The organism is Streptomyces rimosus, assembly GCF_008704655.1.
Classification (GTDB): domain Bacteria; phylum Actinomycetota; class Actinomycetes; order Streptomycetales; family Streptomycetaceae; genus Streptomyces; species Streptomyces rimosus.
In genome coordinates this window covers 6,556,698-6,611,363 of record NZ_CP023688.1, presented here as the reverse complement: position 1 = coordinate 6,611,363, position 54,666 = coordinate 6,556,698, and the positions used below count along the sequence as shown (strand labels likewise).

The following is a 54,666-nucleotide window of genomic DNA, read 5'->3' as shown; positions in this document are numbered from 1 at the left end:
GTACTGCCGCAGCAGCGGTCCGGCCAGCGCTCCGGCGACCAGCGGCTGGACGCCGTCGATCAGGGCCGTGGTGCCGCTGGAGACGCCGAGTCCGATCGCCCAGTAGACCGTGAGCAGATAGCCGCTCTGCGACAGCACGCCGATCGCGGCCTGCCGGGCCACGTCCCGCGGGGTGAGGCCCCGCCACGACGTTCTGGAGACGGCCGCGACGACGATCAGGACGACGGCCAGCGGCAGGAACCGCCACATCAGGACCGTCACCGCGGAGGCGCTGCCGGCGCCCAGCTTGGCGCCGATGAACCCGGAGCTCCAGCAGAGCACGAAGGCGACCGAGAGCAGGAAGTTCACGTTCCACCCTCCCTGAGCGGACGGAGTAAACAGATCGGTATACCCGTACCGCACTATACAGGTCGGTATACTTGGGAGCATGAGCAGTTCCTCCGCCACGCCCCGACGGATCGCGATGACGCCTGCCGCGCGGCGCGTCCTGGAGGCCGCCGGGCGGCTGTTCTACGAGCGCGGCATCCACGCCGTCGGGGTGGATCTGATCGCCGCCGAGGCCGGGGTCACGAAGAAGACGCTCTACGACCGGTTCGGCTCCAAGGAGCAGATCGTCGTGGAGTACCTCGCGGACCGCGACGAACGCTGGCGCGCCTTTCTCGACCGGCACCTCGACGCCGCGCCGCCGGAGCCCGCGGCGCGCGTCCTGGCCGTCTTCGACGCCTCCCGCGCCTGGTCGGCGGAGCACAGCACCAAGGGGTGCAGCATGGTCAACGCGCACGCCGAGATCAGCGATCCGGCCCACCCGGCCTACCCGGTCATCACCGGCCAGAAGCAGTGGATGCTCGCCCTGTTCGCCGGTCTGGCCGAAGGCATCGCCGGCACCCCGGACGGGGCCGGCCACCTGGCCCGGACGCTCATGCTGCTGCACGAAGGAGCGCTCGTGGCCCACGGCTTGCACCTCTTCGCCGACCCCATCGGCCACGCCCGCGACCAGGCGCGCGCCCTCCTCGCCTCCTGTTGAGCACAGCCCTCCACCCGGCCCACCGGTTCTGCCCGTACCGGTCCGGGCAGGCGCTGAAAAACAGCCGACCACCTGCGCTTTACTCTGGTGCCATGAGCCGAGACGCAGCGACCGGCCCCGCGGAACGGGACTCCTCAGCGGGGTGTGTGAAAGTCCTCCTCGCCGAGGACCAGGGCATGATGCGCGGCGCGCTCGCGCTGCTGCTCAACCTTGAGGAGGACATGGAGGTCGTCGCGCAGGTGTCGGCCGGGGACCAGGTCGTACCGGCGGCGCTGGAGGCGCGGCCGGACATCGCGCTGCTGGACATCGAGCTGCCGGGGCGCAGCGGGCTGGACGCGGCGGCGGAACTGCGGGCGGCGCTGCCGTCGTGCAAGGTGCTGATCGTGACGACGTTCGGGCGGCCGGGGTATCTGCGGCGGGCGATGGAGGCGGGGGCGTCCGGGTTCCTGGTCAAGGACGGGCCGGTGGAGGATCTGGCGGCGGCGATCCGGCGGGTGCTGGCCGGGGAGCAGGTGATCGATCCGGGGCTGGCCGCGGCGGCGCTCAGCGCCGGGCCGAATCCGCTGACCCAGCGCGAGCGCGACGTGCTGACCGCGGCCGTGGACGGGGCGACCGTCGCCGACATCGCCGGGAAGCTGCACCTGTCGCAGGCGACCGTGCGCAACTACCTGTCGGCGGCGATCGGCAAGACGGGGACCCGCAACCGTATGGAGGCGGTGCGGACCGCCCGGCAGAACGGGTGGTTGTAGCGGGGCGGCGGGGCGGCGGGCGTCAGCCCGCCGTCTCCTCCTGGATGTACGCCTCGTAACCCTTCGCGTCCAGCAGGCCTTCGAGTTCGCCGGGCCGGGACAGCCGGAGTACGGCCAGCCAGCCCCCGCCGTACGGCTCGTCGTTGATCTGTTCCGGGGCGTCGTTGACGGTGTCGTTGACCGCGAGGACCGTACCGGTCAGCGGTACATAGACCTCGGTGACGGCCTTGACCGACTCCAGCGAGCCGAACGCGTCACCCGCCTCGAACCGCTCGCCCTGCTTGGGCAGTTCGGCATAGACGATGTCACCGAGCTGACGCTGCGCGTGGTCGGTGATGCCGACGGTGGCCTGATCGTCCTTGACCCGGACCCATTCGTGGTCCTTGGTGTACGAGAGATCCGCGGGGATGTTCGCCATGCCGCGACGCTGCCACCGCGCCCCGGCGGAGGGAAGGCTTCCGGCGGCCTGTCGGGCGTCGAGTGCGACGGTCCCGTGCGTACGCACGTGCGGCCGCCTGTCACGTCCGCAAGTACGACGCCCCGTTGAGGTCCAGTACGGCGCCCGAGCTCCACTGGGCCTCGGGCGAGGCCAGCCACCGTACGGCCGCCGCGACCTCCTCGGGGGCGGCGACCCGGCCGAACGGGCTCTGCGCGCGGATCGCCACGCCCTCGGCGCCGGTCAGGCGGTGGGCCACCCGGTCCGTGTCGATGAAACCGGGCGCCACGGAGGCCACCGCGATGCCGTGCGGGGCGAGGGCGACGGCGAGCGACTGGCCGAGGGCGTGCACGGCGGCCTTGGTGGCGCCGTAGGCGGGGTGGTCGGGCTCGCCGCGGAAGGCGCCGCGGGAGCCGATGTTGACGATCCGGCCGCCGGTGCCCTGCGCGATCATCGCCTGGGCCGCGCCGTGGCTGAGGTGGGCCGTACCGAGCAGGTTGACCGCGACGTGCTGCTGCCAGGCGGCGGTCCAGTCCTCGTACGAGGTGGTCGCGGGCGGGTGCGGGGTGTTGACGGCGGCGTTGTTCACCAGGACGTCGAGGCCGCCGAGAGCTTCGACGGCCGCGCCGACCAGGGCGGCGGCGCCGGACGGGTCCGCCAGGTCGGCGCCGAGCAGGACGTGGCCGCTGCCGGGCAGCGCGGCGAGGGTCTCCTCGGCGTCCGACCGCCGGGAGCCGTAATGGACCGCCACCCGGTCGCCGTTCTCCGCGAAGGCATGCGCCACGGCCCGGCCGAGGCCGCGCGAGGCGCCGCTGACCAGGACGCGGCGGCCGGTGGCGGGGAAGGGCGGGACCACAGGCGTGGGGTCAGTCATGGTGCGCGTCCTTGGGGCGGCGGGGCAGGGCGAGGACCATCAGCAGCACGCTCGCCAGCAGGATGACCGTACCGACCTGGAAGGCGAGGCCGTAGCCGTCGGCCATCGCGGCCGGGCCGCCGTGGCCGGACGCGATCCGGGTGGCGGCGACCGTGGACAGGATGGACAGGCCGAGCGCGCCGCCCATCTGCCGCGAGGTGTTGATCAGGCCGGAGACCAGGCCCTGGTCGGAGGGCGCGGCGCCGGAGGTGGCGATCGAGGCGATCGGCGTGGCGGTCAGGCCCGCGCCGAAGGCCATCAGGATGCCGGGGCCGAGCAGCGTACCGAGGTATGTGCCGTCGGCGCCCATCTGCCCCTGCCAGAACATGCCCGCCGCGGAGACCAGCGCGCCGGCGACGGCCAGCGTCTTGGCGCCCGTCCGGTTCATCAGCCGCGGCGCGATCTTGGAGCCGAGCACGATGCTCAGCGAGTGCGGGATGAAGGAGAGCCCGGCCTGAAGGGGCGTGTAGTCGAGGACGTTCTGCACATAGAGGCTGAGGAAGTACCACATGGAGAACATCGCGGCGCCGGCCAGCACCATCGCGCTGTTCGCCGCGTACACCGAGCGCAGCCGGAAGAGCGACAGCGGCATCAGCGGCGCCTTCGTACGGGCCTCGACGGCCACGAACGCGGCCAGCACCAGCAGGCCCGCCACCAGCGGCAGCAGCGCGCTCGCCGAGGACCAGCCCGCCGACTCGGTCTGCACGATGCCGTACGCCACCAGCGCGAGCCCGGCCGTCACCAGGAGCGCGCCCGGCATGTCGAGCCGCCGCCCCTCGCCACGCCGGCTCTCGGTGAGCCAGAGCAGCGCGCCGATCAGCACCAGCGCGCCGATCGGGACGTTGATCAGCAGCACCCAGCGCCAGGACAGGTACTCGGTCAGCACCCCGCCGACCAGGCCGCCGACGGCGCCGCCGCCCGCGCCGACCGCGGTCCAGGTGGCGATGGCGCGGGTGCGCGCCGGGCCCGCCGGGAACGCGGTGGTCAAGATGGTGAGGGTGGCCGGGGAGAGGATGGCCGCGCCGACGCCCTGGACCGTACGGGCCGCGACCAGGTGCCAGGACTCCTTCGCCAGGCCGCCCGCCAGGCTCGCGAGGGTGAAGAGGGCGAGCCCCACGACGAATATGCGCTTGCGCCCGAAGAGGTCGGCCACCCGGCCGCCGAGCAGCATGAACCCGGCGAAGGTGATCACGTAGGCGTTGACCACCCACTGCAGTCCCAGTTCGCTGAGCCCGAGGCCGGTGCGCATGCTGGGCAGCGCGACGTTGACGACCGAGACGTCCAGGACGACGAGGAACTGTCCGGCGCAGACCAGCAGGGTCACCAGCCAGGTGGGCGGCGGGGTGCGGCGGACGCTTTCGGGCAGCGTGGTGGGTGTGGCTGTCGGGGGCATGGTCTCCATAGTTGCACCTGCCACGCGACGGTGGCATCGGATTATCGGCCCGGAGACGGCCGGTCACAGGTCCTAGGCCGAAGGGCCCCGGTCCTCCCTCGGGCCCTCAGGTCGAAGGGCCCCCGGCCGCCCCTCGGGTCAGCCCCTCCGCAACAACGTCACCACCGCCGCCCCGCCCAGGCCGATGTTGTGCGCCAGTCCGACCCGGGCCCCCGGCACCTGGCGGGGGCCCGCCGTGCCGCGCAGCTGCCAGACCAGTTCGGCGGCCTGCGCCAGGCCGGTGGCGCCGAGCGGGTGGCCCTTGGAGATCAACCCGCCGGAGGGGTTGACCACCCACCGGCCGCCGTGGGTCGTGGCGCCGTCCTCGACGAGCTTGCCCGACTCGCCCTCCGCGCACAGGCCCAGCGCCTCGTACGTCAGCAGTTCGTTGACCGAGAAGCAGTCGTGCAGCTCGATGACGTCCACGTCCTCGATGCCGAGGCCGCTCGCCTCGTACGCCTGCCGGGCCGCCGCCCGGGACATCGGGCGGCCGACGACATCGATGCAGGACCCGGAGGCGAAGCTGTCCGCGGTGTCCGTCGTCATGGCCTGTCCGGCGATCTCCACGGCCCGGTCCGCGAGCCCGCGGTCGCGGACGAAGCGCTCCGAGGCGACGACGGCGGCGGCCGCGCCGTCGGAGGTCGGCGAGCACTGGAGCTTGGTCAGCGGCCGGTGGACGGTCCTGGCGGCGAGGATCTCCTCGACCGTGTAGACGTCCTGGAACTGGGCGTTCGGGTTGTCGGCAGAGTGCCGGTGGTTCTTGGCGCCGACCGCGGCGAGCTGCCGCTCCGTGGTTCCGTACCGGTCCATGTGCTCGCGCGCGGCGTTGCCGAAGATCTGGGCGGTCGGCGGCGTCATCTCGAAGCCGTGCGCGGCGGCCATCACGCCGTAGTGGCGGGCCACGGGCGAGGCCGCGAAGTCGCCGCTGTCCGCGCCGCCGCCCAGCGCGCCGCGCTTCATCTTCTCGAAGCCGAGGGCCAGTACGCAGTCGTTGAGGCCGGAGGCGACGAACTGCCGGGCCATCATCAGCGCGGTGGCGCCGGTCGCGCAGTTGTTGTTGACGTTGTAGACGGGGACGCCGGTCAGGCCCAGTTCGTATACGGCACGCTGCCCGGCGGTGGAAGCCTGATGGCAGTAGCCGACCGGCACCTGTTCCACGACGCTGTAGGGGACACCGGCATCGGCGAGCGCCTTACCGCCCGCCTCCCCCGCCATGTCCCAGTACTGCCGGTCCCGGGTCTCCGGCTTCTCGAACTTCGTCATGCCCACGCCGATGATGTACGCCTTGCCGGTCATGGCGGTCCTCCTCGTAGGGGCGCCCGGAATCAGATGAGCGGGCGCGGCTCCGGGTCCCGGGGCAGGCCGAGCAGCCGCTCCGCGACGACGTTCAGCTGCACCTGCGTCGTACCGCCCGCGATCGTCAGGCAGCGCGACATCAGGAAGCCGTGCAGGGCGCGTTCCGCGGGCCCCTCCCCCGTCGCGCCCGCCGGGCCGAGGAGTTCGAGCGCCAGCTCGGCCACCTTCTGCTGGTGGGCGGTCCGCACCAGCTTGCGAACGCTCGCCCCGGCGCCCGGCTCCCGCCCCGCCACCTGCTGGAGGGTGGTGCGCAGCCCGATGCACGCCAGCGCGTGCGCCTCGGCGGCCAGCGCGCCCACCCGCTCGCGCACCGAGCCGTCCAGCCCGGCCGACCGCTCGATCAGCGCCTCCAGCCCGGTGTCAAAACCGACCTGGTCGGCCATGTGCACGCGCTCGTTGCCGAGCGTGTGCCGGGCCACCCGCCAGCCGTCGTCCACCTCGCCCACCACCGCGTCCTGTGGCAGCAGCACGTCGTCGAAGTACACCTCGCTGAACAGCGAGTCGCCGGTGATCTCGCGCAGCGGCCGCACCTCCACGCCGGGTGCCGTCATGTCGATCAGGAAGAACGTCAGGCCCCGGTGCTTGGGCGCGTCCGGGTTCGTACGGGCGAGCAGGATGCCGAAGTCCGCCTGCCGGGCCGCCGAGGTCCACACCTTCTGGCCGTTGACGCGCCAGCCGCCGTCCACCCGCTCGGCCCGGGTGCGCAGCGCGGCCAGGTCGGACCCGGCCTCCGGCTCGGAGAACAGCTGGCACCACAGCCGGTCGCCGCGCAGCGTCGGCAGCAGATGGCGTTCCTTCTGCTCCGGCGTCCCGTAGGTGATCAGGGAGGGCACCACCCAGGTGGCGATGCCCAGGTCGCTGATCCGGACGCCCGCGTCGCGCATCTCCTGCTGGACGGCCAGCTGCTGTACGGGGCCGGCGTCCAGGCCGTACGGGGCGGGCAGGTGCGGCGCCGCGTAACCGGTGGGCGCCAGTTCGTGGCGTATGGCCGCGGGGGCCAGGCCGCGCACCTTCGCGATCACCTCGCGGGCCTGCTCGCGGTAGCGGGCCGCCTCCCGCGACCGCTCCGCCGGCAGGTCCATGCGCAGCTCGCGCCGCGCGCCCTCGGCGCCGAACCGGGCCGCCCGCAGCCGGTGTTCGCCGCCGCTGCCCAGCAGTTGGCGGGCCACGGTCGCCCGCCGCAGATACAGGTGCGCGTCGTGCTCCCAGGTGAAGCCGATGCCGCCGAGGACCTGGATGCAGTCCTTGGCGCAGCTGAAGGCGGTGTCCAGGGCGGTGGCGGCGGCCAGCGCGGCGACCAGGCCGCGGGTCGCGGGCGTCTCGTCCGCCGCGCGCGCCGCGTCCCAGGCCAGGGCGCGGGCCTGCTCGATCCGTACGAGCATGTCCGCACAGAGGTGCTTGACGGCCTGGAACTGGCCGATCGGCCGCCCGAACTGCTCGCGTACGGTGGCGTGGCGGGCAGCGGTGTGCAGCGCCCAGGCCGCGGTGCCGCACGCCTCGGCGGCGAACAGCGTGGCGGCCAGGTCCCGTACGAGCGCGGTGTCGATCTCCAGTACCCGGTCGGCGGGGACCGGTACGGCCTCGGCCGTCACGCGGGCGACCGGGCGCGTGGGGTCGGCGCCGGTCTGTGGGTGTACGGAGAGCGTGGCGGCGTCGGCGGCGACCCAGACGGTGCCGGAGGGCGCCTCCGCCGCCAGCAGGATCAGATCGGCGTCGCCACCGGCGAGGACGGGCGGCGCCGTGCCGTCCAGTACGTGGCCGTCGGCCGTGGGGGCCGCGCGGAGGGTGCCCGTACCGAGGGCGACGGCGCCGATGCGGTCGCCGGCGGCCAGGGCGCGCGCCAGGTCCGGGGCGCCGCCGCGCCGCAGCAGTTCGGAGGCGAGCACGCTGGGCAGGTACGGGCCGGGCAGCGCGGCGCGGCCGGTCTCCTCCAACGCGACGGCCAGGTCCAGCAGTTCGCCGCCGCCACCGCCGTACTCCTCCGGCAGGTGCAGCCCGAGCAGCCCCATCGCGGCGAGGCCGTCCCAGTACGCGGGGCGTCCTCGGCGGCCGGGCCCGGCGTCGAGCAGCTTGCGCACCTCCTCCGGCGGCACGGCCCGCGCCGCCCAGCCCCGCACCGCCGCGGCCAGCTCACCCTGCTCGGGGGTGATGCCGATGCCCGTACCCGTACTCGCGTCGAAGCCCTTCCCCATGGCGGGCAGACTAGAACACGTTTCAAACTGACGGTAGGTCAGGTCGGGGGCGACTTCCGGACCGGATGGGCCCGGGCGGACGGAGAGCGGCCCCGGTGAAATGCGTACAGGAACGTACGAGACGGACCGAATCCGTACGGGCCGAAGGGAAACGTAAACCTCCCCGTCCCGAATCCGTAAACCGCACCGTCCGCCCAACCGGAATAGGCGGCACATTCCCCACCGCTCACCGCCTCTCGCCCCTTACGGTGCCACCCGCGCCCTCACCGCATTACCGGCACGTACCATCCGTCGTTATGAGTCGCCGCCGCACCGCCCGGCGACCGTACGACGAGGAGGAATCCCCATGGCCGCCGCGAACGCTCCCAAGCCGGAGATACTCGCCGCTTTCGAGGCGGCAAAGGGCTTCATGCCGCTCGACGAAGGGCTGGCGCTTTACGAGGCAGCGACGCAAGCGGCGGCGCTGGGGCTGCCGCTGGTGGAGATCGGGACGTATTGCGGCCGTTCCACGATCCTGCTCGCGGACGCGGCGCGGGCCGCGGGCGTGCCGGCCGTCACCGTCGACCACCACCGCGGCAGCGAGGAGCAGCAGCCCGGCTGGGAGTACCACGACCCGTCCGTGGTCGACCCCGAGGTCGGGCTGATGGACACGCTGCCCGCCTTCCGCCGCACACTGCACGCGGCGGGGCTGGAGGAGCACGTCATCGCGCTGGTGGGGCGCTCGCCGCGGATCGCCGCGCTCTGGAACACGCCCGTCGGGCTGGTCTTCATCGACGGCGGGCACACCGACGAGCACGCCACCGCCGACTACGAGGGCTGGGCGCCGCACGTCGCGCCCGGCGGGCTGCTGGTCATCCACGATGTCTTCGCCGACCCGGCGGACGGCGGACAGGCCCCGTACCGCGTCTACCGGCGCGCCCTGGAATCCGGCGCGTTCACCGAAATATCGGCACACGGCTCGCTGCACGTACTGCGTCGCACCGGTGAAGGGCGCTGACCGCACCACTACGATCGCGATGTGTCGAACGGCAGTACATTCCCCCCGCGCCGCCGCTTCGGCGGCACCCTCGTCGTCGCCCTGGCCGCGCTGCTGGCCGCCTGCGCCGCGGGCTGGCTGATCTGGCGGTCCACGAGCGGACACGGCGGTGACCGGCCGCCGAAGGCGCTGCCCGCGGCGAGCCCGTCGTCACCGGGCGGGCCGCCGGGCAAGGGCGGTACGGGCGGTACGGGCGGTACGGGCGCCGGGGACGACGGGGGTCGGCCCACCCCGGGCGACCCGGACGACAAGGGAGACCGGCCCGGCCCCGGCGGGCACACCGGCACCCGCCTCAAGGGCCGCACCGTCCTCCTCGACCCCGGCCACAACCCCGCCAACCGCGACCACACCCGGGAGATCGCGCGCCAGGTGGACGTCGGCAACGGGCGCAAGGAGTGCGACACCACCGGCACGTCCACCAACGACGGCTACGCCGAGGCGTCCTTCACGCTCGACGTGGCGCGGCGCGCCCGCACCCTCCTCCAGGCCGAGGGCGCCAAGGTGGTCTTCACCCAGGACGGCGACCGGCCGTACGGGCCGTGCGTGGACGAGCGCGCCCGCGCCGGCAACGAGGCGAAGGCCGACGCGGCGGTGTCCGTGCACGCCGACGGCGCGGGCGCGGGCAACCGGGGCTTCCATGTGATCCTGCCCGCCCGGGTCACCGCGGGCGCCGCGGACACCTCCGCCATCGTCGGCCCGTCGCGGCGGCTCGGCGAGCACCTGGCGGGCCGGTTCGTGGCGGCGACCGGGAGCGCCCCGGCCAATTACCTGGGCGGCGGCACCGGCCTCGTCGTACGGTCCGACCTCGGCGGCCTCAACCTCTCCGGCATTCCCAAGGTGTTCCTGGAGTGCGGCAATATGCGCGACGCGAAGGACGCGGCGCAATTGACCGACCCGCAATGGCGGGAAAAGGCGGCCCGCGGGATCGCCGAGGGCATTACGGGCTTCCTGACCGAGTAGCGGCGCGGCGGCTGCCGATACCGACTCGATACCTGACCGATACCGACAAGACGGCCCACAGGATCCGGCGGTAGGTTCCCCCTTACGATGGGGTGCCACCCCGTGCCTCGCCACGCGCCCACCAGCGCATACGGCTGCGACAGCGAAGACAGACACCGGAACCGACAAAGGACCCTTACGTGAACATCCGCTCCCTCACTAGAGGCGACGGCGTGGTGATCGGAGCAGCGGTGTTGCTGTTCATCGCCTCGTTTCTCGACATCAGCTCGTACGACGGCTCCGACTGCACCGGCAGCTTCTGCCCGCAGATCACCTCGACGAACGCCTGGGACGCGCTGCCCCTGCTGATGGGCATGTATCTGGCCGGCATCATCGCCGCCGCCCTGATCGTCGTAGCGCGGGCCCTGCCGCGGCCCCTGAAGGTCGCCGGTATCGACCTCGGTCAGTTCGGCGTCGCGTGGACCGTGTTCGTCGCCTGGTTCGCCTTCTGGACGACCGTCAACAGCGGCGGCGCGGGCGCCGGGCTGATCCTCGGCCTGATCGCCGCGCTGGTGCTGGCCGGCGGGGCGGTGGCCACGCCGCTGGTGCCCGCGCTGAAGGCCGGTCTCATCCCGGCCCCGCGGCCGCAGACCCCGTCCCCGTACGGCGCGGCGCCGGGCCAGGGGTACGGCTACCCCGGTGCCCACCAGCAGCAGCCGGGCCCCGGCGGGTACGGCTACCCGGGCGCGCAGCAGACCGGCCAGGGCCAGCCGGGCCAGGGGCAGCCGGGCGGTCCGCAGTCGTACGGCGGGCAGCAGCCCTCGCCGGCCGCCGCGCAGCAGCCCGCCCCCGCGGCGGACTTCGCGCCGTTCTGGTTCGCGGTTCCGGTCGCGCGCCCGCTGTACGGCGAGGACGGCGCGCCGACGCCGATCGCCGAGCTGGCGCCCGGCACGTGGTACCTGGCCGTGGACCAGCGCGGCCAGGCGCTGGTCGCACAGACGCAGGACGGGCGCCGCGGCGTCCTCCAGGACACGACCGGCATCCAGCGCGGCTGACCGCACCCGGCCCGCGGCGCACCGCGCGACGGCCCCTCGCCCACCCCGGGCGAGGGGCCGTCGCCGTACCACCCTCCCTTCCCTTCCCCTCCCGCGCCTCGTACGCTGCGCCAACGCACTGACGTTCCGTCAAAAGGCGCAGGGGTGGCGGACCGTCGGCCCGACGGAACGGAGGCCCCACCCATGCGACTCGGTCTGGCGCTCGGCTACTGGGGGCGCGGCCCCGACCCCCGGCACCTCGAACTCGCCCAGGAGGCCGAGCGGCTGGGCTACGACTCCGTATGGACCTCCGAAGCCTGGGGCTCGGACGCGTTCACCACCCTCACCTGGATCGCCGCCCACACCTCCCGGATCGGGCTGGGCACGGCCGTCGCCCAGATGGCCGCCCGTACGCCCACCGCCACCGCGATGCAGGCCCTCACCCTGGACCACCTCTCCGGCGGCCGGATGCTGCTCGGGCTCGGCCTGTCCGGGCCGCAGGTGGTGGAAGGGTGGTACGGCCGCCCCTTCCCCGCGAGCCCGCTCACCGCCACCCGCGAGTACGTCGACATCGTCCGCCAGGTGCTGCGCCGGGAAGCCCCGGTGACCCTCGACGGCCGCTTCCACCCGCTCCCCTACCGCGGCCCGGACGGCACCGGCCTCGGCAAACCCCTCAAGCCCATCACCCACCCCCGCCGCGCCGGCCTCCCCGTCCTCCTCGGCGCCGAGGGCCCCAAGAACATCGCCCAGACCACCCGCATCGCCGACGGCTGGCTCCCGCTGTACTGGTCCCCGTACCGCACCGACGTGTACGAGGCATCCCTCGCCGACGCCCCGGACGGCTTCCGCATCGCCCCCATGGCCCGCGCCCAGGTCTGCGACGACGTGGCCGAGGGCCTGCTCCCGGTCAAGGCCATGCTCGCCTTCTACATCGGCGGCATGGGCCACGCCACCCGCAACTTCCACGCCGCCCTGATGTCCCGCATGGGCCACCCCGAAGCCGCCCACCGCATCCAGGCCCTGTTCCTCCAAGGCCACCGCGACCAGGCCGTCCAAGCAGTCCCCGACACCTTCGCCGACGAAATCTCCCTGATCGGCCCCCGCACCCGCATAGCCGACCGCCTGGCAGCGTGGCGCGCGGGACCGGTGACGGACCTGCTGGTCACGGCACCGGATGTGGAGACGTTGCGGGTGGTTGCGGAGGTGAACGGCTGACCCCAGGTGCCACCCGCCCGACCCGAGAGGATGAACCAGGCTCATTCCACCGCTTCTCCGGCCGCCTGCCCACCTAGCTTCGCGGTATGGAAGCTCCGTACGCCCTGGAGATCGAACCCGAGGCACGGCACCTGGAAGGCTCCCTCCGCGAGCTCCGCCGAAGACGCACAGGTTCAGCGAGCCGTGCGGGCGCAGAAGGAGTGCGAAGCGGAACACGGCCCGGCAGCGACCGAGGATCACCGGACCTTCGAGGAGAACGCATGAGTCGCGGATACCACACGCGGTGGGAGGTCCCGGACGAGCACCGGGCGGATCCCGCCTACGTGGAGGCGAGTGCGGCGATCGCGCTCGGGCAGGCGGTGTTCGATGCTCGCGGCGCGCTCGGGATGTCGGTGGGCGAGCTGGCTCTTCGGGCCGGTCTCGGTGCGGAGGAGGTCGAGCGGATCGAGGGCGGCGGGACGGTACCAACCCTGCCGCTGCTGCGCCGCCTGGCGCACGCCCTCGATGCTCAGCTCGACCTCTCCATCGACTCGGACGAGGTGTCACTGTCCTTCGTGCCGCACGCCGCTTGATGCGGAGCGGCCCGTCAGGCGCGTCCCCCCCTCAGAGCTTCGCCGCCTCCAGCCACTCCTCCAGGAACGCGCGGTCGCCTATGACCTCGATGCCCGGGGTGTCCACCGGGAGGCGGCGGTAGTAGACGCGGAGGAGGTCGGTGAGGGGGCCCTGGAGGGTTACGGTGGCGGGGTCGGGGGTGTGGCGGTAGGTGGCCTTGTCGCCGGTGTAGTCGAGGAGCCAGTCGGCGGGGGCGCCGGGCGGGGCGTCGGTGGCGTGGAGGCGGAAGGTGCGGCCGGTGCCGAGGAGGCGGGCGGCCGGGTGGTCGGGCTTGAGGAGGGGGGCCAGGCAGACCAGTTGGGTCCACTCCTCCATGGTGTCGGCGGCCACTTCCGGGTCGAGGGTGAAATCGGCGCCCGTCGCGGACGCCGCGTCCGCCCGGTGGACAACCGTCTCGTGGGTCATCCGGCGGGACCAGAAGACCGTCGGCTGGTCCGGCATCCAGGCCCACAGCAGGGTGTCGCCGCCCGCCTCGCGCAGCGCCTCGACGACGCGCCGCGCGCCGTCCGCCAGCCAGGCGTCCAGGGCTTCCGGGTCGTCGCCCTCGGGGCCCCGGTGGTTGGGGACCGCGTCGAACGGGACCATCTCGTTGGCCCGGGTCCGTACGGTCGTGTCCACCCAGCGGTGCGCGCCGCCGACATGGCGCAGGAGGTCTTCGATGGTCCAGTCCGGACAGGTCGGTACGGTCGTCTTCAGGTCGGCGCCGCGGACGGTCTCCCGGAGCAGGTCGGTCTGGGCGAGGATCTCGGCGCAGTAGCGGTCGTGGTCGAGGGTGCCGGTCATGGTGATCGTCATGAGGCGAACAGTAGTGCGTGGGCGGGGCGGAGGGCCGCCCGTTTTCTCCACGAACGGGGCGCCGCCGCCCGGGAGTTGTTTATGCCGGGCTTATGTGGCTACCCGGCTGTCATGTCCAGGAGACACCGCTACGGAAGCAGTCAGGCGGCCCGGGCCGTCACCGTCGTCGCCGACCTCACGGCCGTCATCCTCGGCCTGTGGATCGTGATGTACCTGCTCGACGCGAACCGCGCCAACGACCTGGTGCACTTCGTCCAGGGCGGGGCACGGTGGCTGGCGGGCTGGTCGTACAACCTCTTCACCTTCGACGCGGAGTGGCTGCGGACGCTGCTGAACTACGGGCTGCCGGCGCTCGTGTACCTGGTGCTGGGGCATGCCCTGGCGGCCCGTATCCGGCGGATCGAGCACTGAGGAAGGGGAGGGGCGGCGCCCCGCCCCTCAGCGGCAGCAGTCCGGGGTCAGGCCCGTGGGCAGGCGCTCGCCCCCGAAGACGGCCGTGGTCGCCTCGTCGCCGCCCAGCGCGGCCACCGCGAGCAGCATCGAGCCCGCCGTCCAGGACGTCTGCTCCTCGGGCCAGACCGCGTCGTCGTCGAAGACGTAGCCGGTCCAGTACATGCCGTTCTCGGCGCGCAGGTGCTGGACCCATTTGAGAATCTGCACGGCGCGGTCCGACTCGCCCATCGCCCAGAGCGCGAGGGCCAGTTCGGCGCTCTCACCGCCGGTGACCCAGGGGTTGGGCAGGACGCACCGTACGCCGAGGCCGGGAACGACGAAGTCCTCCCAGGCCGAGTCGATGCGCTCCTTGGCGGCGGTGCCGCTCAGGGCGCCGCCGAGGACCGGGTAGTACCAGTCCATCGAGTAGCGGGACTTGTCGAGGAAGCGCTCGGGGTGGTGCTGGATGGCGTGGCCGAGCCGGCCGAGGGCCAGTTCCCAGTCGGGCTGCGGTTCTTCGCGCTGTTCGGCGATGGCGAGGGCGCAGCGCAGTGCCTGGTAGATGGAGGAGGAGCCGGTCAGCAGCGCGTCGGTGACGGGCGTGCCGTCGTCCTCGCGCTTCCAGCCGATCTCGCCGCCGGGCTGCTGGAGCTCCAGGACGAATTCGACGGCCGCGTAGACGGCGGGCCACATGCGGTCCACGAAGGTGTCGTCGCCGGTGGACAGGTAGTGGTGCCAGACGCCGACGGCGATGTACGCGCAGAAGTTGGTCTCCCGGCCGCGGTCGGTGGGCGCCGCGGCGTCCCCGTCGGCGTAGGCCGCGTACCAGGAGCCGTCCGAATTCTGATGCCGGGCCAGCCACTCGTACGCGGCCTCGGCGCGCTCGTGCTCCCCGGCGGCGTCCAGGGCCATGGCGGCCTCGGTGTGGTCCCACGGGTCGAGGTGGTGGCCGCGGAACCAGGGGATCGCGCCGTCCGCGCGCTGCGTCGCCAGGATGCCGGCGACGGTGCGCGCCGCCTGTCCGGCGGTCAGGACTCCGGGCAGGACCAGGCGTTCCGTACGTCCCGGTGTCGTCACTTGGCGGCCCCGGCGGCGGACGCGGCTTCGGCGGCGGAGTCGGAGGCGGCAGCGTCGGAGGCGGCCCCGGCGGCGGTGGCGGCGGCGTCCGCCGGCAGGTGCGGCTTGACCGCGTACGCGACGAAGCTCTTGCCGATCACCGGGTTGAGCACCCGCTCGGCCATCCGCGTGGCCAGCGGCTTCTTCATGATGTCCCAGACCAGCAGCTTGTGGTACGCCTTGACCGGCAGCGCCTGGTCGTTGTCGACGCCGAAGGCGCACTTGAGCCACCAGTACGGGCTGTGCAGCCCGTGCGCGTGGTGGGTGCCGTAGGGCTTGAGGCCCGCCTCGCGCATCTTGCCGAGCAGTTCGTCGGCCTTGTAGATGCGGATGTGCCCGCCCTCGACCTCGTGGTACTCGTCGCTGAGCGCCCAGCAGACCTTCTCCGGGCCGTAGCGCGGCACGGTCACCGCGATCCGCCCGCCGGGCCGCAGCACCCGCACCATCTCGGCGAGCACACCCTTGTCGTCGTGGATGTGCTCCATGACCTCGGAGATGATGACGACGTCGAAGCTCGCGTCGGGGAAGGGCAGGGCCAGCGCGTCGCCCTCCATGGCGGTGGCGGTGGCGCCGGCGGGCGCCTCGCCGGCCTCCTTCATGGCGGCGAACCACTTGGCGACCTCGCGGATCTCCTCGGCGTTCCGGTCGAGCGCCACGACCTGAGCGCCGCGCCGGTAGCACTCGAAGGCGTGCCGGCCCGCGCCACAGCCCAGGTCGAGGACGCGGTCGCCCGGCGCCAGCGGGAATCGGGAAAAGTCGACGGTCAGCAAGGGTTCTCTGCTTTCGTCCTGGGGGGATCCGCGGGCAGCTGGGGCCGGCGGCGGCGGGTCATGGCGGTACTGGTCGGTGCCCGGCCGGGCCGCATCAGGCGCGACCGGCGGGGGTCGGTGCGGTGGCGTCCGCGGTGCGGCGGGAGCGGGCGGCGCGCAGGCGTGGGGCCTGGAGGGCGATGGCCTCCCGGTAGCGTTCGGCGGTGCCGATGGCGGCCTGGCGCCAGGTGAAGCGGGCCAGGACGCGTTCGCGTCCGGCGGCGCCGAGGCGGCGGCGCAGGCCGGCGTCGCCCAGCAGGCGGGTCAGCCCGGCGGCCAGCGCGCCCGCGTCGCCCGGTGGTACGGACAGACAGGTCTCGCCGTCCGGGCCGGACACCTCGGGGATGGCGCCGCCGGTGGTGGCCAGCAGCGGCGTACCGGTGGCCATGGCTTCGGCGGCGGGCAGCGAGAAGCCCTCGTACAGGGACGGTACGCAGGCGACCTGGGCGCCGCGGACCAGGTCGACCAGGTCGGCGTCGCTGATGCCCTTGACGAACTCGATCGCGTCGCCGAGGCCGTGCCGCTCGATGGCGGCGGCCACCGGGCCGTCGTCGGCGCGCTTGCCGACGACCACCAGATGGGCCTCCGGGTTCTCCGTACGGACCTTGGCCAGCGCCTCGACCAGGTGGATCAGGCCCTTGAGGGGCACGTCCGCGCTGGAGGTGGTGACGATACGGCCGGGGATCTCGGGGACCGACGGGTCGGGCGAGAAGAGGTCGGTGTCGGCGCCGATGTGCACGACGTGGATACGGCCGTCCCGTACGCCGAGGTGGTCCACGATCTCCTGCCGGGAGGAGCCGGAGACGGTCAGCACCGACGGCAGGCGGCGGGCGACGCGCTTCTGCATCCGGGTGAAGCCGTACCAGCGGCGCACCGAGGCGCGGCGCTGCCAGCCGGTGGCGGCGTCGAGGTCGAGCTGCCGGTCGACGGTGATGGGGTGGTGGATGGTGGTGACCAGGGGCGCGCCGAGGTCGCCGAGCAGGCCGTAGCCGAGGGTCTGGTTGTCGTGCACCACGTCGAAGTCGCCGCGCCGGGCGGCGAGGTGGCGGCGGGCGCGCAGCGAGAAGGTCAGCGGCTCGGGGAAGCCGCCGGTCCACATCGTGCCGACCTCCAGCGCGTCGATCCAGTCCCGGTACTCGCCGCGCTTCGGCGTGCGGAACGGGTCGGGCTGCCGGTAGAGGTCGAGGCTGGGAAGCTCGGTGAGGCTGACGCTGCCGCCGGACTCCGCCTGAACGGGGTCCGCGCGGTCCAGGACCGGGTACGGCTGGGCGCCGATGACCTCGACGGTGTGGCCGAGGCGGGCCAGTTCGCGGGAGAGGTGGCGGACGTAGACGCCCTGGCCGCCACAGAACGGGTTGCCCTTGTACGTCAGCAGGGCGATGCGCAGCGGGCGGTCGCCGTCCGGTGCGGAGGCGGCGGGGGCCTCGGCGGGGTGCGGCGCGGCTGCCTGGACGGCCTCGGCGGACACTCTCGGCCCCCTTCTCGCTGGACTTTCGCCGGAGCGTAACCGCTGGCGCTAATCTAGAACAAGTTTCAGTACGGTTCGGCCGCGGCCGGCCGGCGACCGGTCCGCGACGCCCGCAGGCCAGGGCGGCCGGCGGGCTACTGATCAGTTCAAGGAGCTTCGAATCTACCGGCCGGAAACCTGGTCGAAAGAGCCGCACCAGGTGATTCGCGCCACGACCCGGCCCCCTGCCATGCTGTGCCGATCGCAGGACCGGCACGGGCCGCACCGCGGACGCACTGTCACGGAATGGGACATATGACTACGGACTCCACAGCGGCCGGAGCGGCGCTTCCCGCCGGTCCGCCCCTGACCGCGCGTCAGGAGGCCCGTCGCCGCCGCATCCTGCACACCAGCGCGGAGCTGGCCGGCCGCGGCGGGTTCGACGCCGTGCAGATGCGCGAGGTCGCCGAGGCGTCGGACGTGGCGCTCGGCACCCTCTACCGGTACTTCCCTTCCAAGGTGCACCTGCTCGTGGCGACCATGCAGGACCAGCTGCAGCACCTGCACGCGACGCTGCGCAAGCGCCCGCCGACGGAGCCGGAGCCGGGCGCGCGGGTCGCGCAGACGCTGATGCGCGCCTTCCGTGCGCTCCAGCGCGAACCGCAGCTGGCCGACGCGATGGTGCGCGCCCTGACATTCGCCGACCGGTCGGTGAGCCCGGAGGTGGACACCGTCTCCCGGCTGACCACGGCGATCATCCTGGACGCGATGGGGCTGGACGGCGCACCCACCCCGGAGCAACTGTCCGCGGTCCGGGTCATCGAGCACACCTGGCACTCGGCGCTGATCACCTGGCTGTCCGGCCGGGCCTCGATCGCCCAGGTGAAGATCGACATCGAGACGGTCTGCCGGCTCATCGATCTCACGGCGCCGGCGCCGCGCGCCTGAGCCGGCGGCTACGAACGGGTAACCCCTCAAGGGGCGCACCGGGGGCGCGCACAACCCCCACGCGCTCCCCCTCACCTCCGCTTGGCCAGTTCTCCGGGTCCATGTCAGCGGCATTGCCGGTATGAATTCCGGGTACTCGCAACGGAGCCGGTACACGTGGGTCTGGAGGGGGACTGCAGTGATCCGGGTGCTACTCGTCCACGACATATGTCTGTTCCGATGGGCGTTAACGGAAGTACTCGACCGGGAGAACGACATCGAGGTCGCCGCCGCCAGCACCCGCGACGCCGCGGAGCGGGCGCGGGCGACGCGGCCGGATGTCTGCGTCGTGGACGCGGAGAGCCCCGAGCCGAACGGGACGGGGATACTGCGCAAGCTGGCCAAACTCGCGAAAGCGAAAGGCCCGGTGAAATCACCGGCCCTGCTGGTGCTCGGCTCGGCGCACCGGCCGGGACCGCTGCGCCGGGCCTTCGAGGCGGACGCCCTCGGATACGTCGACAAGGAGGCGTCGCCGGTACAGCTGACCACCGGCATACGGCAGGTGGCGGCGGGAAAACGATTCATCGACGGGTCGCTGGGCTTCGGCTTCCTCCAGGCCGCCGACATCCCGCTCACCCGCCGGGAGCTGAGCGTGCTGTCACTGGCCGCCGAGGGCTCCTCGGTCTCCGAGATCGCCGGCGTCCTGCATCTGTCGACCGGGACCGTGCGCAACTACATGTCCGCCATCACCCGCAAGACGGGAGCCCGCAACCGCGTCGACGCCATCCGCATCTCGCGCGGGGAAGGCTGGCTGTAGTGGCGCGGCGCCGGCGGCGCCGTCCGGCCCCTCGTGGGCCCACCCGCCGGTGAGTTCGCGGTAGAGCGCGGACCGCCGCAGCAGGTCGCCGTGGCGGCCCGTACGGGCGTGCGTACCGTCCATCACCAGCACCCGGTCGGCCCGCAGCGCCGAGCTGATGCGGTGCGCGACGACGATCAGCGTGCCGCCGGGACGGGCCGCGAAGGCCCGTTCGGCGCGGGCCTCGGCCGCCGGGTCGAGGTGGCAGGTCGCCTCGTCCAGGACGACCAGCGGCGCGGGGGCGAGATAGGCGCGGACCAGGGCGATCAGCTGGCGTTCACCGGCGGACAGTTCGGACGGTACGAGGGTGCCGTCCGGCCCGCCCAGCCGCGCCAGCAGCGCCCCCGCGCCGATCTTCTCGGCGGCGGCCAGCAGGTCCGCGTCCGAGCCGTCCCGGCCGTCCGTACACAGGTAGCGCACGTTCTCCCGCACGGTGCCGGAGAAGACGTACGCCTCCTGCGGCACCAGCACCCGGTCCGCGACGGCGGGCCGGCGGACCTCGCCGCTGCCGGGCTCCAGCAGGCCCGCGACCAGCCCGGCGAGGGTGGACTTGCCGATGCCGCTCGGGCCGACGATGGCCAGGTGCCCGCCGTCCGGCACGCTCAGGTCGAGGTCGCGGAACACCGGGTCGGCGTGCGGGCCGTACGCGAAGGTCACGCCGCTGAGTTCGACGGCGGTGCCCCGGTGGGGCGTGCGGTGCGGCCGTGCGCCGTCCGGCCGTGTCGCCGGTTCGGCGGTGAGGCGGCGCAGCACCACGCCGAGGCGGGTGCCGGAGGTGCCCAGCCCGTGCATCAGGCTCTGGAGCGCGGGCAGCAGCGACTGCGTGAGATACGCGAGCGCGCCCACCAGCGCGCCGGGCGTCACCCCGCGGCCGAGCAGCCAGGGCGCGCCGAGCAGCAGCAGGACGATCGGCAGCCGTCCGCTGATCCCGAGGGCGAGCACCCGGCACATGCTCCACCGGGCCAGCGCGGCCGACGCCCGCTGTTCGGCGTCGAACCGCTCGCCCGTGGCGTCCGCCACGGTCCGCTCCGCGCCGGCCGCGGTGATGTCGCGCAGCCCCCCGAGCGCCGCGCCGGTCTCCGCGGCGATCGCCTCGTCCGCCGCGAGGAACGTCTCCTGGCGGCGGGCCATCGGCCGCAGCGCCCAGCCGAACAGGGCGAGTCCGAGCAGCAGCGGCGGCAGCACCAGCAGCAGGAGTACGGGGGCGAGCGAGCACAGGCCGATCAGCGCCCCGGCGGTGACGAAGACGAACGAGCGGGACACCAGCACCAGCCCGGCGAAGGTGTCGCGGGCGATCTCCACCTGGTGGGTGAGCCGGGAGACCGCGGCCCCGTCGGGCGCGTACAGGGCGCGGCGGACGACCTTGCGCACCAGGCTGTCGCGCAGCGGTTCCACCAGGTCGGCCACGGCCCCGTAGACCCGCGCGGTGCCGTAGGCGCCCGCACCGACGCAGACCGCGGCGGCGGCCAGCCAGCCGATGCCGACGGCCGGCGCGCCGCGCAGGAACCCGTCGTCCAGGGCGCGGGCCAGCGCGAACCCGAACAGGAAGGTCTGCGCCGACTCGACCAGCGACCAGCCCGCGAGCCTGCCCAGGACCTGGCGCCGCCGTATGAGGAAGCGCGGTCCGGAGCGGCGCAGGGGCTCGCCGGGAACGGTCCCGTGCCGCCCGTCCGTCACGGCTTCAGGCATGCGCGGCCTCCTTGGGGGCGGTGGCGAACAGTGCCCGGTAATCGGGCAGTTGCCACAGCTCGGCGTGCGGCGCAAGGGCGCGAATTCGTCCGTCGTCGAGCCAGGCCACCAGGTCGGCGCGGGCGGCGGTGGCCGCGCGGTGGGCGACGACGATGCGGGTGGCGGCCTTCACGTCGCGCAGCAGGGCGCGGGTGACGTGCAGTTCGGTGACGGTGTCCAGGCTGGACGTGGCGTCGTCGAGGATGAGCAGCCGCTCGGCGTGCGCGAAGGCCCGCGCCAGGCCGAGGCGCTGCGCTTCGCCGCCGGACAGGGGCGCGTCCGCGCACCGGGTCGCGTACCCCTCGGGCAGGCGGTGGATGAAGGGGGCCGCGCAGGCGGCCTCGGCGGCGGACTCCAGTTCGGTCTGGCCGGGCGCGTACGAGCCGAGTGCGAGCGTGTCGCGGAGGGTGGTGCCGAGGACGGCCGGGCGCTCGAAGGCGTAGCCGACCGCGCGGCGCAGGGCGTCGTGCGTCAGGTCGGGCAGCGGTACGTCGTCCAGGACGACGCTGCCGGAGTCCGGGTCGGCCAGCCGTCCGGCGACCGCGGCCAGCACGGACTTGCCGGTGCCGGAGCGGCCGACGACGGCGACCGAGGTGCCGCCGGGCACGGTCAGGTCCAGGCCGCGCAGGACGGTGCGGTCGCCCCGCGTCACGGTGACGCCGTGCAGCTTCAGCGTGCCGTCGCCCGCGCCGAGGGGCCGCCTTCCGTAGCGCATCGCCGGGACGTCCAGGGCCTCGGCGATGCGCCGGGCGGCGGCGCGGGCGTGCACCAGGGTGTTCAGCTGGCCGACGATCTGGCCGATGCCGGTGGCCAGGGCCGCGTACCGGGACGCGGCGAGCAGGCCGCCGATGGTCACCTCGCCCTGCGCCAGCCGGACACCGGCGACGCACAGCACGGCGATCTGGAGCAGCGGGACGAGCATGGCGGCCTGGGCCGTGGACCGGCCCAGGACCTCCCACATGCGGTGGCCGTGCCGGGCGAGGCCGGGCAGCGGAGCGAGGATGCGGGCGGTTTCGCGGCGCTGGGTCCCCGCGGCGGCGATCGTACGGGCGCCGCCGACCGCTTCGACGAGGCGCTTCGCCATGTCGCCCTGGTGCTCCTGGTAGCGCGCGACGCAGTCGCCGGTGGCCCGCGCGAAGGCGCGCAGCAGCAGGGCCAGCAGGGGCATGCCGAGGAGGAAGACGGCGGCGGTCCACAGGTCCACGTACGCGAGGGCGATCAGCGCGCCGACCGGGGTGATGACGGCGGCGAGCGAGGCCGCCAGGGCGGTGGGCGCGGTCCCGGCGTGGGCGGCGTTGCCGACGACGCGGGTGACCAGGTCGCCGCTGCCGTACCGCTCGGTGGCGCGCGGCCCGGCGGCGAGGAGGTGGCGGGTCAGACGCCGCCGTACCCAGGCCGTGCCGCGGGCGTCGGTGATGCCGGTGAGCAGTCCGTCGAGGGCGTCCAGCAGGACGATCAGGCCGGTCAGGACCGCGCAGAGGACGAGCCAGGGGGCAGCAGGGCGGTGGGCGAGGAGCAGGTCGAGGGTGTGCCCGAGGGCGCCGGGGAGGGCCAGGCCGAGGCCGGCGGACGCGACGGTGAGCAGCAGCAGCGCGGTGGCGCGCGGGGCGCTGTGGCGCAGGGCGCCGCCCAGCAGCCGGTCGGCGGGGGTGACGGTCACAGGCTCTCCTACGACAGGTGTGCGTGCGGCCCACGCACGGGCCGCACGCACGTCCGGATCACAACTTCCGGATAGGTGCTACCGGTTCAGGCATTCCGGTAGCAGCGCAGTCCTGTCAGAGACAGAGGAGAACGCTCGCCTGGCTCGCGCAGAGCGTCAGGCTGATGGTGCTGCCGCCACCGCCGCCGTGCTCGGGAGCGTCCATCGCCTGAAGGTCGAGAAGCGCCATGACACTTTCCTTTCACTTATGGGGACGTTGTTGTACTGGTGTTACTGGTGTTGCTGCGGTTCCGGGCGAGCGGGTCGCCCCGCGGTGCCCGGGTTTACGGCTCCGGCACGCGGCCGGAGCCGGTCTCAGGGCCGCCGGTGCTCCTCCTCGGAGGGCGGCGGCGGAAGGAAGGGCAGGTGGACGGGCCGGTCGTGCAGGGCCGCGCCCAGGCCCAGGAGGACGCCGGCGGACCCGGTGGCCAGGTCCATCGACAGACGCATCATCTGGTCGCCGGGGAAGGCGAGGTGCTTCCGGTAGGGCATCGCGTACCACCCCAGGCAGGAGATCTGTGCGGCCAGTTCGCCGTCGAGGTCGGCCGCCGGTGTGGTGGTCCGCGCGAGATGCAGGACGCATCCGGCGCGGCCCCGGAAGAGGCCGGGCTGTACGTAGAAGCGGGACATCGCGGCGGGCAGGATCGCGGTGCGCGCCCGCTCGAACTCCTCGTCCGCGCGGTGCCGCAGATAGTCGTCGAGGACCGTGGCGATGCCGACGCTGCCGCCGCCGAGATACGGCATGGTCCGCCAGCCCTCGTCCACGACCAGGGCGCCGTCCTTGTCCCGTACGCAGCGCGCCAGGTCGCGGCGGAGCGCCTCGGCCGCCATGTCGAGCAGCCCGGCGTCGCCGGTGGTCTCGTACAGCCGCAGGAAGAGCAGGGCGGGCCCGGTGGCGCCGCGCAGCAGGCCGGCCCGCTTGCCGCAGGCGTCGAGCCGGTCGGCGGCGTGCCCGGCGGCCTCCAGGGCCCGTTCGCGCAGTTCGCGTTCGCCGCGGGTGCGGGCCAGGTCCTCCAGGGCCAGGCCGACGCCGGCCAGGCCGCCGTTCAGGTCGGGCGCGAGGCGGTGCCACTTCTCGGCGAGGACCTGTTCCAGCAGGTGCGAGGCGCGGTCCCGGTGGCCCAGCCGGTCCAGGACCCAGGCGACGCCGGACAGCCCGTCGTAGAAGCCCAGCGGGGTGCCGGGAGGGGGCGGGGCGGTCTGCCGCAGCAGCCATTCCTCGCCTTCCTCGTACCGTCCGGCGCCGGTCTCGGCGAGGGCGTGGAGCACACCCGCCGCGCCGTGCGCGATCCCCAGGCCGCCACCGTCCGAGAACTGGGCGATGTCGCCGGGGAAGAGCCGGTCGGTGCGCTCGGGGGTGGCCGAGGCGAGGATGCCGCGGACGATGGAGTCGCGGCTGTGCGGCCAGTCGGCGGGCTCGGCCGGGAGGTAGGGCGCGGGTCCGGTGCGCCGCTTCGCGGTCTTCGGTCCGGCGGAAGCGTCCGCGCCGGCCGCGTCCGGTGCTCCCTGGATCACCTCGACCGCCCCGGCCAGGAACTCGGCCGGTACGTCGGGGAATTCGTGCGCCGCGATCTCGGCGAGGTGCGCGGCCTTGTCCCGGTCGAGCACCAGCAGCGAGGTCATCGGCAGGAACAGGGCGAGCCGCAGACAGGCGAGGGCGTAGCGGTCCACCTCGACGCCGATGCGGTCGGCGGGCGCCATGAAGCCCGGGTGGGCCAGCGTCTGCCGCAGCTTCGCACCGTCCACCGCCGCGGCCTCGAAGTCCAGCAGCCGTACGCTGCGTTCGTCGGGCGCGACCATGATGTTGAACATGTGCAGGTCGTTGAAGACGACGCCGTGGCGGTGCAGGACGGCCACCGTTTCCTCGACCGCGGCGTGGATGTCCAGCGCCCACCGGGTGTAGTCGGCGAGCCGCTCCGGACTCGGGGAGGCCGAGGTCAGCGGGTGCCGCTCGGCGAAGAAGGCGTTGAGGGTGCGCCCCTCCAGGAAGTCCATGACCAGGAAGCGGTGGTCGCCGAGGAGGAACCAGTCCCGGACCTCCGGCGCGACGCCGCTTCCGGACAGCTTCTCCAGGGCGGCCCGTTCGCGCTCCAGACGGGTCACCGCGTCGGCGCCGTCGGCGGCCAGTCCGGCGTGCGGACGTGCCTCCTTGAGGACCACCTTGTCGCCGGTGCGCCGGTCGCGCCCCAGGTAGACGCCGCCTCCGTTGGAGAAGTGCAGCGCCGACTCGATCTGGTACGGCAGGTCCGCGACGGTGGTGGCATTACGGGCGGCGAGCTGCGGGGCGAGGAAGTCCGGCAGCTTCACCCACTCCGGCGGGCTGAAGCGCGGGTCGCGCCGGTCGGGCACCAGCTTGCCCTCGGGGTTCTCGATCGCCCCGACGAGGCTGCCGTGTTCGTCGACGCAGAAGCGCCGCGCGAAGCCGCCGTAGCGTACGTACAGCGGGCCGTCGTTCCACCGCAGGTCGGTGAGGATGTACGGGCCCGGCTGGCCCTCCAGCAGCGCGCCCAGCTCGCGCAGCACGGTGTGCAGCTGCCGCTCGTCCGCCGGGTAGATCGTGGCGAACTTGCCGCTGCCGCCGCGGTCGGCGTACTTGGAGTTGCGCATGTGCATCGGGCGCGGCCCGGGCACGAACTTGAACGGGATCAGCCGGTCGACGCAGTAGTCCCACACCTGGGAGGCCGTCTTCTCGGCGTTCTCCATACAGGCCGAGACATGGATCTTCCAGCCCTGCGGGGGCAGTTCGGGGTGCGGCCGGCCGTCGGCGTCGACGGGGTTGACGTGAAGCCAGTCCCCGGAGAGGAAACACCGCCACCCTTCGGGGACTGCGCGCTGGGCCGCTTCGTAAAGAGGGCTGCCACCGGAGGTGGTTCCGTTGCCGGCGGACAGACGGTCCGGGGTCTCGTAGAAGAGTCTGTCGGCGAGACAGTACACCTCGTACCGTTTGTCCATCGTCTCCCCCCTCGGCGGCGTGGCATTGAGATTTCCACGCCGCCGGGGAGTGGTAACAGTCACAGATGTCATGAGGTAACTGTGAGAAGTTCACGGGTTACCGACGGTACGTACCGGTGGACGCATGCGGCTCTGCCGTGGCGCCCGGCGGGGATGCCCGCTCACTCCTCCGGCGGGAAAACGGCCTCCCCCGTACGGGCGTCGGTCACGCTGATGGCCTCGACGGGGCAGCCCTCCGCCGCCGCCAGCACGTCGTCGGACGCGGCGCACTCGGGCCGTACGGGATGCGACTGGCGGGCCGCGTCCAGTTCGAAGCCGCCGGGCGCGGTGGCCACGCACATTCCGGAGCCGATGCACACGCCCCGGTCCACCTCCACGTACCAGCGGGGTCCCGCCTCTTCGGGCGCGCCCTCGCCGGGCCCCGCCGGGCCGTCCGTACCGCTCATCCTCGCCTCACCCCTCCGCCGGCAGGTGGATCGTCTTGTACTCCAGGTACGCGCCGAAGCCCTCGGGCCCGAACTCCCGCCCGATGCCGGAGTTCTTGTAACCGCCGAACGGGCCCAGCATGTCGATGCTGAAGGTGTTCACGGAATAGGTGCCGGTGCGCACCCGCCGCGCGATGTCGACGCCATGAGCGGTGTCCGCGGTCCACACCGAGCCGGACAGCCCGTAGTCGGAGTCGTTGGCGATGCGCACCGCCTCGTCCTCGTCCTCGTACGGCAGCAGGCAGAGCACCGGGCCGAAGATCTCCTCGCGGGCGATCCGCATCGCGTTGGACACCTCACCGAAGACGGTCGGCTCCACGTACCAGCCGCTGTCCATGTCCTTCGGCCGCCCGCCGCCGGTGAGGACCTTGGCGCCCTCCCGCTGCCCGATCCCGATGTAGTCCAGCGAGCGCTGCCGCTGACGCCGGGCGACCAGCGGGCCGAGCTCGGTCGCCGGGTCCAGCGGGTCGCCGACGCGCAGGGCGCGGGCGGCGGCGACGAACCGTTCGGCGGTCTCGTCGTAGCGCTCGCGCGGCACCAGGACGCGCGACTGGGCCACGCACGCCTGCCCGTTGACCAGCCAGGCGAACGGCGCGATGCCCGCCACCGCGGCGTCCAGGTCGGCGTCCGGCAGGATGACGGCCGCCGACTTGCCGCCCAGTTCCAGCGTCACCCGCGTCAGGTTGCGCGCCGCGACCTCCATGACGCGCTTTCCCGCCGCGACCGATCCGGTGAACGCCACCTTGTCCACGTCCGGGTGCCCGACCAGGTACTCGCTCACCTCCCGGTCCGCGGGGAGGATCGACAGCACGCCCGGCGGCAGCCCCGCCCCGCTCACGATCTCCGCCAGCAGGTAGGCGTCCAGCGGCGTCTCGGGCGACACCTTGAGCACCACCGAGCAGCCCGCCAGCAGCGCCGGCGCCAGCTTGGCCGCCGCGGTGAACTGCGGCACGTTCCACGGCACCACGGCCGCCACCACGCCGACCGGCTCCCGCCGCACCAGCAGCGGCCCGAGCGCCCCGGCCCGGCGCTCCTCGTACGGGAAATCGCGCGCGACGGTGATCGCCGCGTCCCAGACCATCATCGCGGCCAGCGCCTGCACCATGACGGCGGAGGTGTACGGGGTGCCGTTCTCGGCGCTGATGACCCTGGCGATCTCCTCGCTGCGCGCCGCGAAGGCGTCCTTGATCCGCGTGACCACCGCGATCCGCTCGTCGAGCGGGGTGTCCGCCCACACCCCCGAGTCGAAGGAGGTACGGGCCGCGGCAACGGCGCGGTCCACGTCGGCCCGCGAGGCGTGCGGCACCCGGCCGATGACCTGCTCGGTGTGCGGCGAGACCACCTCGATGGTGCCGCCGCCACCGGCCGGGTCGGCGAACTCGCCGCCGATGTAGAGACGTTCGTGCTCGACGAGTGCGCTCATGACTGCCGCCTCCTGCGGGTGGGCCGGGTCGGTGGGCACGGTGTGCGGGGTTCGCGTCCGCGGTGCGCGGTGGGCGGTGCGCGGTTCGCGGAGATTTCCTGACGCCCCATCAGGACTGATACCAGTTCCAGTTATGCTGGGCAATGCCCGGCACGGGGTGCGGCCCGGCCGCGCGGGAGCGGAGGTGCGGCGGATGACGGCAGCGGCCCGGACCGGGGCGGCGGAGGCCGGGCCCCGGGTGACCGACCACCGGGGCGGCGTGTGGTCGATCGCCGTCCCCATACCGGACAACCCGCTCGGCCACACCCTCGTCCACCTCGTGGAGACCGGCCGGGGGCCGGTCCTCGTGGACACCGGCTGGGACGACCCGGACGCCTGGGACACCCTCACCGCCGGGATCACCGCCTGCGGCTTCGACGTCACCGACCTGCACGGCGTCCTCATCACCCACCACCACCCCGACCACCACGGCCTCTCCGCCCGCGTCCGGGAGGCGTCCGGCGCGTGGATCGCCATGCACGCCGCGGACGCCGACGTCGTCCGCCGCACCCGGGAAGCCGAACCCGGCCGGTGGCTCGACTACCTGGTCACCAAGCTGACCGCGGCCGGGGCGCCCGACGAGCACCTCGCACCCCTGCGGGCGGCGCGCGCCGAGGGGCGGGTGCGCGGCCTCCCCGGGCAGCGGGCCGCGCTGCCCGACCGCGAGATCACCCCCGGCGCCCTCCTCGACCTGCCCGGCCGCCGCCTGCGCGCCGTCTGGACGCCCGGCCACACACCCGGCCACGTGTGCCTGCACCTGGAGGAGGACCACCCGGCGCAGCGGCCGGGCCACGGCCGCCTCTTCTCCGGCGACCACCTGCTGCCGGGCATCAGCCCGCACATCGGGCTGTACGAGGACCCGGACGACACCACGCCCACCGACCCCCTCGGCGACTACCTGGCTTCCCTGGAACACGTCGCCCGGCTCGCGCCCGCCGAGGTGCTGCCCGCCCACCAGCACGCCTTCACGGACGCCGCCGGCCGGGTGCGCGAACTGCTCGTCCACCACGAGGAGCGCCTGGCCGGGCTGCGCGCGCTGCTCGCCGTACCGCGCACGCCCTGGCAGCTCGCCGAGGCCATGGAGTGGAACCGGCCGTGGGAGCGGATCCCGTACGGATCGCGGAACATCGCCGTCTCGGAGGCGGAGGCTCATCTGCGGCACCTGGTCCGGCGGGGGCTGGCGGAGGCGGTTCCCGGATCGGAGCCGGTGACGTACCGGGCGGTGTGAGGACCGGGCGGTACGGGGTGCGCACGTGCCGGGCCCGTACCCGGGACACCCGTACCCCGCCGGTTAAGGTGTGCGAGACAATTTCATCCCGTGCCCGATCGGGGGAAGCCGGTGGAAATCCGGCGCTGACCCGCAACCGTGATCCGGGACGTACGGCATCCGCGCGCCGGCCGGCCGCCGGGACCGGGTACCGGTCCCGCCCCAGCCGTCCGCACACCACCCGTACGCCCGGCGAGCCGGAGCACCCGCTGGGGCACGACCAAGGCTCCCGCCACCGCAAGGCCGCGCCTCCTCGCGCGGACGCCCGGTGCGCGGCACCGTCGAGGTATGCGGAGCTGAGCCCGGTGCCACCGCGGCCGATCACCGGATCGGCGGGCGGCTGGGCGTCCGAGTGCGGCTGCGCACCCCACGCAGACCCACCGCGGCACCCACCGCACGAACCGACCGGAGAGGCACCGACCCGATGGCCACCACGGCTTCCCAGGCCCCCCTGGCTCCCAGGGCTTCCACGGCCCCCACCCGCGCCGTCCTGGCGCGCCGCGCCGCCGCGGCGCTGGCCACCGCCGCCGTGCTGTGCGCGGCCGGTGCCCCCGTGGCGGTCGCCGACGCGCCCGCGCCGAACGCCCAGGCGTCCAAGCTGCCGGACGGGCTGTACGGCACCAAGGACCCGCAGTACGACGGCGTCTGGCGGCAGTCGCTGGCGCTGCTCGCCCAGCGCACCGTCGGGGTGCGCCCGTCGGTGACGGGCGTCGACTGGCTCGCCGGGCAGCAGTGCTCCGACGGCGCCTTCGCCGCCTTCCGCGCCGACCCGGGCAAGGCGTGCGACGACAAGACGATGCGGGACACCAACCAGACCGGTGCCGCGGTGCAGGCGCTGGCCGTGCTCGGCGGGCACGACGACGCCGTACAGAAGGCCGTGAAGTGGCTGAAGTCGGTGCAGAACGACGACGGCGGCTGGCCCTCGATGAGCGGCACGCCCAGCGACGCCAACTCCACCTCGGTGGTCATCGGCGCCCTCAAGGCGGCGAACCTGAAGCCGGAGTCCGTCAAGAAGGGCGACAAGTCCCCGTACGACGCGCTGGTCTCCTTCCAGCTGGGCTGTGACGCGAAGGAGAGCGAGCGCGGCGCGTTCGCCTTCCAGCCCAAGGACGGCAAGCTGGCCCCCAACGCGGACGCCACGGCGGCGGCCGCGCTCGGCGGGCTGGGCCAGGGCTTCGCCGTCGACCCGGCGGGCAAGGACGTCAACGAGCCGGTCACGCCCCTGAAGTGCCCGGGCGGCGACCGGAAGCCGGACCCGAAGCAGGCCGCCGGGGCCGGCGCCGCGTACCTGGTCGCGCAGCTCGACGCGAACGACCAGCACCTGAAGTCCGCGATGCCCGGCGCCGGGGACCAGCCCGACGTGGGCAACACCGCGGATGCCGTGGTGGCGCTCGCCGCGGGCTCGCACGGCGACGCCGCGCAGAAGCCGCTGAAGTGGCTGGAGAAGAACTCCGCGAACTGGGCCAAGGAGGCCGGACCCGCCGCGTACGCGCAGCTGGTGCTGGCCGCGCACGCCGCGGGCGGCGACCCGCGCCACTTCGGCGGCGCCGACCTGGTCGCCCAGCTCAACGCCACCGGCCCGAAGCCGGCCGGCAGCTCCGCGCCGTCCGCCACCCCCGAGAAGGACGCGCAGGACCAGGACGAGCAGGGCGCCGGCGTGTGGTGGGTCTTCGGCATCGTCTTCGTCGCGTGCGTCGGCGTCGGGTTCCTGATCAGCGGCCGCAAGAAGAAGAACGGCAACTGATGCGACGCTCGCCACGGTCCCGCTCCGCCCGCCTCCTCGGCGCCCTGGCCCTGGCCGGCACGGTCACGGCCCTGGGCGCCGCGCCGGCCCAGGCCCAGGACTACCGCTACTGGTCCTTCTGGGACGGCCCGGCGGCAGGCGCTTCGGCGTCCAAGGGCGGCGGCTGGTCGTACGCGACCGAGGGCCCGGCCACCTCCCGGCCCCGGGACGGCGCCGTGGCGGGCTTCCGCTTCACCGTCAGCGCCGGCTCGGCCGAGGCGGGCAGGCCGCGGCGGGCGGCGGACTTCGCCGCGATCTGCGCGAAGACGCCCGCCGAGGACGGCAAGAAGCGGGTCGGGCTGGTGCTCGACTTCGGTACGAAGGCGGAGGCGCCGCGCGGCGAGACGCCGCCGGACATCCGCACGGAGTGCGCGCGGCTGCCGGAGGACGGCACGGTCGGTGACGCGCTCGCCGCGGTCGCGGGGCCGCTGCGGTACGACGCGAACGCGCTGCTGTGCGCGATCTCCGGGTATCCGAAGGCGGGGTGCGCGGAGAAGGCGGAGCCGGGGGCGGGGGCCGGTTCTGCGTCCGGGGCCGGTTCGGGGTCACCGGAGCCCGGGGCTTCCGCAAGCGCGTCCGCCGCCGGGAAGCAGGCGGACGGTGACGACTCGGGCGGTCCCTCCGCCGGGCTGATCGGCGGCATCGCGGCCGTGGTCGTCCTCGGCGCGGCGGCCGGGTGGCAGGCGCGCCGCCGCCGCGGATGAGCGCCCTCGCGCCCCGGGCCACCCGCTCCACCGCGCTGCACGCCGGCGCCTGGTGGCTGTGGGCGCTGGGCCTGGCCACCGCCGCGTCCCGGACCACCAACCCGCTGCTGCTCGGCCTGCTGATCGCCGTCGCGGGGTATGTCGTCGCGGCGCGCCGCACGGACGCGCCATGGGCCCGTTCGTACGGCGCGTTCCTCAAGCTGGGCCTGCTGGTCATCGGCATCCGCCTGGTCTTCGCGTTCTTCCTCGGCTCCCCCATCCCGGGCACGCATGTGCTGGTCACGCTGCCGGAGGTGCCGCTGCCCGAGTGGGCGCGCGGTGTGCGCATCGGCGGCCGGGTCACCGCCGAGGGCATGCTGTTCGCCTTCTACGACGGGCTGAAGCTGGGCACCCTCCTCATCTGCGTCGGCGCCGCGAACGCCCTCGCCAGTCCGGCGCGTCTGCTGAAGTCGCTGCCGGGCGCGCTGTACGAGGCGGGCGTGGCGGTCGTCGTCGCGATGACGTTCGCACCCAATCTCGTCGCCGACGTGCAGCGGCTGCGGGCCGCGCGCCGACTGCGCGGCCGCCCGGACCGCGGTTTCAAGGCGCTCCTTCAGGTCGGACTGCCGGTCCTGGAGGGCGCGCTGGAACGCTCGGTGTCGCTGGCCGCGGCCATGGACGCGCGCGGCTACGGCCGTACGGCACAGGTCCCGCCCGCCATACGGCACACCACCACCGCCCTCACCCTCGGCGGCCTGCTCGGGGTCTGCGCCGGTACGTACGGGCTGCTGGCCGACACGGGTGCGGCGTACGGCCTGCCGGTGCTGCTCGCCGGGCTGGCAGCGGCACTCGGCGGGCTGTGGCTGGGCGGGCGCCGCTCCGTACGCAGCCGCTACCGGCCCGACCGGTGGGGCGTGCGCGCCTGGCTGGTGTCCGGGTCCGGCGTCGCGGTGGCCGCCCTGATGATCTGGGCGAACTCCGCCGACCCGGCCGCCCTGCACCCGCCCGCCGTACCGCTCACCGCGCCCGTCCTCCCGCTGTGGCCCGCGGCCGGTGTGCTGGTGGGGCTGCTGCCGGCGTTCGTCGCACCGCTGCCGCCGCGGGCGGAGCAGCCGGTGGAGACCGTGGAGCCCCTGGAGAAGGAATCCGGGTGGGTACGGACAAGGAAGTCACCGGCGCCGGGCGCGCAGCCGCACACGAAGGAGTCCCCCCAGTGATCCGCTTCGACCAGGTGTCGGTCACCTACGGGGACGCCGCCGAGCCCGCCGTCCAGGGCATCGACCTGACCGTGCCGGAGGGCGAACTGTGCCTGCTCGTCGGCCCGTCCGGGGTCGGCAAGTCCACCGTGCTGAACGCCGTCTGCGGCCTCGTACCGCACTTCACCGGCGGCACCCTGCACGGCCGCGTCACCGTCGCCGGGCGCGACACCCGCACCCACCGGCCGCGCGAACTCGCCGATGTCGTCGGCACCGTGGGCCAGGACCCGCTCGCCCACTTCGTCACCGACACCGTCGAGGACGAACTCGCCTACGGCATGGAGTCGCTGGGCCTGGCCCCGGACGTGATGCGGCGCCGCGTCGAGGAGACCCTCGACCTCCTCGGCCTCGCCGACCTGCGCGACCGCGCCATCACCACCCTCTCCGGCGGCCAGCAGCAGCGCGTCGCCATCGGCTCGGTGCTCACCACCCACCCCAAGGTGCTGGTCCTGGACGAGCCGACCTCGGCCCTCGACCCGGCCGCCGCCGAAGAGGTGCTCGCCGTACTGCAACGTCTGGTGCACGACCTCGGCACCACGGTCCTGCTGGCCGAGCACCGCCTGGAGCGCGTCGTGCAGTACGCGGACCAGGTCATCCTGCTGCCCGCCCCCGGCGCGCCCCCGGTCATCGGCGCGCCCGCCGACATCATGGCCGTCTCCCCCGTCCACCCGCCGGTGGTGGCCCTGGGCCGCCTCGCCGAGTGGTCGCCGCTGCCGCTCTCCGTACGCGACGCCCGCCGCAAGGCGTCCTCGCTGCGGGAGCGGCTGATGGGGGTGGAGCCGGGGGGTACGGGGCTGGAAGCCGCGGGCCGGAACGGCGCCGGGCCGGAGATGGCCGGTACGGAGGCGGACGCCGGCAGCGTCCGGCGGGAGACGGGCGGGACGGAGACGGCCGGGACGATGACAGCCGGTGCGGACGCCGCGTCCGAGGCCGGGGCCGGTTCTGTCGGCAGCGGTGGCGCCCGTAAGCGTCTGGGCTGGTGGCGGCGCCGGGAGGCCCGTACCGATGCTGATGCGGGGGCTGCCCCCGGCGCACGGCCCGCGCCGGCCCCCACCCCGCTCCCCGTCGCCACCGACCGGCCCCTCGCCGCCGAGGCCGTGGGCCTGTCCGTACGGCGCGGCCGGATCGACGCCCTGCACCGCGTCGACCTGACCGTACGCGCCGGCGAGACCATCGCCCTCATGGGCCGCAACGGCGCGGGCAAGTCCACCCTGCTCGGCACCCTCGTCGGCATGCACGAGCCCGCCGCCGGCTCGGTACGCGTCGGCGGCACTGCGCCGCACCGCACCGGCCCGCGCACGCTGCTGCGCCACGTCGGCCTCGTACCGCAGGAACCGCGCGACCTCCTGTACGCGGACACCGTCGCCGCCGAGTGCGCCGCCGCCGACCACGACGCGGACGCCGCCCCCGGCACCTGCCGGGACCTGGTCACCCGGCTGCTCCCGGACGTGGCCGACGACACCCACCCGCGCGACCTCTCCGAAGGCCAGCGGCTCGCCCTCGCGCTGGCCGTCGTGCTCACCGCGCGCCCGCCGCTGCTCCTGCTCGACGAGCCGACCCGCGGGCTGGACTACGCGGCCAAGGGCCGCCTCGTACAGCTGCTGCGCGGGCTCGCCGCCGAGGGGCACGCGATCGTCCTGGCCACCCACGACGTCGAGCTGGCCGCCGAACTGGCGCACCGCGTCGTCATCCTCGCGGACGGCGAGATCGTCGCGGACGGCCCGACCGCCGAGGTCGTCGTCTCCTCGCCCGCCTTCGCGCCGCAGGTCGCCAAGGTGCTCGCACCGCTCCCCTGGCTCACCGTGCCCCAGGTCGCGCACGCGCTGGAGGCGACGGCATGACCCGCCACGACATGACCCGTCACGGCACGGCCCCCCACAACGGCCGCGACCTGCGCACCGCGGCGGACCGGCAGGTGCGGGCCGTGCGGCTGGGGCCGCGGTCCGTCGCCGCGCTCGTGCTCGTCTCGGTCATCGGCGTGATGGCCTTCGGATGGCCGCTGCTGGCCGACTCCTCCTCCGGGCTCGCGCACTCCAAGGACGCGCCGTGGCTGTTCGCGGCCATGCTGCCGCTGCTGCTCGCCGTCGTCGTGGCCACGATCGCCGACACCTCGGCGGCCTCCGCCACCCGCGGCACGCCCAGCCTGGACGCGAAGGCCATCGCCATGCTCGGCGTCCTGGCCGCCGCGGGCGCCGCGATGCGCCCGCTCGGCGCGGGCACCGCCGGCATCGAGCCGATGTTCTTCCTGATGGTGCTGGCCGGGCGGGTACTGGGGCCGGGCTTCGGCTTCGTGCTCGGCTCGGTGTCGATGTTCGCCTCCGCGCTGCTGACCGGGGGCGTGGGGCCGTGGCTGCCGTTCCAGATGCTGTCCATGGGGTGGGTGGCGATGGGCGCGGGGCTGCTGCCGGGCCCGGACCGGCTGCGCGGGCGCCGCGAACTGGTCATGATCGCGCTGTACGGCGCGGTCTCCGCCGTCCTGTACGGCCTGGTCATGAACCTCCAGGGCTGGCCGTACATCGGCGGCATGGCCTCCGGCGTCTCGTTCGTACCGGGCGACCCGCTGCCCGACAACCTGGCCCGCTTCGTGGCGTACTGCCTGGCGACCTCCCTCGGCTGGGACCTGCCCCGCGCCGCGGTCACCGTGATCCTGACACTCACCCTGGGCGGCACCCTCCTCAAGGCCCTGCGCCGGGCGACACGGCGGGCGGCGTTCGACGTACCGGCGGCGTTCAGCACCCAGCAGCCTGGGGCCGCACCGGGGCCGGTATCGGAAACACCATCTCCGGACGCTCCCAAGTAGCTCTCGGCGGCGCCGCGGGTACGGTCCCCACCCGCCGCGCCCCCACCCTCCGGTAGAAGCCCTCGGCCGGCGGATGCGACACCACCCGTACGCTCCGGAGCCCGGCCGCCCGCGCCTCCTCCTTCATATGCGCCACGAGCCGCCGCCCCAGCCCCGTCCCCTGAGCCGCATCGGCCACGAACATCAGATCCAGCTCGGCCGCGTCCGCCAGCAGCGCGTAGAACCCGAGGACCGCTGCCGGGTCCGCACTTCCGACGGGGGCCGCGCCCTCGCCTTCGCCCTCCGCCAGGAACACCCGGTGCCGGGCGATGTAGTCAGCAGTCACCCGATACCCCTCGACCATCGGCGCGTACGCCCCCCGGTACGCGCCCGATCCCCGCACCAGCTCCGTCAACCGCTCCGCGTCCCGCCCACAGGCCCGCCTGATCACCATCACGCCCCCCACGCCCCGTAACGAGTAATACCCACCTACGATCCGAGCCTATTACGATCCCCCGCGCAACCCCAGCCCCACCTGTGACCTCACGCACAGGACTTCCGTCACATACGACGCCCCTTCGTAGCCCCGATACCGCTGCCGACCCGCTCCCCGTCGGGCCACGACGGGCGGGACCTTCCACCCCGCATGCGAGATCCACTAGTACGAGCGGGTATTGCCACGCCCCCCGACCACTTCCCAGGGTGGATGTGTCGCCGAGAGCAGCGCGCCTCTCCTCCCCCCGGGTGCGCCCTCGGCGGCCCCCTTGCACCCGACGGAAGGCTTCTCCTCCCGTGAGCGTCACCTCGTCCACGATCACCCGCCGTCTCGCCGCCCACAAGAAGGCCGTCGTCGCAGTCGGCGCCGTCGCCCTGGGCGCCTCGGCCGCGGCCTTCGGCGCCACGCCGGCCCAGGCCGCCGCCCCGGCCCAGGCGCCGTCCGCCGCGACGGCGAGCGACGCGAAGGCCGCTGCGCACAAACTGATCCCGGACCAGGCGCAGTACCAGTGCTTCAGCAACATCGTCGAGCGTGAGAGCGGCTGGGACCCGACCGCCACCAACCCGTCCAGCGGCGCCTACGGCCTCGTGCAGGCCCAGCCGGGCTCGAAGATGGCCTCGGCCGGCCCGGACTGGAAGACCAATCCGGAGACCCAGGTCAAGTGGGGCCTGGACTACATGAACTCCACCTACGGCAGCCCCTGCGCCGCCTGGGACTTCTGGCAGTCCCACAACTGGTACTGAGCCCGCACGGGCCAGCACCGCGCCTCCGCACAGCGCGAAGCGGCCGACGCCCCTGGCGTCGGCCGCTTCGGTCTTCCCGGCCTCCCCGGAAGGACCTCAGTCCGCGTCCGCCCGACGGGCACGCAACCACGTCACACCGACCAGGGCCGCGGCGATGTAGATCACCCCGGCGGCGGTGGTCACCGACTCGACGTACTGCTCGTAGCCGTCCGCGCGCAGCTCGGCCGCCAGGAAGCCCAGCGCCGTGCCAAGCCCCGCGAGCGCACAGATCAAAGCCGCGAAGGGGGGCTTTGCCAATTCCATCTCCTCCAAAAGTGAGCCGACCCGGACGCCGCACGAGTGTACGTAAGGGCGTTTCAGCCAGCCGCGCCTACCCGGAGAGCCCGCGTCAAAACCCTGCCCCTCAACTGCCGGTAGCCCCGTCGATCCGCTCGCGCAGCAGATCCGCATGGCCGTTGTGCTGGGCGTACTCGGCTATCAGGTGGACCAGGACGCGGCGCAGGGAGACCGGGTCTCCCGAGGCCGCATGGATGCCGGTCGCGTCCAGGGACGGGGCGGCGGCCACGATGCCGCGGGAGTGCTCGCACTGCTCGCGCCAGAGCGCCAGGGCCTGCGCCGGGTCGCCGGACAGGTCGTCGAAATCCTGGTCGGGGTCCTCGTCGGAGTAGTGGAGCATCGGGACCTTCTCGCCCGCGAACTGGATGTGGAACCACCACCGTTCCACCCCGGCGAGGTGCCGTATCAGCCCGTGCAGGCTCATGCCGGACGGCGGCACCGACTGCTCCGAGAGCCGGTCGGCGGGCAGCCCCGAGCACTTCAGCTCGAAGGTGGCGCGATGCCACTCCAGATAGCTGGTAAGGATCTCCCGCTCGTCCCCCACCAGCGGCGGACGCCGCCGCGTGTCGCCGTCGGCCGCCCACGTCGGCGCGTAGTGCACCGGCGGTGACGCGGCCGGTGAACTCCCTGCCTGAACCCCTGTTTCGGTCATGAGGCGAGTGTGACAGGGACCACTGACAACGCCCCGGAGCCGGCAGGGCGACGCCCCATCCCTTTCATCGCACATGTGATCCAATCAGGGGATGAGTGACTTACGTTGCGGGTCGAGCGGGGAGCGTGGCGAGGTGGCGGGGACGCGTGGCGAGGAGGGCCGGACGAGCGCGTCGCTGGGGCCGCTGGCGTGCGTGGACGGCCACTGGGTGGTGGGCGACTGCTTCCGGCCGGGCGGCCATTGGCTGGAGTTCCGCCCCGACGGCATCTACCAGCACGCCCGTACCCCCTCCGAGGAACTGCTGATGCCCTGGACCAGGATCATGCTGGGCATCGGCTTCTCGCTGGGCGCCAAGTGCCCGCAGCGCGGTTCCGTGAGCCCGGTGGGGATGATCGGCGGGCTCCCGGGCCCCTGGCAGGGGGTCGGCCGCGGCTATCTGCACATGACGCTGCGCCACCCTTACGAGGACTGGCTCGCCTCCTTCGACCGCCACCCCCGCTGGTACCCCATGACCGAACTGGCGCAGTTCGAAGCACTGCTCGTGCACACCGGCGCCGCGAAGGAGCTGCACCGGCTCGGCGACGCGGACTGGCTGGGCCACGCGGTCGGCCGGTTGAAGGGGCGACACCCCCGGACGGTCCGCGCCCTGCGCAAGGTGATGTCGGAACTGCTCGAACAGACGGAATCCTGAGCCCCGGCCCCTCACAGCCGCTGAATGATCGTCCCCGTCGCCAGCCCCCCGCCCGCGCACATCGTGATCAGCGCGAACTCCTTGCCCGTACGTTCCAGCTCGTGCAGCGCGGTGGTGATCAGCCGGGCGCCGGTGGCGCCGACGGGGTGGCCCAGGGCGATCGCCCCGCCGTTGACGTTGACCTTCTCCAGGTCCTGGTCGAAGACGCGGGCCCAGGACAGCACGACGGACGCGAACGCCTCGTTGATCTCGACCAGATCGATGTCCTTCAGGGACATCCCGGCCTTGCCGAGCACCGCCCGCGTGGCGTCGATCGGCCCGTCCAGGTGGTAGTGGGGGTCGGCGCCGACCAGGGCCTGCGCGACGATCCGGGCCCGCGGCCTGAGTTTGAGCGCGCGGGCCATCCGCTTGGACGCCCACATCACGGCACAGGCGCCGTCCGAGATCTGCGAGCAGTTGCCCGCCGTGTGCACGGCGGTCGGCATGACCGGCTTGAGGTCGGCGAGCGCCGCCATGCTCGTGTCGCGTAACCCCTCGTCGCGGTCGGCCAGCCGCCACATGCCCTGCCCGGCGGCCTGTTCCTCCTCCGTCGTGGGCACCTGCACCGCGAACGTCTCCCGCTTGAACCGCTCCTCCGCCCAGGCGGCCGCGGCCCGCTGCTGCGAGAGCAGCCCGAGCGCGTCGACGTCCTCGCGGGTCAGCCCCCGGTTGCGGGCGATCCGTTCGGCGGCCTCGAACTGGTTGGGCAGATCGACGTTCCACTCGTCCGGCCAGGGCTTGCCGGGGCCGTGCTTGGAGCCGCTGCCCAGCGGCACCCGCGACATCGCCTCGACCCCGCACCCGATGCCGATGTCGATGACGCCGCCCGCGACCATGTTGGCGACCATGTGGTTGGCCTGCTGCGAGGAGCCGCACTGGCAGTCCACGGTGGTCGCAGCGGTCTCGTACGGCAGGCCCATCGTCAGCCAGGCGGTGCGTGCCGGGTTCATGGACTGCTCGCCGGCGTGGGTGACCGTGCCGCCGACGATCTGTTCCACGCAGTCCGGCTGGATGCCGGTGCGGTCGAGCAGTTCGCGGTAGGTCTCGCCGAGCAGGTAGGCGGGGTGGAGGTTGGCGAGCGTGCCGCCGCGCTTGCCGATCGGGGTGCGTACGGCTTCGACGATGACGGGTTCCGCGGCCATGACTGACTCGTCCTCTCCTCGCGTCCCGCAGGACGTCCCGGCCCCCCGACGACGGAACTGGTACGCGTTCTAGTTCCTTGGACAGTCTCTTTGAGCCGTGACCGGGGGCGCAAGGGTGCTGCACGGGTCTTCCGCCCCCAACGGGCGGCGCGCGGCGCCGGTTTGCGCCGCGCGCCCCCTTGCCACGTATAGAACTCGTTACTACCTTCACCGCAGAGAGCTGACGGCCCGTCAGGGTCGGCCGATCGCCGGTACTCACCGATCCGTACCGGTACGGGTACCGGGCCGGACCAGAGCTGGAGTCGCCGAGATGCCATGCCCCGCGCTGCCCGACGGGTTCGACTTCACCGACCCCGACGTCTACCAGAGCCGTGTACCGCTGCCCGAGTTCGCGCGGCTGCGGCGTACCACCCCCGTCTGGTGGAACGCCCAGCCGCACGGCATCGCCGGGTTCGGCGACGACGGGTACTGGGTGGTGACCCGCCACGAGGACGTCAAGGAGGTCTCCACCCGGCCGGAGGTCTTCTCGGCGAGCACCAACACCTCGATCATCCGGTTCAACGCGGCCATGACCCGCGACCGGATCGACGTCCAGAAGCTGATCATGCTGAACATGGACCCGCCGGAGCACACCCGGGTCCGCCAGATCGTCCAGCGCGGCTTCACGCCCCGCGCCATCCGCGCCCTGGAGGACGCGCTGCGCACCCGCGCGCGGACCATCGTCGCCGAGGCGCGGCGCAAGGAGTCCGGCGACTTCGTCACCGATGTCGCCTGTGAACTGCCCCTCCAGGCCATCGCCGAGCTGATCGGCATCCCCCAGGACGACCGGGCCCGGATCTTCGACTGGTCGAACAAGATGGTCGCGTACGACGATCCCGAGCTGGCCATCACCGAGGAGGTCGGCAACACCGCGGCGGCGGAGCTGATCTCGTACGCGATGAACCTGGCCGCGGACCGCAAGGAGTGCCCCGCCCAGGACATCGTCAGCCGGCTCGTCGCGGCGGAGGACGAGGGCAACCTCGCGTCCGACGAGTTCGGGTTCTTCGTCCTGCTGCTGGCCGTCGCGGGCAACGAGACCACGCGCAACGCGATCACGCACGGCATGCACGCGTTCCTGACGCACCCCGACCAGTGGGAGCTGTACAAGCGCGAGCGGCCGAGCACCACGGCCGAGGAGATCGTGCGCTGGGCGACGCCCGTCGTCTCCTTCCAGCGCACGGCCACCCAGGACACCACCCTGGGCGGCGCGCGGATCGAAAAGGGGCAGCGCGTCGGCCTCTTCTACGCCTCCGCCAACCACGACCCCGAGGTCTTCGCGCACCCGGAGACGTTCGACATCACCCGCGACCCCAACCCCCATCTGGGCTTCGGCGGGGGCGGCCCGCACTTCTGCCTCGGCAAGTCGCTCGCCGTCCTGGAGATCGACCTGATCTTCCAGGCCATCGCCGACGCCATGCCGGACATCGCCCTCGTGGGCACCCCGCGCCGGCTGCGGTCGGCGTGGCTCAACGGGGTGAAGGAGCTGCGGGTCCGGTACGTGTAGCGGCGCACCGGCCCGCCCCGGGCCCCGCGGCGCTTTTGCGCCTCCTGTGGTTCCTTCGGTCCTCAACCTTGCCAACGGCTACTGGCAGACTTACATTCAACTCGCCAGTAACACCGGCCAGTTCTCCATACCCTTCACGTGATCCCCACGTGTCCCCACATCCTGGTCCGGTGCCGGCATCTTCCCCCACAACTCTCGGCAGCGCGATCCACCGCACTTCGAAGGGGACCACTCTCATGAAGGACGCACACGGCAGACATGTCACGGGGCGGGTGAGCTGGCGCAAGTTCGCCGTGCTGTCCGTCCCGGCCTTCGCCGGGACCGCCGCCCTGGCCATCGCCCTGGCCAACGGCGCGCTGGCGGCCTCGTTCGCCGTCTCGGGCCAGCAGTTCAAGGTGTCCGCCGCCTCCCTGGAGGGCGACGGGTTCGCCCAGTACGGCGGCGTCGACCAGAACGCCCGGGGCGACCTGCTGCCGGTGGCCGTGACCGCCATCAAGAAGGCCGACCTGCACAAACTGTGCCAGTCGGTGGTCACCACGCTGCCGGTCATCGGCGACATCTCGCTCAACCTGACCGCGGGCGGCGGCAATACGCCGGTCAAGGCGACCGACCTCTTCGTGGACGCGACGCAGCTCTCCGGCAACGCGTCCTTCAACAACATCGAGATCGGCCGGGACGCCTCCACCCTCGACAAGGGCCCCGCGACCGCGCAGGGCATGCAGGACCTGTTCGCCCAGCAGGCCGACGACGTCAGCATCACCAACCTCAGGCAGACGGCCTGGGCGACCAACGCCGGGACCTTCCGGCTGTCCGGCCTGAGCATGAAGATCTCCAAGGGCAAGAAGGAATGCTTCTGACCGGGCAGGGCACCTGGCGGCGCGGGTGGGCGGCCTGGCGCCGCTGGCGCAAGGGCCGTCCCTTCTGGGGCGGGCTGGCGGCCGTCGTCGCCGGTGCGGAGATCTGCGCCATCCCGCTGGCGCCGCTGAAGGTCATGCTCCAGCAGGGCATCGCCGGGATACCGTCCGTCCTGATGGGCCTGGTGATGATCCTGATGGGCCTGTCCGCGTGGTTCGCGCCGCACTACCGGGGGCTGGCGGGCGTCCTGACCGTCCTGGTCTCCGCCGCCGCGCTGGTGATGTCCAACCTCGGCGGGTTCCTGTTCGGCACCATCGTCGGCATCCTCGGCGGCGGCCTGATCTTCGCCTGGCAGCCCCGTCCGCTGCCGGAACCGGACGCGGACGGCACCCTGTCGGAGGCGGAGCCGTCCGACGGCGGGGCGGCGCCGTCCCCCACGCGGCCGCGCGGCTGACCGGAGGGGCGGGCCGCACCGGCTGAGCCGTACGCGTACGTCGAGGTCGTCGTACGCGTACGGCCGGATCGCCGCACCGGTACGGCATGGCGGTGGCGCTCGTACGGCCCGGCTTCCCGTACCCGTACGGCCCGAGCCTCGCACCCGTACGGCCCCGGCCCTCCTACCCGTACGCCCGGTTCGCCGCACCCGTGCGCAACCTCCGCACCCCCCTCGACCCGCAGGTGCCGTCGCGCCCAGCGCCGGTCCCTGCGCGGCCCCCTCCGCACGGGCGGGGCCACCGCACCACTCCACCGCTCGCAGAAGGAGATTCGCGATGACGCACAGACCCGCACGCTCTCGCGCAGATCACTCCCGGGCCCGGCGGCCGCGCGCCCTGCTCGCCGCCGGTACGGGAATCCTCGCGACCGCGTCCCTCTCCCTGGCCCTGACCGGCTCGGCCACCGCCCAGCCGACCGGGGCGCGACCCGCCGCCGGCTCCACCACCGTCACACCGGCCGGGCACGCCTACGCCGCCGACCTCAGCGGCAAGGCCACCTTCAAGGCCGGTTCGGTGACGGTGACCTGCACCGTCTCGCACGCCGCCGGCCAGGTACCGGACGCCCCGGGCAACACCAACGCCTCGGGCCCGGTCAGCAGCACCCTCTCGGCGCCCACCTACAGCTCGTGCACCACGAGCATGCCGGGCGTCAGCGCCACCATCCAGACCTCCGGCGACTGGGGCGTGTCCATGCAGCACGGCGCGCCGAGCACCGCCGGACTGACCATCCCGACCGGTGGTTTCGTCCTGAAGACCAGCGGTCTGGCCAGCTGTACGGTGACGGCGGCGCCCACCGCAGCGGCGACGGTGGACGGCGCCTGGACCAACGGCGCGCCGTCGAGCCTGGTGTTCACCAACGCCGCCGTGCCGGTCAAGGTCGTCGGCGGCTTCGGCTGCCCGACCAGCGCGACGACCTCGCTGTTCAACGCGACGTACAAGGTCGCGGACACCACCGACCCGGCGTCGCAGATCACGGTCACCGAATGACGGCCGTCACCGTCTGACGGCCGTCACCCGCTGTCCGGCCGTCCGGCCCGTTGCCCTCACCCGCCGGTGAGGGCAACGGCAACCGTCACCACGCCGCTCACCAGCACCACCGCCGCGGCCAGGAATGCCGTGCAGAGCCTGCGCCGCAGCTCCCGGTACACGCCCTCGTACTCGGCGCGCAGTTCTCCGCTGCGAGCCACTGTCCGACGGAGATACGCGCGGGAGAATTCCAGCTGGTCGGCCTGGTACTGCCGCTCGACCTCCGCGCGTTGCGCCCGTGTCAGCCACGGCAGCCGGTCGCCGAATTCCCTGGCCCGGATGCGTGCCCGGTCCTTCTCGGCCTCCCAGAGCAGAAACCCCTCGATCTCGTTGATCGCCTCGGCCGTGCTCACCGGTGTACCGCCGCTCATACCAGGGCACCTCGTTCCTTCTGCCGGTCCAGTTCGGGAGACCCGACCTCGGGGTGGTGCAGGTCGAAGGCCGGGGATTCGGAGCGGATACGGGGCAGGGCGACGAAATTGTGGCGGGGCGGCGGACAGGACGTGGCCCATTCCAGCGAGCGGCCCCAGCCCCACGGGTCGTCGGCCGTCACCTTCTCCCCGTATTTCGCGGTCTTCCAGACGTTGTAGAGGAACGGCAGCATCGACAGGCCGAGGACGAACGAGAAGATGGTCGAGACGGTGTTGAGGGCCGTGAACCCGTCGGCGGCCAGGTAGTCGGGAATGCGGCGCAGCATGCCTTCGGCGCCCAGCCAGTGCTGGACGAGGAAGGTGCCGTGGAAGCCGGTGAACAGCGTCCAGAAGGTCATCTTGCCGAGCCGTTCGTCCAGCATCTTGCCGGTGAACTTCGGCCACCAGAAGTGGAATCCCGCGAACATCGCGAAGACGACCGTGCCGAAGATGACGTAGTGGAAGTGGGCGACGACGAAATAGGTGTCCGTGACGTGGAAGTCCATCGGCGGGGAGGCCAGGATGACGCCGGTCAGACCACCGAAGACGAAGGTGATCAGGAAGCCGGTGGCCCAGAGCATCGGCGTCTCGAAGGACAGCGAGCCCTTCCACATCGTGCCGATCCAGTTGAAGAACTTCACCCCGGTCGGCACCGCGATGAGGAATGTCATGAACGAGAAGAACGGCAACAGGACGCCGCCCGTGGCGTACATGTGGTGGGCCCAGACCGTCACGGACAGCCCGGCGATGGAAATGGTCGCGGCGATCAGGCCGATGTAGCCGAACATGGGCTTGCGGGAGAAGACCGGGATGACCTCGGAGATGATGCCGAAGAACGGCAGCGCGATGATGTACACCTCGGGGTGGCCGAAGAACCAGAACAGGTGCTGCCAGAGCAAGGCGCCGCCGTTGGCCGCGTCGAAGACGTGCGCCCCGAATTTACGGTCCGCCTCCAGCGCGAAGAGGGCCGCCGCCAGTACGGGGAAAGCCAGCAGGACGAGTACGCCGGTCAGCAGGACGTTCCAGGTGAAGATCGGCATGCGGAACATCGTCATGCCGGGGGCACGCATACAGATGATGGTGGTGATGAAATTGACCGCGCCCAGGATCGTACCGAAGCCGGACAGCACAAGGCCCATGATCCACATATCACCGCCGATCCCCGGGGAATGCACGGCGTCGGAGAGCGGGGCATAGGCGAACCAGCCGAAGTCGGCCGCCCCCTGCGGGGTCAGGAATCCGCCGACCGCGATCAGCGAGCCGAAGAGGTACAGCCAGTACGCCAGCATGTTCAGCCGGGGAAAGGCGACATCGGGCGCGCCGATCTGCAACGGCATGATCCAGTTCGCGAATCCGGAGAACAGCGGCGTCGCGAACATCAGCAGCATGATCGTGCCATGCATCGTGAATGCCTGGTTGAACTGCTCGTTCGACAGGATCTGGTGGCCGGGCCGGGCCAGCTCGGCGCGCATCACCAGCGCCAGCAGGCCGCCGACGCAGAAGAACGCGAACGAGGTGATCAGGTACAGCGTGCCGATCGTCTTGTGGTCGGTGGTCGTCAGCCACTGCACGGGGGACTTGTTCACGGGGGATGTGGACTTCATGCCCCGTAGGTGTCCGGGGCCGGAGCGAACTTCACCGCAAGAGGGTGTGAAGATCTCAGGCGTGCCGGACACCAACAGATCATGAGCAAGGACGCAGCCCCCGACGACGGTTCCGGCGGGGTCACCGGCGAGGAGAGCGCCCAGAGCGGCGGCAGGGACGTCGACGGGGCCTTCGCCGACGCCTACCGCGCGCACTACTGGGCCGTCAGCCGCTTCGTCGCCCGGCGGCTGGACGATGACCGGGCGGACGACGTGGAGGAGGTGGTGGCGGAGGTCTTCTCCATAGCCTGGCGGCGCCGGGCCGAGCTGCCGGAATCGCCGCTGCCCTGGCTGTACGGAGTGGCCCGCAACTGCCTGTCGAACGCGGTGCGCGGCTTCGGCCGCTACCGGCGCCTGCTGCACCGCCTCGGCAACCACGAGACCGCGCACCGCCGCCAGACCGTGGACAGTCCCGACGCGGAGCGGCCGGGTTCCTGGGTGCACGAGGCCCTGGAGCGCCTCTCCCCCGCCGATCAGGAAGTCCTGCGCCTGACGGCCTGGGAGGAACTGACCCTCCAGGAACTGGCCGTCACCCTGGACTGCAGCCAGAGCGCAGCGGCGATGCGGCTGCACCGGGCCCGCAACCGGCTCCGTACGCAAATAGAGCGCCTGCGCCGGAAGGCAGGCCCGGAGCCGCCACGCCCCCGCGCACGCCCTACGACCGCACGACCAGCCCTGCCCGCACCCGCGGTGCCGACCCGAGCCGGAGGCCGCAGCCATGACTGACGAACTGGAGCTGCTGCGGCAGGCCGATCCCGTACGGTCCGACCAGGGCCCCTGGCGCGACCGCCCGCTGACCGCGCGCGCCGAACACCGCCTGGCCGCGCTGATGAGCGCCGAAGCGCCGGAGCGCACGCCCGACCCCGCGCCGGCGCCCGAGCGGCCCGGACGCACCACCCGCGCCCCCCGCCCCACGCGCCGTACCCGCCGTCTTCTCATCGGCGCCACCGCCGCCTCGGCCGCCGTGCTCGCCGTCCTCACCCTCACCTTCTCCGGCGCCGGTACGACACCGGCGGCGGCCGCCCCCACCGCGCTCGTCGTGCAGCGCGACGCGCCCGCCGTCCCGCTGGACGAGGTGGCGCGGCAGGCGGAGGCGTACGCCCGCGCCCAGCGCGACGCGCCCAAGCCGCACCGCGGCAGCCACCTGCAGAGCTGGTACCTGAGCATGCAGACGGGCCCCGACGCCAAGCCGCCGGTCACCGTGCCCGAGGAGCGGATCACCCGCTGGAACCCGGACGGCAGCGGCTCGGAGCTGGTGGTCGCGACCGATCCGCGGCACCCCGGCCGCCCGGTGATCAACGACGCGGACGGCGAGTGGCGCACCGTCAACGACGGCAAGGTGCTGCACCGCAAGACGTATCCGGCGGGCACGCGCCTGGACGACCTGGCCACCGGCGAGGGCACGCTGCCCGCGCGCCCGCCCGCCGACCCCGACGAACTGCGCGCCTATCTGGCCACGTTCTACAGCGGCGCCGGTACGAAGACGCAGCCCCTTCTGATGGCCCTCTCCTCGTTCCTCCAGGAGTGGACCCCGGGCCCGCGCGAGTCGGCGGCGCTGGCCCGGATGCTGTCCAGGGCGCCGGACCTGCGCCCGGCCGGCCAGGTCGTCGACCGGCTCGGCCGGCGGGGCCAGGCGTACGCGTACCGCGGCGAGGACGCGTCGGACGGGTCGATGGACGGCACGCTGCAGCTGGTCATCCTCGATCCGGAGACCGGCCGGGTCCTCGGGATGGAGACGACGTTCACGAAGAACGTCCCCGACTTCAAGATCAAGTCGGGGGACGTGCTGTCGTACGAGGCGTGGATGCCGTGAGGTGCCCCTGACTGCTGCCCTGCCCTCGGCCGGCTCAGTGACCTAGCCGGTCGAGGGCCTGCTGCGGGTAGCGCGCGCCCGCCACGGCCTCGGCAGGCACCGCCGCGCGCAGCCGGGCCTCCTGCTCGGCGGTGAGGATGAGTTCGGCCGCGGCGGCGTTCTCTTCCACGTAACGCGCGCGCTTGGTGCCGGGGATCGGCACGATGTCCTCCCCCTGCGCCAGCAGCCAGGCCAGCGCAGCGCGCGCTGGGGGTACGCCGATCTCGTCGACGACAGCGCGTACAGCACGCACGAGCGCCAGGTTGCGCGCGATGTTCTCCTCGGAGAACCGCGGCCAGCGAAGCCGGTTGTCCGCCTCGCTCAGCTCCTCGCGGGAAGCGAGCACGCCCGCGAGCATGCCGCGCCCGAGCGGCGAGTACGCCACGACCGTGACGCCCAGCTCGCGGCAGGTGGCGAGCATGTCGCCCTCGACGACGTCCCGGGTGAACAGCGAATACTCCAGCTGCACCGCGCTGATCGGGTGCACGGCGTGGGCCTTGCGCAGCGTCTCGGGACTGACCTCCGACAACCCCAGCTGCCGCACCTTCCCCGCCGCCACCAGCTCCGCCATCGCGCCGACGGTCTCCTCGACCGGAACGGCCGGATCGCGGCGGTGGGCGTAATAGAGGTCGACGCACTCGACGCCGAGCCTGCGCAGCGAGGCGTCGCAGGCGACGGGTACATACGCGGGCGAGGTGTCGACGGCATCGACCCGCCCGGTCGCGGGGTCGTGCCGCAGCCCGAACTTCGTCGCGAGCACGACGGCGTCCCGCTTGCCCCGGCCGCGCAGCCAGCCGCCGACGAACTCCTCGTTCGCGCCGCGCCCGTAGGCGTCGGCGGTGTCGAGAAACGTCATTCCCAGCTCGGCGGCCTGGTCCAGCGCCCGCCGCGCCTCCGCCGGATCGGCGGGCCCGTACGCGACGGACATGCCCATGCAACCGAGCCCGACCGCCGAGACCGGCGGTCCCTCCTGCCCGCCGAGCCGCCGGTACCTCATGGCGTTCCTCCCCCACTCGCTGAATTCGGCTTCGCCGGGGCCCGGCACACAAGAACGCGCGGAGCGACGGGGCGGCGGCGTGTGGTGATCGTAACCACGAAGGGTCCGCCGAGTGGCGGAGTGCCGCCGGGTGGCCGATGCTGGATGGGCGCGACGATCCAGCGGCGCGGCAGGGACACTGCCGCGCCGCTCGCGCGTTCCAGGCTCAGGCCAGCGGTACGTTCACGCAGGCCAGGCGGGCGCCCGCGGTTCCCGCCTGGCCCGGTTCGGTGTGCGTTCCGTGCTCGTGGACGACCACGGAGCGGGCCTCTCCGTAGCGGACGTGCCAGGCGACCGTGGCGGTCGAGGAGCCGCGGCCGTCCTCGTCCGTCTTCATGTCGAGCCAGACCTCGTTGCGGGGGTTCGCATAGGCGGGGTCGGTCGAGGGCTGCACGGGGTCGGGGACGTTCTGGTAGTGCGGGCCGGAGTCGTTGGGCTTCGGGCCGCAGGGCTTGGTGTGGACATGGGCGCCGTACGTACGGTCGGGGACCAGCCCGGACAGGCGCAGGGAAACGGACGTACGGGCGTCCTTGCCGGAGCCGTACCGCTTCTCCACGACCGTGACCCGGCTGCCCTCGGGCACCAGGGCCTGGTCATAGGTGACGGCCTCGCCCGTCGGGGACGCCGCGAAGTGCGCGCGGACGGTCACGCCGGTGCACTGCACTCCCATGGCCGGCGCGGCGGCCGGCGCCATTGCCAGTGATGCGGTCAGCACTGCCGTAGCGATAGACATGCGACGCACCCTCGCGTCCCGGCAGGGCAAACGGAACCGGGTATCCGGTCAAGCGGGGCGTACGGGGGAATTATGGAAGGCGGGTTTGGGGAGCGGTCCGCGGGACACACGGGGTGCGGGTGACGGGCGGCCCGAAGTGGGCCGGAAGCGGTCGGCGAGGTTCGGGAAAACTTTTTCCGCAAGAGCCGCATACATCCGCGAGGGCTGGGCAGGGTCAGGTCCGTGCGCTGCATATGTGGTGCAACACAGGGCAATTCGGTTGCGATGATCGCCGCGAGATGGATCACATCCATAAAGGCCGAATAAAGACCCCCGGGATGCCGTTTCCCCTGCAAGCAGCGGGGTTGACCACGCTCATGCGATCAACCGTGCACTGTCCGTGATGACCCGCTCTGCACCTATGGTCGACCTTTGCCCGTCACGCCATGGCGGGCGAGACCCGCCCCGGCGGGCGTTCCATGCAGTCGTCCCAGAGAGCGCAGGCGAGCGAGCACGTGCCGACGCAGTCACCCGTCGCACAGCGGACCCGTACCGGTGGTCCCGCACCCGATCAGGCCGATACGGCCGAAGCGGATGAACCGGAGAAGCGGGAGAAGGGCGGCGACGACGTCACGGTCGTCGATCCGTCCATGGTCAAGCGGGCCGTCTCGGCGGCGGCGGTCGGCAACGCGATGGAGTGGTTCGACTTCGGCGTCTACAGCTACATCGCGGTCACGCTGGGACAGGTCTTCTTCCCGTCCGGCAACCCGACCGCGCAGTTGCTGTCGACGTTCGGCACCTTCGCCGCGGCGTTCCTGGTCCGCCCCATCGGCGGCATGGTCTTCGGTCCGCTCGGCGACCGCATCGGCCGGCAGAAGATCCTGGCCATCACGATGATCATGATGGCGGCGGGCACCTTCGCCATCGGCCTGATCCCCTCGTACGCCTCCATCGGCGTCTGGGCGCCGATCCTGCTGCTGGTCGCCCGGCTGGTCCAGGGCTTCTCCACCGGCGGCGAGTACGGCGGCGCCTCGACCTTCATCGCCGAGTACGCGCCCGACAAGAAGCGCGGCTTCATGGGCAGCTGGCTGGAGTTCGGCACGCTCGCCGGCTACGTCGGCGGCGCCGGCCTGGTCACGCTGCTGACCTGGCTCCTGCGCGACAACCACGACGCGCTGCTCTCCTGGGGCTGGCGCATCCCGTTCCTGATCGCGGGCCCGATGGGCATCATCGGCCTCTACCTGCGGATGCGGCTGGAGGAGACCCCCGCCTTCGCGCAGCTGGAGAAGGAGGCGCGGAGCAAGGAGAAGGAGCGCCGGGAGGCCGAGAAGAAGCTCGGCCTGCGCGAGATGGTCTTCGGCCAGTGGCGCGCGATGCTGCTCTGCGTCGGCCTGGTCCTGGTCTTCAACGTCACCGACTACATGCTGCTGTCGTACATGCCGAGCTACCTGACCTCGGAGCTGAAGTACGACGAGACGCACGGGCTGCTGGTCGTGCTGGCCGTCATGGTCGTGATGATGTGCGTCCAGCCCTTCGCGGGCCGGCTCACCGACCGCTTCGGGCGCCGCCCGGTCATCGCGACCGGCTGCGTCGGCTTCCTGGTGCTGTCCGTACCGGCCCTGCTGCTGATCCGCCAGGGTTCGCTGGTCGGCGTCGCGCTGGGCATGGCCGTCCTCGGCCTGCTGCTGGTGTGCTTCACGTCCACCATGCCGTCCACGCTGCCCGCGCTCTTCCCGACGAAGGTGCGCTACGGCTCGCTGTCCATCGGCTTCAACGTGTCGGTGTCGGTCTTCGGCGGTACGACTCCGCTGGTGGTGACCGCGTTGATCGGCGCCACGGGCAACAACATGATGCCCGCGTTCTACATGATGGCCGCCGCCGTGATCGGCGGGATCGCGGTCCTGCTGATGACGGAGAGCGCGTGCAAGCCGCTGCCGGGGTCGCCGCCTGCGGTGGAGACGGAGTCGGAGGCGCGCGCGCTGCGCAAGGCCGCGAAGTCCGCTGCGGGGGCCGGTTCGGCCGCCGGCAAGCGGCGGGTCGCGGAGTCGCCTGCCTGACGGGGCCGCTACGGCAGCCCCCCGTAACAGACGCCGGTGCGCGAGGACCCTTCGTCCTCGCGCACCGGCGTTTGTGGCGTCTGCACCAGCCCCCTGCTCTACGTGTCGCTCGGGCGGTACGGACGCTCCCATTCGCCGTTGTCACACGTACGCCCCGACGGGTCCTTCTGGCCGTGCGCGTAGACTCCCTCGCCCGATGTCGCGCCGGACGGCGACGGGAAGAAGCTCGTGAACGCGACGCGGCAGCTGTAGCCACCCGCCGCCTGATCGTGCTCGGGGCAGGCCAGCGCGCCGGGCACGGCGGCCAGTACGGTGCCGGCGGCGACGACCGTCACCACCGCGGCGCGGGTGAACTTCCGCAGGGGATGTCCGGCGGACGCGGAACCCCCGCGACTCGGAGACAAGGCGTACATGCGGCTCAAGGGCTTCCCTTTCCTTCACCGGGCCGCACCCTCGCGCGCCCTGATGAGCCCCATGCTGGCCGGAGTCGGGCACCCTGCCCCGGCCACACTCCGGCGCCCCGGCGGCTGCGACTCCAACAGCGGACACGGCCGTAACCGGCGTACCGTCACACCCGTTGGACTCCCCCCGGTCTCCGCTCCGTCACTGCTCCACGAGCCGTACGAACGGTATGTTCTCCCCCGCCTGCCGATAGCCCTCAGCCGTGCCGTCGACCTCGATTCTCATGTATGCCGTCAACGCCTTGGCCGCCTTGGGGTTCTTCGCCGCATAGCGCGCCATGATCCGGCCGCCCTCCTCGGCGGGCAGGAAGTGCGCGATGACGGCGCACCGGCGGCGGCCGACCTGGATGGTGGCGCGTGGTTGTTCCTGGAGGTTGCGGTACCACTGCGCGCCCGGACCGAAGCCGGAGGCCAGCGTCCAGGTGCGGGCCTGCCGGTCGTACGCGACGACTTCCAGGACGACGCGGCGGGTCTTGCCCGACGTCCGGCCGAGGTGTTCCAGAAGCAGCAGCCGCCTGCCGAATATCCCGCCGAGGCCGAGCCGGTAGAGGTGGATCGGCGCACGGAAGGCGAGCCGCTTCCAGCCGGTCGGCCGCTCCGGACGTCCCACCACCCGCGCCGCCCGCGGCGTCTTCGACGGCCCCTGCCCCGCTGCTGAGTTCGACATACTCCGACGCTAGCCCCACCCACTGACAACCGGAGTACCCGCAACCGGCCGAGCTGGAGCGCGACGGTCCGAAACCACCACGTACGGAGCACCGGCGCGCACCAGCGTTCAAGACCGCGCTCCGCTTCCGCACGAAACTGGCCACATGAGCACGGACATCACCACCGCAACAGCCGACGGGACGCCCGCCGGAACCCCGGAACGCTTTCCCACCAAGATCGCCATCGTGGTCCGCGAAGACCTGGCCGGCTGGCAGAAACTGAACGTCACGGCCTTCCTGGCGAGCGGTATCGCGCACGCCGACGACGCCATCATGGGCAAGCGCTACGAGGACGGTTCGGGCAACGACTACCTCGCGCTGTTCCGCGAGCCCGTACTGTGCCTCACCGCCGACCCGGCCGGCCTGGCCCGTACCCGCGCCCGCGCCCTCTCCCGCGAACTGCCCACCGCCCTGTATACGGCGGACATGTTCGCCACCGGCAACGACGACGACAACCGCGCGGTGGTACGCGCCGTCCCCGCCGACGCCCTCGACCTGGTGGGCGTGGCGGTCCACGGCCCCCGCAAACAGGTCGACAAGGTGATCAAGGGACTGAAGCTGCACGGCTGATGCGGAGCGTGGCGGCGGATGGTGCCCCTGCGCTCCATCGACCGGACGGCATGCGGCACGATGTCCGGTATGAGCATCGTGAAGATCAATGTGCTGACCGTGCCCGCCGAACAGCGGGAGGTCCTGGAGAAGCGCTTCGGCGCGCGGGCCGGTTCCGTGGAGTCGTCGGACGGGTTCGAGTGGTTCGAGCTGCTGCGCCCGCTGGAGGGCACCGACCAGTATCTGGTCTACACCCGCTGGCGGGACGAGCAGGCGTTCCAAGCATGGATGGAAGGGCCGATGAAGGCCGCGCACCAGGGTGGCGGCACGGAGGGCGGCGAGCGGCCCAAGCCCGCCGCTTCCGGGTCCACGCTGTGGTCGTTCGAGGTCGTGCAGCAGGCCGGGCCGAAGGAACAGGGCTGAGCTGAACGGCCGGGCGGCCAAGCGCCTCAGAAGTCGAGCAGGCGCTGGGCGGTTTCCCGGTAGTGGCGCAGGGCGACGCGGAGCTGTTCGGTGTCGGCGTTGCCCTGCTCCCAGGTCGTGCGCAGGGAGCGGCGGCGGGCGGCCAGGGCCTCCGGGAGGAGGGCGGCCAGTTCCTCGTAGAGGCCGTCGGCTTCCTGTACGGCCTCGCGCGGGCGGTCGACGAAGCCGTTGACGGCGTGGTCGAGCCGCTGCCGCAGCTTCTCCCGGGCCTCGGCGGGGAGCAACGGTTCGGCGGACCCCGTCATACCGGGTGTGCCGGACTGTTCCGGCGTGCCCGCCGGGTAGTCGGTTTCGGTGCCGGGCAGGCCCGCGTACACCCCGGGGACGCTCTCGGCGCCGGACGTGGTGGTGGGCGGCGGGGCGGCCGGCTGCTGCGCGCTACCGGCGCCCTCGTACGCCGCCGCGCCGCGCTCAGGAGGCGGCATGCCCTCGCTCGCAGCGCGCTCTTCGGGTGTGCCGGCGGGTCCGGTCCCGCGCTCGTCGTACGTACTCATCGCGCACCGCCTTCCGCAGTGTCGTGCCCGTGGCCGCGGCCGTGCGCCCAGGGGGAACGCATCCGGTCGCCGAGCCGTCGGGTGGTGGACGTGGGGTGCCGGTGGCCGGGGTGGCCGTCCCGGCTCTCATGTCCGCTTCCGTACCGGCCGTCGGTCTCGCGCGCGTGGGCGGCTCCGGGGCCGTGGCGCCGGCGGCCGTGCGGGGCGGACCCGTCGGGACCCGCCTCCAGCAGTTCGTTGAACAGCACGCGCGTGTTCACCACGGCCGCGCGCAGTTCCTCGGTGCCGGCGGCGTTCTCGGGGCGGTTGTTCCGGGCGCGTACGGCCGTCTCGTGGGCCTTGCGGTAGCCGTGGACACCGTGCGCGTGGTGGACGGAGAGGGCGTCGGTCTGCTCGTCGTAGGTGTCGGCGGGATAGCCGAGTTCGCGGGCGAGGCGGCCGAGCAGCAGGTCGGCCTCGACGACGGCTTGTTCGGGCTCGTCGACGAAGCGCCGCTGGACGGCCTCCCACCGCTCCTCGTACTGGATGCGCAGTTCCGCGGTGAGCGGCTGCGGGCGGAACGCGCCGTGGCGGTCCAGCCGCTGGTTCAGCTCGCGTTCGGCGGCCGTGGTGTCGCCGTCGTGCACGGCGACGGCCCGCTCGTACTCCGGGCCGAAGCGCCTGCGCAGCCCTCTGCTGCCGCTGCGGGCGACTTTGGCGCGCGCCATCAGGACGAGGGCGGCGATCACGAGCAGTGCCACGATGGGGACGATGATGAGAGTGATGGACATACGGGGCGGGTTGCCCCGCCCCCGGAGGCCAAACACCGCCTGGTGACGGGGCGTTGAGGCG

General features: G+C 72.9%; 54 protein-coding genes, 1 pseudogene and 1 riboswitch (1 of these 56 cut by a window edge). Of the genes and pseudogenes, 27 read left to right on the top strand and 28 right to left on the bottom strand.

What is annotated here, in order from left to right:
* Window positions 1–348, bottom strand: the start of a protein-coding gene (locus CP984_RS28685) for a DMT family transporter (RefSeq protein ID WP_003982935.1). It extends 573 nt beyond the left edge of the window; 348 of the gene's 921 nt are visible here — the first part of the coding sequence; it begins with the start codon at window positions 346–348; its stop codon lies beyond the left edge, outside the window.
* 115 nt (window positions 349–463) lie between these two features.
* Between CP984_RS28685 and CP984_RS28680 the strand changes: the two genes are divergently transcribed.
* Both CP984_RS28680 and CP984_RS28675 read left to right on the top strand, forming a co-directional pair.
* Window positions 464–1,024: a TetR/AcrR family transcriptional regulator gene (locus tag CP984_RS28680; RefSeq protein WP_003982936.1), complete on the top strand. Its 561-nt coding sequence runs from the start codon at window positions 464–466 to the stop codon at window positions 1,022–1,024.
* 92 nt (window positions 1,025–1,116) lie between these two features.
* Window positions 1,117–1,773, top strand: a complete 657-nt coding sequence (locus CP984_RS28675; RefSeq protein ID WP_043977713.1) for a response regulator transcription factor — start codon at window positions 1,117–1,119, stop codon at window positions 1,771–1,773.
* A gap of 22 nt (window positions 1,774–1,795) precedes the next feature.
* Here the strand turns inward: CP984_RS28675 and gcvH are convergent, their stop codons facing one another.
* The 5 genes from gcvH to CP984_RS28650 all read right to left on the bottom strand — a co-directional run bounded on the left by gcvH (window position 1,796) and on the right by CP984_RS28650 (window position 8,102).
* Window positions 1,796–2,191 carry a glycine cleavage system protein GcvH gene (gcvH, locus tag CP984_RS28670; RefSeq protein WP_003982938.1) on the bottom strand — a complete coding sequence of 132 codons (396 nt, stop codon included), beginning with the start codon at window positions 2,189–2,191 and terminating at the stop codon, window positions 1,796–1,798.
* Between the two features lie 100 nt (window positions 2,192–2,291).
* Window positions 2,292–3,083, bottom strand: a complete 792-nt coding sequence (locus CP984_RS28665; RefSeq protein WP_003982939.1) for an SDR family NAD(P)-dependent oxidoreductase — start codon at window positions 3,081–3,083, stop codon at window positions 2,292–2,294.
* Window positions 3,076–4,524 (bottom strand): MFS transporter, encoded by a 1,449-nt coding sequence (locus CP984_RS28660; RefSeq protein ID WP_003982940.1) that lies wholly within the window; start codon window positions 4,522–4,524, stop codon window positions 3,076–3,078. Before CP984_RS28660 ends, CP984_RS28665 begins: the two co-directional genes overlap by 8 nt.
* 129 nt (window positions 4,525–4,653) lie before the next feature.
* Complete coding sequence (locus tag CP984_RS28655) at window positions 4,654–5,850, bottom strand: lipid-transfer protein (protein WP_003982941.1); 1,197 nt, start codon at window positions 5,848–5,850, stop codon at window positions 4,654–4,656.
* Window positions 5,851–5,879: 29 nt separating this feature from the next.
* Entirely contained in the window at window positions 5,880–8,102 is a 2,223-nt protein-coding gene (locus tag CP984_RS28650) for an acyl-CoA dehydrogenase (RefSeq protein ID WP_003982942.1), read from the bottom strand.
* A gap of 346 nt (window positions 8,103–8,448) precedes the next feature.
* Between CP984_RS28650 and CP984_RS28645 the strand changes: the two genes are divergently transcribed.
* The 5 genes from CP984_RS28645 (at window position 8,449) to CP984_RS28620 (ending at window position 12,898) form a co-directional block, all read left to right on the top strand.
* Window positions 8,449–9,099, top strand: a complete 651-nt coding sequence (locus CP984_RS28645) for a class I SAM-dependent methyltransferase (protein ID WP_003982945.1) — start codon at window positions 8,449–8,451, stop codon at window positions 9,097–9,099.
* Between the two features lie 21 nt (window positions 9,100–9,120).
* Window positions 9,121–10,098 carry an N-acetylmuramoyl-L-alanine amidase gene (locus CP984_RS28640; RefSeq protein ID WP_003982946.1) on the top strand — a complete coding sequence of 326 codons (978 nt, stop codon included), beginning with the start codon at window positions 9,121–9,123 and terminating at the stop codon, window positions 10,096–10,098.
* 179 nt (window positions 10,099–10,277) lie between these two features.
* The gene (locus CP984_RS28635) at window positions 10,278–11,132 is read left to right on the top strand and encodes a DUF5336 domain-containing protein (RefSeq protein WP_078575612.1); all 855 of its coding nucleotides are present in this window, start codon (window positions 10,278–10,280) and stop codon (window positions 11,130–11,132) included.
* Between the two features lie 183 nt (window positions 11,133–11,315).
* Complete coding sequence (locus CP984_RS28630; protein WP_003982948.1) at window positions 11,316–12,326, top strand: LLM class F420-dependent oxidoreductase; 1,011 nt, start codon at window positions 11,316–11,318, stop codon at window positions 12,324–12,326.
* A 260-nt stretch (window positions 12,327–12,586) separates the two neighbouring features.
* A complete protein-coding gene (locus tag CP984_RS28620) occupies window positions 12,587–12,898 on the top strand; it encodes a helix-turn-helix domain-containing protein (RefSeq protein ID WP_003982949.1) in 312 nt (103 codons plus the stop codon).
* 31 nt (window positions 12,899–12,929) lie between these two features.
* Here the strand turns inward: CP984_RS28620 and CP984_RS28615 are convergent, their stop codons facing one another.
* Window positions 12,930–13,733 carry a maleylpyruvate isomerase family mycothiol-dependent enzyme gene (locus tag CP984_RS28615; protein WP_371281166.1) on the bottom strand — a complete coding sequence of 268 codons (804 nt, stop codon included), beginning with the start codon at window positions 13,731–13,733 and terminating at the stop codon, window positions 12,930–12,932.
* A gap of 111 nt (window positions 13,734–13,844) precedes the next feature.
* Here CP984_RS28615 and CP984_RS28610 point away from each other — a divergent pair, with 111 nt between their 5' ends.
* Window positions 13,845–14,144: a hypothetical protein gene (locus CP984_RS28610; protein ID WP_003982951.1), complete on the top strand. Its 300-nt coding sequence runs from the start codon at window positions 13,845–13,847 to the stop codon at window positions 14,142–14,144.
* Between the two features lie 27 nt (window positions 14,145–14,171).
* On the opposite strand, the gene CP984_RS28605 is transcribed toward CP984_RS28610, so the two are convergent.
* The 3 genes from CP984_RS28605 to CP984_RS28595 form a co-directional block, all read right to left on the bottom strand.
* Window positions 14,172–15,242: a prenyltransferase/squalene oxidase repeat-containing protein gene (locus tag CP984_RS28605; protein WP_003982952.1), complete on the bottom strand. Its 1,071-nt coding sequence runs from the start codon at window positions 15,240–15,242 to the stop codon at window positions 14,172–14,174.
* The gene (locus tag CP984_RS28600; RefSeq protein WP_003982953.1) at window positions 15,239–16,051 is read right to left on the bottom strand and encodes a class I SAM-dependent methyltransferase; all 813 of its coding nucleotides are present in this window, start codon (window positions 16,049–16,051) and stop codon (window positions 15,239–15,241) included. The genes CP984_RS28605 and CP984_RS28600 overlap by 4 nt, the downstream gene beginning before the upstream one ends.
* Before the next feature lie 94 nt (window positions 16,052–16,145).
* Window positions 16,146–17,558 (bottom strand): glycosyltransferase family 4 protein, encoded by a 1,413-nt coding sequence (locus tag CP984_RS28595; RefSeq protein ID WP_003982954.1) that lies wholly within the window; start codon window positions 17,556–17,558, stop codon window positions 16,146–16,148.
* 294 nt (window positions 17,559–17,852) lie between these two features.
* Here CP984_RS28595 and CP984_RS28590 point away from each other — a divergent pair, with 294 nt between their 5' ends.
* Both CP984_RS28590 and CP984_RS42250 read left to right on the top strand, forming a co-directional pair.
* Complete coding sequence (locus tag CP984_RS28590) at window positions 17,853–18,485, top strand: TetR family transcriptional regulator (protein ID WP_003982955.1); 633 nt, start codon at window positions 17,853–17,855, stop codon at window positions 18,483–18,485.
* 121 nt (window positions 18,486–18,606) lie between these two features.
* Window positions 18,607–19,197 (top strand): annotated as a pseudogene (locus CP984_RS42250) (response regulator transcription factor); the annotation flags it as partial.
* On the opposite strand, the gene CP984_RS28580 reads toward CP984_RS42250, so the two are convergent.
* From CP984_RS28580 to CP984_RS28555, 6 genes are all read right to left on the bottom strand, one after another.
* Window positions 19,123–21,009 carry an ATP-binding cassette domain-containing protein gene (locus tag CP984_RS28580; RefSeq protein ID WP_003982957.1) on the bottom strand — a complete coding sequence of 629 codons (1,887 nt, stop codon included), beginning with the start codon at window positions 21,007–21,009 and terminating at the stop codon, window positions 19,123–19,125. The pseudogene CP984_RS42250 and the gene CP984_RS28580 sit on opposite strands and share 75 nt — an antisense overlap.
* Window positions 21,002–22,708, bottom strand: coding sequence for an ABC transporter transmembrane domain-containing protein (locus tag CP984_RS28575; protein ID WP_003982958.1), 1,707 nt, complete (start codon window positions 22,706–22,708; stop codon window positions 21,002–21,004). The genes CP984_RS28580 and CP984_RS28575 overlap by 8 nt, the downstream gene beginning before the upstream one ends.
* Before the next feature lie 115 nt (window positions 22,709–22,823).
* The gene (locus CP984_RS28570; RefSeq protein WP_003982959.1) at window positions 22,824–22,937 is read right to left on the bottom strand and encodes a SapB/AmfS family lanthipeptide; all 114 of its coding nucleotides are present in this window, start codon (window positions 22,935–22,937) and stop codon (window positions 22,824–22,826) included.
* A 125-nt stretch (window positions 22,938–23,062) separates the two neighbouring features.
* Window positions 23,063–25,699 (bottom strand): class III lanthionine synthetase LanKC, encoded by a 2,637-nt coding sequence (gene lanKC, locus CP984_RS28565; protein ID WP_003982960.1) that lies wholly within the window; start codon window positions 25,697–25,699, stop codon window positions 23,063–23,065.
* A 161-nt stretch (window positions 25,700–25,860) separates the two neighbouring features.
* The gene (locus CP984_RS28560) at window positions 25,861–26,145 is read right to left on the bottom strand and encodes a ferredoxin (protein WP_003982961.1); all 285 of its coding nucleotides are present in this window, start codon (window positions 26,143–26,145) and stop codon (window positions 25,861–25,863) included.
* A gap of 7 nt (window positions 26,146–26,152) precedes the next feature.
* Complete coding sequence (locus CP984_RS28555) at window positions 26,153–27,607, bottom strand: aldehyde dehydrogenase (RefSeq protein WP_003982962.1); 1,455 nt, start codon at window positions 27,605–27,607, stop codon at window positions 26,153–26,155.
* 193 nt (window positions 27,608–27,800) lie between these two features.
* Between CP984_RS28555 and CP984_RS28550 the strand changes: the two genes are divergently transcribed.
* From CP984_RS28550 to CP984_RS28525, 6 genes are all read left to right on the top strand, one after another.
* A complete protein-coding gene (locus tag CP984_RS28550) occupies window positions 27,801–28,874 on the top strand; it encodes an MBL fold metallo-hydrolase (RefSeq protein WP_043977752.1) in 1,074 nt (357 codons plus the stop codon).
* Between the two features lie 102 nt (window positions 28,875–28,976).
* Window positions 28,977–29,066, top strand: a riboswitch (cobalamin riboswitch).
* A 271-nt stretch (window positions 29,067–29,337) separates the two neighbouring features.
* Window positions 29,338–30,657 (top strand): prenyltransferase/squalene oxidase repeat-containing protein, encoded by a 1,320-nt coding sequence (locus CP984_RS28545; RefSeq protein WP_078575610.1) that lies wholly within the window; start codon window positions 29,338–29,340, stop codon window positions 30,655–30,657.
* Entirely contained in the window at window positions 30,657–31,400 is a 744-nt protein-coding gene (locus CP984_RS28540) for an SCO2322 family protein (RefSeq protein WP_003984201.1), read from the top strand. Before CP984_RS28545 ends, CP984_RS28540 begins: the two co-directional genes overlap by 1 nt.
* Window positions 31,397–32,596 carry an energy-coupling factor transporter transmembrane component T gene (locus tag CP984_RS28535; protein WP_043977750.1) on the top strand — a complete coding sequence of 400 codons (1,200 nt, stop codon included), beginning with the start codon at window positions 31,397–31,399 and terminating at the stop codon, window positions 32,594–32,596. The genes CP984_RS28540 and CP984_RS28535 overlap by 4 nt, the downstream gene beginning before the upstream one ends.
* A complete protein-coding gene (locus CP984_RS28530; RefSeq protein WP_003984203.1) occupies window positions 32,593–34,476 on the top strand; it encodes an ABC transporter ATP-binding protein in 1,884 nt (627 codons plus the stop codon). Before CP984_RS28535 ends, CP984_RS28530 begins: the two co-directional genes overlap by 4 nt.
* Complete coding sequence (locus CP984_RS28525; protein ID WP_003984204.1) at window positions 34,473–35,435, top strand: ECF transporter S component; 963 nt, start codon at window positions 34,473–34,475, stop codon at window positions 35,433–35,435. Before CP984_RS28530 ends, CP984_RS28525 begins: the two co-directional genes overlap by 4 nt.
* Here CP984_RS28525 and CP984_RS28520 read toward each other — a convergent pair.
* On the bottom strand, window positions 35,365–35,868 hold the full coding sequence (locus tag CP984_RS28520; RefSeq protein ID WP_030180938.1) for a GNAT family N-acetyltransferase: 504 nt from the start codon (window positions 35,866–35,868) through the stop codon (window positions 35,365–35,367). The two genes, CP984_RS28525 and CP984_RS28520, sit on opposite strands and share 71 nt — an antisense overlap.
* Window positions 35,869–36,206: 338 nt before the next feature.
* Here CP984_RS28520 and CP984_RS28515 point away from each other — a divergent pair, with 338 nt between their 5' ends.
* The gene (locus CP984_RS28515; RefSeq protein ID WP_003984206.1) at window positions 36,207–36,653 is read left to right on the top strand and encodes an aggregation-promoting factor C-terminal-like domain-containing protein; all 447 of its coding nucleotides are present in this window, start codon (window positions 36,207–36,209) and stop codon (window positions 36,651–36,653) included.
* 96 nt (window positions 36,654–36,749) lie between these two features.
* Here the strand turns inward: CP984_RS28515 and CP984_RS28510 are convergent, their stop codons facing one another.
* Together CP984_RS28510 and CP984_RS28505 are read right to left on the bottom strand one after the other, a co-directional pair.
* Complete coding sequence (locus CP984_RS28510; RefSeq protein ID WP_003984207.1) at window positions 36,750–36,956, bottom strand: SCO3870 family protein; 207 nt, start codon at window positions 36,954–36,956, stop codon at window positions 36,750–36,752.
* Window positions 36,957–37,056: 100 nt separating this feature from the next.
* Window positions 37,057–37,641, bottom strand: coding sequence for a DinB family protein (locus CP984_RS28505; RefSeq protein ID WP_030180933.1), 585 nt, complete (start codon window positions 37,639–37,641; stop codon window positions 37,057–37,059).
* Window positions 37,642–37,732: 91 nt separating this feature from the next.
* Here CP984_RS28505 and CP984_RS28500 point away from each other — a divergent pair, with 91 nt between their 5' ends.
* Complete coding sequence (locus CP984_RS28500) at window positions 37,733–38,332, top strand: hypothetical protein (protein WP_226048711.1); 600 nt, start codon at window positions 37,733–37,735, stop codon at window positions 38,330–38,332.
* Between the two features lie 11 nt (window positions 38,333–38,343).
* On the opposite strand, the gene CP984_RS28495 is transcribed toward CP984_RS28500, so the two are convergent.
* Window positions 38,344–39,513 carry a steroid 3-ketoacyl-CoA thiolase gene (locus CP984_RS28495; protein ID WP_003984210.1) on the bottom strand — a complete coding sequence of 390 codons (1,170 nt, stop codon included), beginning with the start codon at window positions 39,511–39,513 and terminating at the stop codon, window positions 38,344–38,346.
* Between the two features lie 310 nt (window positions 39,514–39,823).
* Between CP984_RS28495 and CP984_RS28490 the strand changes: the two genes are divergently transcribed.
* From CP984_RS28490 to CP984_RS28475, 4 genes are all read left to right on the top strand, one after another.
* Complete coding sequence (locus CP984_RS28490; RefSeq protein WP_003984211.1) at window positions 39,824–41,056, top strand: cytochrome P450; 1,233 nt, start codon at window positions 39,824–39,826, stop codon at window positions 41,054–41,056.
* Window positions 41,057–41,292: 236 nt separating this feature from the next.
* Entirely contained in the window at window positions 41,293–41,913 is a 621-nt protein-coding gene (locus tag CP984_RS28485; protein WP_003984212.1) for a DUF6230 family protein, read from the top strand.
* On the top strand, window positions 41,904–42,365 hold the full coding sequence (locus CP984_RS28480) for a DUF6114 domain-containing protein (protein WP_003984214.1): 462 nt from the start codon (window positions 41,904–41,906) through the stop codon (window positions 42,363–42,365). Before CP984_RS28485 ends, CP984_RS28480 begins: the two co-directional genes overlap by 10 nt.
* A 316-nt stretch (window positions 42,366–42,681) precedes the next feature.
* Entirely contained in the window at window positions 42,682–43,392 is a 711-nt protein-coding gene (locus tag CP984_RS28475) for a hypothetical protein (protein WP_003984216.1), read from the top strand.
* Window positions 43,393–43,448: 56 nt separating this feature from the next.
* Here the strand turns inward: CP984_RS28475 and CP984_RS28470 are convergent, their stop codons facing one another.
* Window positions 43,449–43,802, bottom strand: a complete 354-nt coding sequence (locus CP984_RS28470) for a hypothetical protein (protein ID WP_003984218.1) — start codon at window positions 43,800–43,802, stop codon at window positions 43,449–43,451.
* Window positions 43,799–45,445, bottom strand: a complete 1,647-nt coding sequence (gene ctaD / locus CP984_RS28465) for an aa3-type cytochrome oxidase subunit I (protein WP_003984219.1) — start codon at window positions 45,443–45,445, stop codon at window positions 43,799–43,801. Before ctaD ends, CP984_RS28470 begins: the two co-directional genes overlap by 4 nt.
* An 81-nt stretch (window positions 45,446–45,526) precedes the next feature.
* Between ctaD and CP984_RS28460 the strand changes: the two genes are divergently transcribed.
* A complete protein-coding gene (locus CP984_RS28460; RefSeq protein ID WP_003984222.1) occupies window positions 45,527–46,210 on the top strand; it encodes an RNA polymerase sigma factor in 684 nt (227 codons plus the stop codon).
* A complete protein-coding gene (locus tag CP984_RS28455; RefSeq protein ID WP_003984226.1) occupies window positions 46,203–47,297 on the top strand; it encodes a CU044_5270 family protein in 1,095 nt (364 codons plus the stop codon). The genes CP984_RS28460 and CP984_RS28455 overlap by 8 nt, the downstream gene beginning before the upstream one ends.
* 34 nt (window positions 47,298–47,331) lie before the next feature.
* Here the strand turns inward: CP984_RS28455 and CP984_RS28450 are convergent, their stop codons facing one another.
* Window positions 47,332–48,333, bottom strand: coding sequence for an aldo/keto reductase (locus CP984_RS28450; RefSeq protein ID WP_003984227.1), 1,002 nt, complete (start codon window positions 48,331–48,333; stop codon window positions 47,332–47,334).
* 205 nt (window positions 48,334–48,538) lie between these two features.
* Window positions 48,539–49,105 carry a superoxide dismutase family protein gene (locus CP984_RS28445; RefSeq protein WP_043977708.1) on the bottom strand — a complete coding sequence of 189 codons (567 nt, stop codon included), beginning with the start codon at window positions 49,103–49,105 and terminating at the stop codon, window positions 48,539–48,541.
* Between the two features lie 494 nt (window positions 49,106–49,599).
* Here CP984_RS28445 and proP point away from each other — a divergent pair, with 494 nt between their 5' ends.
* Window positions 49,600–51,141: a glycine betaine/L-proline transporter ProP gene (gene proP, locus CP984_RS28440; protein ID WP_003984229.1), complete on the top strand. Its 1,542-nt coding sequence runs from the start codon at window positions 49,600–49,602 to the stop codon at window positions 51,139–51,141.
* 98 nt (window positions 51,142–51,239) lie between these two features.
* Here proP and CP984_RS28435 read toward each other — a convergent pair whose 3' ends face one another.
* Both CP984_RS28435 and CP984_RS28430 read right to left on the bottom strand, forming a co-directional pair.
* Complete coding sequence (locus CP984_RS28435) at window positions 51,240–51,563, bottom strand: hypothetical protein (RefSeq protein WP_129820834.1); 324 nt, start codon at window positions 51,561–51,563, stop codon at window positions 51,240–51,242.
* Between the two features lie 181 nt (window positions 51,564–51,744).
* Complete coding sequence (locus CP984_RS28430) at window positions 51,745–52,269, bottom strand: nitroreductase family deazaflavin-dependent oxidoreductase (RefSeq protein WP_078575609.1); 525 nt, start codon at window positions 52,267–52,269, stop codon at window positions 51,745–51,747.
* A gap of 145 nt (window positions 52,270–52,414) precedes the next feature.
* On the opposite strand from CP984_RS28430, the gene CP984_RS28425 reads away from it, so the two are divergent.
* Both CP984_RS28425 and CP984_RS28420 read left to right on the top strand, forming a co-directional pair.
* Window positions 52,415–52,879, top strand: coding sequence for a DUF2000 domain-containing protein (locus tag CP984_RS28425; protein WP_003984232.1), 465 nt, complete (start codon window positions 52,415–52,417; stop codon window positions 52,877–52,879).
* 69 nt (window positions 52,880–52,948) lie between these two features.
* Window positions 52,949–53,281 carry an antibiotic biosynthesis monooxygenase family protein gene (locus CP984_RS28420; protein ID WP_003984233.1) on the top strand — a complete coding sequence of 111 codons (333 nt, stop codon included), beginning with the start codon at window positions 52,949–52,951 and terminating at the stop codon, window positions 53,279–53,281.
* Between the two features lie 26 nt (window positions 53,282–53,307).
* Here the strand turns inward: CP984_RS28420 and CP984_RS28415 are convergent, their stop codons facing one another.
* Both CP984_RS28415 and CP984_RS28410 read right to left on the bottom strand, forming a co-directional pair.
* The gene (locus CP984_RS28415) at window positions 53,308–53,835 is read right to left on the bottom strand and encodes a hypothetical protein (protein ID WP_003984234.1); all 528 of its coding nucleotides are present in this window, start codon (window positions 53,833–53,835) and stop codon (window positions 53,308–53,310) included.
* A complete protein-coding gene (locus CP984_RS28410; protein WP_003984236.1) occupies window positions 53,832–54,605 on the bottom strand; it encodes a hypothetical protein in 774 nt (257 codons plus the stop codon). The genes CP984_RS28415 and CP984_RS28410 overlap by 4 nt, the downstream gene beginning before the upstream one ends.
* Window positions 54,606–54,666: the final 61 nt, after the last annotated feature.

Bases quoted from the DNA above. Each gene is read 5' to 3' on its own strand.
- CP984_RS28665 (WP_003982939.1), bottom strand. From the start codon at position 3,083: ATGACTGACCCCACGCCTGTGGTCCCGCCCTTCCCCGCCACCGGCCGC.
- CP984_RS28540 (WP_003984201.1), top strand. From the start codon at position 30,657: ATGCGACGCTCGCCACGGTCCCGCTCCGCCCGCCTCCTCGGCGCCCTG.
- CP984_RS28675 (WP_043977713.1), top strand. From the start codon at position 1,117: ATGAGCCGAGACGCAGCGACCGGCCCCGCGGAACGGGACTCCTCAGCG.
- ctaD (WP_003984219.1), bottom strand. From the start codon at position 45,445: ATGAAGTCCACATCCCCCGTGAACAAGTCCCCCGTGCAGTGGCTGACG.
- CP984_RS28680 (WP_003982936.1), top strand. From the start codon at position 464: ATGACGCCTGCCGCGCGGCGCGTCCTGGAGGCCGCCGGGCGGCTGTTC.
- CP984_RS28420 (WP_003984233.1), top strand. From the start codon at position 52,949: ATGAGCATCGTGAAGATCAATGTGCTGACCGTGCCCGCCGAACAGCGG.
- CP984_RS28580 (WP_003982957.1), bottom strand. From the start codon at position 21,009: ATGCCTGAAGCCGTGACGGACGGGCGGCACGGGACCGTTCCCGGCGAG.
- CP984_RS28645 (WP_003982945.1), top strand. From the start codon at position 8,449: ATGGCCGCCGCGAACGCTCCCAAGCCGGAGATACTCGCCGCTTTCGAG.
- CP984_RS28655 (WP_003982941.1), bottom strand. From the start codon at position 5,850: ATGACCGGCAAGGCGTACATCATCGGCGTGGGCATGACGAAGTTCGAG.
- CP984_RS28495 (WP_003984210.1), bottom strand. From the start codon at position 39,513: ATGGCCGCGGAACCCGTCATCGTCGAAGCCGTACGCACCCCGATCGGC.
- CP984_RS28615 (WP_371281166.1), bottom strand. From the start codon at position 13,733: ATGACGATCACCATGACCGGCACCCTCGACCACGACCGCTACTGCGCC.
- CP984_RS28430 (WP_078575609.1), bottom strand. From the start codon at position 52,269: ATGTCGAACTCAGCAGCGGGGCAGGGGCCGTCGAAGACGCCGCGGGCG.
- CP984_RS28445 (WP_043977708.1), bottom strand. From the start codon at position 49,105: ATGTCTATCGCTACGGCAGTGCTGACCGCATCACTGGCAATGGCGCCG.
- CP984_RS28450 (WP_003984227.1), bottom strand. From the start codon at position 48,333: ATGAGGTACCGGCGGCTCGGCGGGCAGGAGGGACCGCCGGTCTCGGCG.
- CP984_RS28505 (WP_030180933.1), bottom strand. From the start codon at position 37,641: ATGACCGAAACAGGGGTTCAGGCAGGGAGTTCACCGGCCGCGTCACCG.
- CP984_RS28500 (WP_226048711.1), top strand. From the start codon at position 37,733: ATGAGTGACTTACGTTGCGGGTCGAGCGGGGAGCGTGGCGAGGTGGCG.
- CP984_RS28620 (WP_003982949.1), top strand. From the start codon at position 12,587: ATGAGTCGCGGATACCACACGCGGTGGGAGGTCCCGGACGAGCACCGG.
- CP984_RS28610 (WP_003982951.1), top strand. From the start codon at position 13,845: ATGTCCAGGAGACACCGCTACGGAAGCAGTCAGGCGGCCCGGGCCGTC.
- CP984_RS28590 (WP_003982955.1), top strand. From the start codon at position 17,853: ATGACTACGGACTCCACAGCGGCCGGAGCGGCGCTTCCCGCCGGTCCG.
- lanKC (WP_003982960.1), bottom strand. From the start codon at position 25,699: ATGGACAAACGGTACGAGGTGTACTGTCTCGCCGACAGACTCTTCTAC.
- CP984_RS28660 (WP_003982940.1), bottom strand. From the start codon at position 4,524: ATGGAGACCATGCCCCCGACAGCCACACCCACCACGCTGCCCGAAAGC.
- CP984_RS28545 (WP_078575610.1), top strand. From the start codon at position 29,338: ATGGCCACCACGGCTTCCCAGGCCCCCCTGGCTCCCAGGGCTTCCACG.
- CP984_RS28650 (WP_003982942.1), bottom strand. From the start codon at position 8,102: ATGGGGAAGGGCTTCGACGCGAGTACGGGTACGGGCATCGGCATCACC.
- CP984_RS28570 (WP_003982959.1), bottom strand. From the start codon at position 22,937: ATGGCGCTTCTCGACCTTCAGGCGATGGACGCTCCCGAGCACGGCGGC.
- CP984_RS28520 (WP_030180938.1), bottom strand. From the start codon at position 35,868: ATGGTGATCAGGCGGGCCTGTGGGCGGGACGCGGAGCGGTTGACGGAG.
- CP984_RS28490 (WP_003984211.1), top strand. From the start codon at position 39,824: ATGCCATGCCCCGCGCTGCCCGACGGGTTCGACTTCACCGACCCCGAC.
- CP984_RS28510 (WP_003984207.1), bottom strand. From the start codon at position 36,956: ATGGAATTGGCAAAGCCCCCCTTCGCGGCTTTGATCTGTGCGCTCGCG.
- CP984_RS28525 (WP_003984204.1), top strand. From the start codon at position 34,473: ATGACCCGCCACGACATGACCCGTCACGGCACGGCCCCCCACAACGGC.
- CP984_RS28480 (WP_003984214.1), top strand. From the start codon at position 41,904: ATGCTTCTGACCGGGCAGGGCACCTGGCGGCGCGGGTGGGCGGCCTGG.
- gcvH (WP_003982938.1), bottom strand. From the start codon at position 2,191: ATGGCGAACATCCCCGCGGATCTCTCGTACACCAAGGACCACGAATGG.
- CP984_RS28460 (WP_003984222.1), top strand. From the start codon at position 45,527: ATGAGCAAGGACGCAGCCCCCGACGACGGTTCCGGCGGGGTCACCGGC.
- CP984_RS28550 (WP_043977752.1), top strand. From the start codon at position 27,801: ATGACGGCAGCGGCCCGGACCGGGGCGGCGGAGGCCGGGCCCCGGGTG.
- CP984_RS28470 (WP_003984218.1), bottom strand. From the start codon at position 43,802: ATGAGCGGCGGTACACCGGTGAGCACGGCCGAGGCGATCAACGAGATC.
- CP984_RS28425 (WP_003984232.1), top strand. From the start codon at position 52,415: ATGAGCACGGACATCACCACCGCAACAGCCGACGGGACGCCCGCCGGA.
- CP984_RS28455 (WP_003984226.1), top strand. From the start codon at position 46,203: ATGACTGACGAACTGGAGCTGCTGCGGCAGGCCGATCCCGTACGGTCC.
- CP984_RS28630 (WP_003982948.1), top strand. From the start codon at position 11,316: ATGCGACTCGGTCTGGCGCTCGGCTACTGGGGGCGCGGCCCCGACCCC.
- CP984_RS28485 (WP_003984212.1), top strand. From the start codon at position 41,293: ATGAAGGACGCACACGGCAGACATGTCACGGGGCGGGTGAGCTGGCGC.
- CP984_RS28475 (WP_003984216.1), top strand. From the start codon at position 42,682: ATGACGCACAGACCCGCACGCTCTCGCGCAGATCACTCCCGGGCCCGG.
- CP984_RS28415 (WP_003984234.1), bottom strand. From the start codon at position 53,835: ATGAGTACGTACGACGAGCGCGGGACCGGACCCGCCGGCACACCCGAA.
- CP984_RS28535 (WP_043977750.1), top strand. From the start codon at position 31,397: ATGAGCGCCCTCGCGCCCCGGGCCACCCGCTCCACCGCGCTGCACGCC.
- CP984_RS28555 (WP_003982962.1), bottom strand. From the start codon at position 27,607: ATGAGCGCACTCGTCGAGCACGAACGTCTCTACATCGGCGGCGAGTTC.
- CP984_RS28560 (WP_003982961.1), bottom strand. From the start codon at position 26,145: ATGAGCGGTACGGACGGCCCGGCGGGGCCCGGCGAGGGCGCGCCCGAA.
- CP984_RS28410 (WP_003984236.1), bottom strand. From the start codon at position 54,605: ATGTCCATCACTCTCATCATCGTCCCCATCGTGGCACTGCTCGTGATC.